Origin of the sequence: Hymenobacter yonginensis (assembly GCF_027625995.1) — a bacterium.
GTDB classification, from domain to species: Bacteria; Bacteroidota; Bacteroidia; order Cytophagales; family Hymenobacteraceae; genus Hymenobacter; species Hymenobacter yonginensis.
Genome location: NZ_CP115396.1, coordinates 1,710,659 through 1,767,427 on the forward strand (window position 1 = coordinate 1,710,659; position 56,769 = coordinate 1,767,427).

The 56,769-nt window shown below is 63.5% G+C and carries 50 protein-coding genes and 1 riboswitch (2 of these 51 only partly in view); of the genes, 33 read left to right on the forward strand and 17 right to left on the reverse strand.

Going from position 1 to position 56,769, the window contains the following annotated elements; translation table 11 throughout:
• Window positions 1-505 carry the end of an energy transducer TonB gene (locus O9Z63_RS07500; RefSeq protein WP_270128681.1) on the forward strand. It extends 779 nt beyond the left edge of the window, so only the last 505 of its 1,284 coding nucleotides appear in the window; its start codon lies beyond the left edge, outside the window; the stop codon is at window positions 503-505.
• Between the two features lie 393 nt (window positions 506-898).
• Here O9Z63_RS07500 and O9Z63_RS07505 read toward each other — a convergent pair whose 3' ends face one another.
• Together O9Z63_RS07505 and O9Z63_RS07510 are read right to left on the reverse strand one after the other, a co-directional pair.
• Window positions 899-1,198, reverse strand: a complete 300-nt coding sequence (locus O9Z63_RS07505) for a hypothetical protein (RefSeq protein WP_270128682.1) — start codon at window positions 1,196-1,198, stop codon at window positions 899-901.
• 793 nt (window positions 1,199-1,991) lie between these two features.
• A complete protein-coding gene (locus O9Z63_RS07510) occupies window positions 1,992-2,180 on the reverse strand; it encodes a hypothetical protein (protein ID WP_270128683.1) in 189 nt (62 codons plus the stop codon).
• 70 nt (window positions 2,181-2,250) lie between these two features.
• On the opposite strand from O9Z63_RS07510, the gene O9Z63_RS07515 reads away from it, so the two are divergent.
• The 6 genes from O9Z63_RS07515 to O9Z63_RS21180 all read left to right on the forward strand — a co-directional run bounded on the left by O9Z63_RS07515 (window position 2,251) and on the right by O9Z63_RS21180 (window position 8,640).
• A complete protein-coding gene (locus tag O9Z63_RS07515) occupies window positions 2,251-2,868 on the forward strand; it encodes a thermonuclease family protein (protein WP_270128684.1) in 618 nt (205 codons plus the stop codon).
• Between the two features lie 37 nt (window positions 2,869-2,905).
• Window positions 2,906-3,541 (forward strand): DUF6266 family protein, encoded by a 636-nt coding sequence (locus O9Z63_RS07520; protein ID WP_270128685.1) that lies wholly within the window; start codon window positions 2,906-2,908, stop codon window positions 3,539-3,541.
• Between the two features lie 180 nt (window positions 3,542-3,721).
• Complete coding sequence (locus tag O9Z63_RS07525; RefSeq protein ID WP_270128686.1) at window positions 3,722-4,138, forward strand: hypothetical protein; 417 nt, start codon at window positions 3,722-3,724, stop codon at window positions 4,136-4,138.
• A gap of 450 nt (window positions 4,139-4,588) precedes the next feature.
• The gene (locus O9Z63_RS07530; protein WP_270128687.1) at window positions 4,589-6,109 is read left to right on the forward strand and encodes a helix-turn-helix domain-containing protein; all 1,521 of its coding nucleotides are present in this window, start codon (window positions 4,589-4,591) and stop codon (window positions 6,107-6,109) included.
• Window positions 6,110-6,408: 299 nt separating this feature from the next.
• On the forward strand, window positions 6,409-8,295 hold the full coding sequence (locus tag O9Z63_RS07535; RefSeq protein ID WP_270128688.1) for an alpha-amylase family glycosyl hydrolase: 1,887 nt from the start codon (window positions 6,409-6,411) through the stop codon (window positions 8,293-8,295).
• Between the two features lie 159 nt (window positions 8,296-8,454).
• On the forward strand, window positions 8,455-8,640 hold the full coding sequence (locus O9Z63_RS21180; protein ID WP_408613892.1) for a PfkB family carbohydrate kinase: 186 nt from the start codon (window positions 8,455-8,457) through the stop codon (window positions 8,638-8,640).
• 192 nt (window positions 8,641-8,832) lie between these two features.
• On the opposite strand, the gene O9Z63_RS07540 is transcribed toward O9Z63_RS21180, so the two are convergent.
• Both O9Z63_RS07540 and O9Z63_RS07545 read right to left on the reverse strand, forming a co-directional pair.
• Window positions 8,833-9,342, reverse strand: a complete 510-nt coding sequence (locus tag O9Z63_RS07540) for a hypothetical protein (protein WP_270128689.1) — start codon at window positions 9,340-9,342, stop codon at window positions 8,833-8,835.
• Window positions 9,343-9,384: 42 nt separating this feature from the next.
• Window positions 9,385-10,260: a DNA/RNA non-specific endonuclease gene (locus O9Z63_RS07545; RefSeq protein WP_270128690.1), complete on the reverse strand. Its 876-nt coding sequence runs from the start codon at window positions 10,258-10,260 to the stop codon at window positions 9,385-9,387.
• Between the two features lie 162 nt (window positions 10,261-10,422).
• Here O9Z63_RS07545 and O9Z63_RS21110 point away from each other — a divergent pair, with 162 nt between their 5' ends.
• From O9Z63_RS21110 to O9Z63_RS07565, 4 genes are all read left to right on the forward strand, one after another.
• Complete coding sequence (locus tag O9Z63_RS21110; RefSeq protein WP_333490337.1) at window positions 10,423-11,445, forward strand: 2Fe-2S iron-sulfur cluster-binding protein; 1,023 nt, start codon at window positions 10,423-10,425, stop codon at window positions 11,443-11,445.
• Window positions 11,446-11,454: 9 nt separating this feature from the next.
• Window positions 11,455-12,507 (forward strand): FAD binding domain-containing protein, encoded by a 1,053-nt coding sequence (locus tag O9Z63_RS07555; RefSeq protein WP_270128691.1) that lies wholly within the window; start codon window positions 11,455-11,457, stop codon window positions 12,505-12,507.
• Window positions 12,508-12,522: 15 nt separating this feature from the next.
• On the forward strand, window positions 12,523-14,781 hold the full coding sequence (locus tag O9Z63_RS07560) for a xanthine dehydrogenase family protein molybdopterin-binding subunit (protein ID WP_270128692.1): 2,259 nt from the start codon (window positions 12,523-12,525) through the stop codon (window positions 14,779-14,781).
• Window positions 14,782-15,274: 493 nt separating this feature from the next.
• The gene (locus O9Z63_RS07565; protein ID WP_044017634.1) at window positions 15,275-15,532 is read left to right on the forward strand and encodes a hypothetical protein; all 258 of its coding nucleotides are present in this window, start codon (window positions 15,275-15,277) and stop codon (window positions 15,530-15,532) included.
• A 318-nt stretch (window positions 15,533-15,850) separates the two neighbouring features.
• Here O9Z63_RS07565 and O9Z63_RS07570 read toward each other — a convergent pair whose 3' ends face one another.
• Together O9Z63_RS07570 and O9Z63_RS07575 are read right to left on the reverse strand one after the other, a co-directional pair.
• Entirely contained in the window at window positions 15,851-18,274 is a 2,424-nt protein-coding gene (locus O9Z63_RS07570; protein WP_270128693.1) for a DUF349 domain-containing protein, read from the reverse strand.
• A 67-nt stretch (window positions 18,275-18,341) separates the two neighbouring features.
• Window positions 18,342-18,911, reverse strand: coding sequence for a YqgE/AlgH family protein (locus tag O9Z63_RS07575; RefSeq protein WP_270128694.1), 570 nt, complete (start codon window positions 18,909-18,911; stop codon window positions 18,342-18,344).
• Between the two features lie 205 nt (window positions 18,912-19,116).
• On the opposite strand from O9Z63_RS07575, the gene pdxH reads away from it, so the two are divergent.
• From pdxH to O9Z63_RS07595, 4 genes are all read left to right on the forward strand, one after another.
• Window positions 19,117-19,767 carry a pyridoxamine 5'-phosphate oxidase gene (gene pdxH / locus O9Z63_RS07580; RefSeq protein ID WP_270128695.1) on the forward strand — a complete coding sequence of 217 codons (651 nt, stop codon included), beginning with the start codon at window positions 19,117-19,119 and terminating at the stop codon, window positions 19,765-19,767.
• Window positions 19,768-19,978: 211 nt separating this feature from the next.
• A complete protein-coding gene (locus O9Z63_RS07585) occupies window positions 19,979-21,298 on the forward strand; it encodes a DUF1015 domain-containing protein (protein WP_270128696.1) in 1,320 nt (439 codons plus the stop codon).
• Window positions 21,299-21,425: 127 nt separating this feature from the next.
• Window positions 21,426-22,010 (forward strand): Maf family nucleotide pyrophosphatase, encoded by a 585-nt coding sequence (locus O9Z63_RS07590; protein ID WP_270128697.1) that lies wholly within the window; start codon window positions 21,426-21,428, stop codon window positions 22,008-22,010.
• A gap of 42 nt (window positions 22,011-22,052) precedes the next feature.
• Window positions 22,053-23,804 carry a hypothetical protein gene (locus O9Z63_RS07595; RefSeq protein WP_270128698.1) on the forward strand — a complete coding sequence of 584 codons (1,752 nt, stop codon included), beginning with the start codon at window positions 22,053-22,055 and terminating at the stop codon, window positions 23,802-23,804.
• An 85-nt stretch (window positions 23,805-23,889) separates the two neighbouring features.
• Here the strand turns inward: O9Z63_RS07595 and O9Z63_RS07600 are convergent, their stop codons facing one another.
• A complete protein-coding gene (locus O9Z63_RS07600; RefSeq protein WP_270128699.1) occupies window positions 23,890-24,324 on the reverse strand; it encodes an EamA family transporter in 435 nt (144 codons plus the stop codon).
• Window positions 24,325-24,330: 6 nt separating this feature from the next.
• Window positions 24,331-24,762, reverse strand: a complete 432-nt coding sequence (locus O9Z63_RS07605) for a DUF4259 domain-containing protein (RefSeq protein ID WP_270128700.1) — start codon at window positions 24,760-24,762, stop codon at window positions 24,331-24,333.
• Between the two features lie 27 nt (window positions 24,763-24,789).
• Here O9Z63_RS07605 and O9Z63_RS07610 point away from each other — a divergent pair, with 27 nt between their 5' ends.
• Window positions 24,790-25,140, forward strand: coding sequence for a hypothetical protein (locus tag O9Z63_RS07610; protein WP_270128701.1), 351 nt, complete (start codon window positions 24,790-24,792; stop codon window positions 25,138-25,140).
• 15 nt (window positions 25,141-25,155) lie between these two features.
• On the opposite strand, the gene O9Z63_RS07615 is transcribed toward O9Z63_RS07610, so the two are convergent.
• The 4 genes from O9Z63_RS07615 to sdaAB all read right to left on the reverse strand — a co-directional run bounded on the left by O9Z63_RS07615 (window position 25,156) and on the right by sdaAB (window position 30,199).
• Complete coding sequence (locus tag O9Z63_RS07615) at window positions 25,156-26,145, reverse strand: NAD(P)H-dependent glycerol-3-phosphate dehydrogenase (protein ID WP_044017628.1); 990 nt, start codon at window positions 26,143-26,145, stop codon at window positions 25,156-25,158.
• 260 nt (window positions 26,146-26,405) lie between these two features.
• Entirely contained in the window at window positions 26,406-27,833 is a 1,428-nt protein-coding gene (locus O9Z63_RS07620; protein WP_044017627.1) for an efflux RND transporter periplasmic adaptor subunit, read from the reverse strand.
• A 44-nt stretch (window positions 27,834-27,877) separates the two neighbouring features.
• The gene (locus O9Z63_RS07625; RefSeq protein WP_270128702.1) at window positions 27,878-29,419 is read right to left on the reverse strand and encodes a TolC family protein; all 1,542 of its coding nucleotides are present in this window, start codon (window positions 29,417-29,419) and stop codon (window positions 27,878-27,880) included.
• 99 nt (window positions 29,420-29,518) lie between these two features.
• The gene (gene sdaAB / locus O9Z63_RS07630) at window positions 29,519-30,199 is read right to left on the reverse strand and encodes an L-serine ammonia-lyase, iron-sulfur-dependent subunit beta (protein WP_270128703.1); all 681 of its coding nucleotides are present in this window, start codon (window positions 30,197-30,199) and stop codon (window positions 29,519-29,521) included.
• A gap of 349 nt (window positions 30,200-30,548) precedes the next feature.
• Between sdaAB and O9Z63_RS07635 the strand changes: the two genes are divergently transcribed.
• The 3 genes from O9Z63_RS07635 to O9Z63_RS07645 all read left to right on the forward strand — a co-directional run bounded on the left by O9Z63_RS07635 (window position 30,549) and on the right by O9Z63_RS07645 (window position 33,042).
• On the forward strand, window positions 30,549-31,529 hold the full coding sequence (locus O9Z63_RS07635; RefSeq protein WP_044017625.1) for a tryptophan 2,3-dioxygenase family protein: 981 nt from the start codon (window positions 30,549-30,551) through the stop codon (window positions 31,527-31,529).
• A gap of 93 nt (window positions 31,530-31,622) precedes the next feature.
• Window positions 31,623-32,249, forward strand: a complete 627-nt coding sequence (locus O9Z63_RS07640) for a hypothetical protein (protein WP_270128704.1) — start codon at window positions 31,623-31,625, stop codon at window positions 32,247-32,249.
• A 49-nt stretch (window positions 32,250-32,298) separates the two neighbouring features.
• Window positions 32,299-33,042 (forward strand): energy transducer TonB, encoded by a 744-nt coding sequence (locus O9Z63_RS07645; RefSeq protein ID WP_270128705.1) that lies wholly within the window; start codon window positions 32,299-32,301, stop codon window positions 33,040-33,042.
• Between the two features lie 98 nt (window positions 33,043-33,140).
• On the opposite strand, the gene O9Z63_RS07650 is transcribed toward O9Z63_RS07645, so the two are convergent.
• Together O9Z63_RS07650 and O9Z63_RS07655 are read right to left on the reverse strand one after the other, a co-directional pair.
• Complete coding sequence (locus O9Z63_RS07650) at window positions 33,141-33,659, reverse strand: DUF2911 domain-containing protein (protein WP_270128706.1); 519 nt, start codon at window positions 33,657-33,659, stop codon at window positions 33,141-33,143.
• 90 nt (window positions 33,660-33,749) lie between these two features.
• Window positions 33,750-35,063, reverse strand: a complete 1,314-nt coding sequence (locus O9Z63_RS07655) for an MFS transporter (RefSeq protein WP_270128707.1) — start codon at window positions 35,061-35,063, stop codon at window positions 33,750-33,752.
• Between the two features lie 150 nt (window positions 35,064-35,213).
• Window positions 35,214-35,409, forward strand: a riboswitch (cobalamin riboswitch).
• A gap of 183 nt (window positions 35,410-35,592) precedes the next feature.
• Here O9Z63_RS07655 and O9Z63_RS07660 point away from each other — a divergent pair.
• From O9Z63_RS07660 to O9Z63_RS07700, 9 genes are all read left to right on the forward strand, one after another.
• Window positions 35,593-35,988 carry an acyl-CoA thioesterase gene (locus O9Z63_RS07660; RefSeq protein ID WP_270128708.1) on the forward strand — a complete coding sequence of 132 codons (396 nt, stop codon included), beginning with the start codon at window positions 35,593-35,595 and terminating at the stop codon, window positions 35,986-35,988.
• A 256-nt stretch (window positions 35,989-36,244) separates the two neighbouring features.
• Window positions 36,245-36,475: a hypothetical protein gene (locus O9Z63_RS07665; protein WP_270128709.1), complete on the forward strand. Its 231-nt coding sequence runs from the start codon at window positions 36,245-36,247 to the stop codon at window positions 36,473-36,475.
• Between the two features lie 157 nt (window positions 36,476-36,632).
• Window positions 36,633-38,216 (forward strand): NAD(P)/FAD-dependent oxidoreductase, encoded by a 1,584-nt coding sequence (locus O9Z63_RS07670; RefSeq protein ID WP_270128710.1) that lies wholly within the window; start codon window positions 36,633-36,635, stop codon window positions 38,214-38,216.
• A 116-nt stretch (window positions 38,217-38,332) separates the two neighbouring features.
• Window positions 38,333-38,692: a CoA-binding protein gene (locus O9Z63_RS07675; protein ID WP_044017616.1), complete on the forward strand. Its 360-nt coding sequence runs from the start codon at window positions 38,333-38,335 to the stop codon at window positions 38,690-38,692.
• An 80-nt stretch (window positions 38,693-38,772) separates the two neighbouring features.
• Entirely contained in the window at window positions 38,773-39,537 is a 765-nt protein-coding gene (map, locus tag O9Z63_RS07680; RefSeq protein ID WP_270128711.1) for a type I methionyl aminopeptidase, read from the forward strand.
• Window positions 39,538-39,882: 345 nt separating this feature from the next.
• Window positions 39,883-40,467, forward strand: coding sequence for an RNA polymerase sigma factor (locus O9Z63_RS07685; protein WP_270128712.1), 585 nt, complete (start codon window positions 39,883-39,885; stop codon window positions 40,465-40,467).
• Entirely contained in the window at window positions 40,448-41,290 is an 843-nt protein-coding gene (locus O9Z63_RS07690) for a hypothetical protein (protein ID WP_270128713.1), read from the forward strand. Before O9Z63_RS07685 ends, O9Z63_RS07690 begins: the two co-directional genes overlap by 20 nt.
• A 16-nt stretch (window positions 41,291-41,306) precedes the next feature.
• Window positions 41,307-42,449: a porin family protein gene (locus O9Z63_RS07695; RefSeq protein WP_270128714.1), complete on the forward strand. Its 1,143-nt coding sequence runs from the start codon at window positions 41,307-41,309 to the stop codon at window positions 42,447-42,449.
• A 373-nt stretch (window positions 42,450-42,822) separates the two neighbouring features.
• Complete coding sequence (locus O9Z63_RS07700; RefSeq protein WP_270128715.1) at window positions 42,823-44,262, forward strand: Gfo/Idh/MocA family protein; 1,440 nt, start codon at window positions 42,823-42,825, stop codon at window positions 44,260-44,262.
• Window positions 44,263-44,470: 208 nt separating this feature from the next.
• Here the strand turns inward: O9Z63_RS07700 and O9Z63_RS07705 are convergent, their stop codons facing one another.
• Window positions 44,471-45,217: an RNA methyltransferase gene (locus tag O9Z63_RS07705; protein ID WP_408613729.1), complete on the reverse strand. Its 747-nt coding sequence runs from the start codon at window positions 45,215-45,217 to the stop codon at window positions 44,471-44,473.
• A 35-nt stretch (window positions 45,218-45,252) separates the two neighbouring features.
• Here O9Z63_RS07705 and tamL point away from each other — a divergent pair, with 35 nt between their 5' ends.
• Window positions 45,253-47,766 (forward strand): translocation and assembly module lipoprotein TamL, encoded by a 2,514-nt coding sequence (gene tamL / locus O9Z63_RS07710; RefSeq protein ID WP_270128717.1) that lies wholly within the window; start codon window positions 45,253-45,255, stop codon window positions 47,764-47,766.
• A gap of 232 nt (window positions 47,767-47,998) precedes the next feature.
• Window positions 47,999-51,250: a T9SS type A sorting domain-containing protein gene (locus O9Z63_RS07715; RefSeq protein ID WP_270128718.1), complete on the forward strand. Its 3,252-nt coding sequence runs from the start codon at window positions 47,999-48,001 to the stop codon at window positions 51,248-51,250.
• A gap of 156 nt (window positions 51,251-51,406) precedes the next feature.
• Here O9Z63_RS07715 and O9Z63_RS07720 read toward each other — a convergent pair whose 3' ends face one another.
• A complete protein-coding gene (locus O9Z63_RS07720) occupies window positions 51,407-53,617 on the reverse strand; it encodes an alpha-ketoacid dehydrogenase subunit alpha/beta (RefSeq protein ID WP_270128719.1) in 2,211 nt (736 codons plus the stop codon).
• A gap of 96 nt (window positions 53,618-53,713) precedes the next feature.
• On the opposite strand from O9Z63_RS07720, the gene O9Z63_RS07725 reads away from it, so the two are divergent.
• Entirely contained in the window at window positions 53,714-54,235 is a 522-nt protein-coding gene (locus O9Z63_RS07725) for a GNAT family N-acetyltransferase (protein WP_270128720.1), read from the forward strand.
• 39 nt (window positions 54,236-54,274) lie between these two features.
• Here the strand turns inward: O9Z63_RS07725 and O9Z63_RS07730 are convergent, their stop codons facing one another.
• A complete protein-coding gene (locus O9Z63_RS07730; protein ID WP_270128721.1) occupies window positions 54,275-55,426 on the reverse strand; it encodes an MBL fold metallo-hydrolase in 1,152 nt (383 codons plus the stop codon).
• Window positions 55,427-55,585: 159 nt separating this feature from the next.
• Between O9Z63_RS07730 and hemF the strand changes: the two genes are divergently transcribed.
• Entirely contained in the window at window positions 55,586-56,533 is a 948-nt protein-coding gene (hemF, locus tag O9Z63_RS07735; RefSeq protein ID WP_270128722.1) for an oxygen-dependent coproporphyrinogen oxidase, read from the forward strand.
• 101 nt (window positions 56,534-56,634) lie between these two features.
• Window positions 56,635-56,769 carry the beginning of a phosphatase PAP2 family protein gene (locus O9Z63_RS07740; protein WP_270128723.1) on the forward strand. The gene runs 489 nt beyond the window's last position, so the window shows 135 of its 624 coding nt (coding positions 1-135); its start codon is at window positions 56,635-56,637; the stop codon falls past the right edge of the window.

Consider the following 56,769-nt stretch of genomic DNA (forward strand, 5'->3'; position numbering starts at 1 on the left):
GCCGGTGGCACCGGTGCTGCCCCCCTTGCCGCTGAAGCTCTTGCCTATCCCAGAAAGCTTCCCGACAGCGGCCAGTGCCCCCAGCGACTACACCCTGCGCCCTGGCGCCGCCCCCACCGCCAGCCGGAGCAATGCCGATGCCCCCCGCACGCTGGACGGCAGTCCGGTGTACGGGTACGTGCAGCAAATGCCTACCCTGGCCCCGCCCCACGAGAAGGCCACAGTATCCACCGCCATCTTGGAAAACCTAGTGGTGTCGGACGACGTGCGCAGCGGCAAATTTGAAGGACTGGTACGGGTTGCGTTTACGGTAGACGCCCAGGGCACCGTGCGCGACCCCAAAATGGTGCAGGGCCTGTGCGAGCCTTGCGACGAGGCCGTGCTAGCTGCCGCGCGCCACCTGAAGTTCGTACCTGGCCAGCAAAACGGCCAGCCCGTGCCGGTGTTCATGCGCGTGGACGTCCCCTTCAAGCCCAGCCCACCCGCCCCAGCCAAGGATAGGTAGTTGACCGAATAGCAGCGGGTGCTATTGGCTGCTTAACCACTCTGACTAAGCGCCGATCCACTACTGCCGCTGCTACCAACAATTCTGCCTTTCTACGCAAAGCCATCCTGGCCCGAACAAAATCCCAAGCAATGGATATAACAACTATTGGCGGAGGAATAGGGGGCTGACTACGGCCCTGGCCCTGCACCGGAACGAAATAAAAAGCACCGTTTCGCTGTACCCCGAGCGGATGATTCCGGTGCTACTGCCGTTTTCTCCAGTAGCTTAAGTGCTCGGTTTCCTTCTTAGACTGTCCGCTAAAGAAGCCTCCCCTTTCAGCATCGTCTGTATGTACGCCCCTGGCTGGTTACTGCTTATACTTATTCTACTACTGGTGCCCGTGGGCGCTCTTCACCTCGCAACCGGAATGTTGCGTGCATGGCCCCGCTGGCTGACGAGAATCTGGTTGCTGGGGTTGGTGCTTACCCTTCTTTGTTCCTCCATCGGAGAATCATCCGACCGTTCCTTTCCGTTTTCTTTGATAAAAGGAAATGGGTTTAAGGCGGTCGTTGACATGATTTTTGTCTTCACCGGACAAATAAAAACAACCGCGGTAGGGGACATCATCCGCCGTAATGCGGCTGATTTCTGCTGGGTCCTGTTGCTGCCTTCCATGCCGCCAATGCTGCTATGGCTGATAGGATTACCCATAAGAAAACGATTGGCCAAGACATAAAACAGCCAAGACAACAGTGCTTAATTCAGCACTCCTTCAACTGAACGGAGCGCGTTTACCTTGCCACCGTTTCGGTGAACGCGGCTAGGGCATAACAGCTTTCCTTGCCTAGGCATTGCCCTGCGTCAGGCGGGCTGCGAGGGCTTGAACAACCCACGGCGCCACAAGACCGGCCACGCCGCTGCCCAGAATGGATAAGAACAGGTACGGGCGGTCAACGGCCCCCGAAAACACGCCACACAACGCCGAGGCTACCGCAGTGTAGAGCAGACTGGTACCGACTACAGCGGGCCAACGCCGGCCAAATTGGTTCAGGGCTGCCCACGTGGCCAGTCCGACCGCCAACAGGCCAAACGTGTAAGCGCAATAATGCAGGGAGATGCCCCATGAAATCGGTACCCTCAACGACCGGCCCCGGAACTGCTGCACGCTCACAGCTGCAAACCTGCTGGCATAAAATAGGGCCCCTGAAACCGCCAGGCGCCAACCCAGGGCCCAGCCAATGCGCAGCAACTTGTCCATACCCAAAAGAACGCTCCCTTTCTTAAACGGCGAACAGCTGCTCCACACCAAATGCCAGCAGGCCGCTACAGTGCCCGGTAAGTTTACGAAACCCGTCTACGATTGAACGTTTACGAAACTGGCAAACGAGATGCGTTTCGTAAACTCGCAACAGGCTGCTTTCCCGGGCTTGCTTAAACAGTATTTTCGGGGTCATAGCTTTTCGTTCGGGAAGAACTTACAGCTAATAGCTGAAAAAATAACCACTCAACGCAGAGCGGCAGCTACCTCCTGCTCGGGCAGGCCGGTGAAGCGGCAGAACTCGCCGATGGAGACGTAGGAGCCGGTGGGCTTGCCCAAGTGCCGGCGCACACGCTGGAGTAGGCGCTTGGCGCCGTCGTAGCTGTGGCCGGTGAGCGTGGCCACGTCCTTGGGAAATACGCAGACCTGGGGCATACGGGGTATCGTGGGGTAGTATCGGAAAGTGAAGATACGAAGCGCCCCGATGCCGTGCTAGGTTTGGCCTATGCAGGTATTCAGGGCACTTCTGGCAGCTATCCTCCTGACGGGCAACGTGCCCGGCCGGGCCCAGGTGCGCGCCAGCAGGCTGCCCCGACTGCTACGACCCGCGCCGGCCGCAGCCGGGCTGCCGGCCTCGCCGGTCTGGCAGCTGGTGCGGGTAGAACGGGTAGTGGACGCCGACACCTACGAGGTGGCCACGGCCGGCGGCCGAGCGAAAGTACGGCTGCTGGGGGTGGACGCGCCGGAAGCGGATCAGTCGTTCGGGCCCGAGGCCACGGCCCTGGTTGGGGCCTTGCTGCGCCGACAGTACGTGTGGGTGCAGGTGCGGGGCCGGGATTTGTACGGGCGGCACCTGGCCGTGGTGCGGCTGCGGCCGGCGGCCTTCTCCCCGGCCGGGCCGGTGGCGCTGGATAGCCTGCTGGTGGTGCACGGCTGGGCCTGGGCCTATGAGCCGGACCGGGCTACGGCCCGGCGGCTGGCCGAGCAACAGCAGGCCCAGCGGGCCGGCCGGGGACTGTGGCAGTGCCCGCAGCCAATGGAGCCGCGCTTCTGGCGTGGCCTGGACAACGAAACGAAGCGGCGCAACCGGGGCGGCTGCCCCCGGCTGCAGCAAGGCCGCTGAAGCAGCCGTTTTTCTCACCTCTTTTCCCCTATTTCCTATGGCACGCATTCGCAGCCTGCTCGGCGACATTGAAGGCTCGGCCGGGCAAATCACCTTCAGCAAGCAGAATGGCAAAAACATTCTGCGCCAAAAAGTGGGCAGCAACTCCAGCAACTCGCCCGCTCAGCAGAACACGCGCAGCCGCTTCAAGCTGCTGGCCGACCTGTTCCGCCGCTTCGGCGGGGCCGTGCAGCTGGGCCTCAAGGCCCAGGGAGGGCAGTCGCCCTACAACCGCTTCGTGGGCCAGAACTTCGCCAACACCCAGGCCGACGCCCAGAACGTGGCCACGGTGGACTACACGAAGCTGGTGCTCTCGGGCGGGGCGGTGGAGCCCCTCGCGGGCGTTTCGGCCGCGCTGGACGCGGCCACCGGCAAGGTAACGGTGAGCTTCACCGACAACAGCAACGGCAACACGGCTTTGGACACCGACCTGGTGAAGGCGCTGGTGGTCAACAAAACCACCGGCCGGGTGGTGACGGCCGCCGACGAGGACAGCACCCGCGCCGACGGCGCGGTGGAGCTGGAGGACGACGCGCTGACGGGCGCCGTGGCCGCCGACCTGGTGGTCCTGGCCTTCGCCTACCGCGCCAACGGCTCGGACGCCTCGGCCACTAGTGCCGCGCAGGTGGCCTAGTAGTGGCCGGATAACCAACCGTAAAACCGCCCCGGCCGCTGGTCGGGGCAGTTTTGCACCGTGACCGGATAGGGCTGACGGGAGCTGCATAGGAGAAGCATAGGAGCAACCTACCAGCTACCCCCTGCCCTACTACGGCCGTCCTATTTGCATTTTTTCCATTCTCATCCTCTGCTTACGATGGCAAAGACTGCCTATCAGAAACAAGCCGACAAGCGCACGAAGGACGCGCTGCGGCTGCGGGCGCGCTTTGATGCGCGCCTGCGCAAATCGGCCCGGCAGCTGCTCAACGCGCTGGCCGGCACGGCCCAGGCCAAAGCCCGGCTGGACCGCATCAACCTACTCTACGGCGTGGATATCAGCACCGAAACCCTGCTGGCCCACGATGTTCGCGTGGCCGGTCTGGGCGGGGCACTGGCGCCGCTGCTGGAACAGAGCGCGCCGGACGAGGAAGTGCAGCTCTTCAACCCTACCCCCGATGGCAACGGCGGGATGTCGCTGGCGATAGAGGCCGTATTCGGTGAGCCCATTATGCTGGAATCACTGCCATTGGATCCACCACGCCGACCGCCGGTAGTCGATTTCATCGACGGGTAATGCCTCTACCACTCTTTGATAGAAAACCCCGGCCTGCTCAGGTCGGGGTTTTTAACTTAATGTGCGTCATCGCACGGCACCTCCATTTTTATGGACTAGTCAGGTAATACCCGCCTGCTACGCAAAGTGCTGCGCCACTGCTTGCTCGACCTGCTGGATACAACGGCCACCCATTCGCGACGCATCAGATAAATACGACGGGGCAGCAATTTTGTCCCACCGGTTTGGCACAACTTTGTGCCAAACCGATGAGTCTATTTTACCGCTCCCCTTTCACACCCTCATCCAGTGCCTTCCTACACCAGCAGTAGATTTTTCTTTTTGCTCCTCTTCTGGCTCATCGGGTGTGTCGCCGCACCGCTGGCCAGTGCAGCCCAATCCGTCCATAGAGACAATATTACTGTCGACACCGGCCAGGTACATAGTACCTACCGATTCCTCCTTACTCGCTTGCCCGCTAATACACCGGGCGATGCGGCCTTCTACCTGGTCGGCTCCTTCAATAACTGGCAGCCTGCAGATAAGCGCTACCGGTTTCGGCGGCAGCCCAATGGGCTGTTCGGCCTGGTGCTGCGCACGACGCGGGCGCGCCTCGAATACAAAGTGTCGCGGGGGAGCTGGGCCGCCATTGAGGGGAGCGGACACGGGCAGGTGCGGGCCAACCGGGTGGCAACACGCCAGCAGGCCCGGGCCGGAGAGCTGGAAGTGCGGGTGCAAAGCTGGGAAGATTTGAATGGCACCTTCCAGTTTTACTCGCTCTACGACCTGCTACTGCTGTTCTCAGGCTTGCAGGGAGTACTACTGGTAATAGCCATCCCCAATACGCAGCACGCTAATCGGGCCGCCAATCGGTGGCTGCTGTGGTTGTTGGGCCTGGGCGCACTGGCTATGGTGCTCACGGTAGTGAGCGGCTACCGTGAGGTGGCCAACGCGTATCCTAAACTGGCCCTGCTGCCGGATTTTGTCTGGTTTCTTTACGGGCCCCTGTTTTACTGCTACCTGCGCCGCCTGCTGTTCAACGAAACAAAGTTGCAACGCCAGTGGCTGTGCTTACTGCCAGCGGCCCTTCAATTGCTGGTGTATCTGCCCTATTTTTTGCTTGACAGCTACGAGTTTCAGCTCAAGCTGGTAAGCCATGACCCAACGCTTCGTGCGGTGCTGCTGGCCACCGGAGTGGCCGCCTGGCTGAGCAACGGGGCCTATTGGCTGGCCTGCCGCCGCACCCTTCGGGCGTATACCCGGCAATATGAAGCCAGCGTTTCGTATGAGCAGAACCTGCAGTACCTCGGTACGGTGCTGGGCATTCAGGCGGCTTGCCTGGCCTTGTGGGGGTTCCTGTTTGTGCTTATGCTGGCCAGCCGCTGGGTGGAGTTTGATGTGTATTCGCTGGCGGCCCGCAACGTGGAGTTAATCTGGCTGACGTTTTCTACCCTACCCTACTTTCTGGGCTACGTCGCTATTCGGCAGCCAGAAATCTTCAAGCTGGTGCCCGCCGCCCCAGCGTATCCGTCGGACATTCCGGCGCCTGCCTTACCATTGCCCGAAGTCTCACGGGCGGCACCACTGATTTCCACGCCGGTAGAAGCACCACGCCCCAGCCCGGCCCGGCCGCCGCTGGCCCTCGACCTGGCAGCTCTGCAGGCCACTGTGACTAGCTATATGCAGGAGCATAAGCCGTACCTCAACCCCAACCTGACCATTCACGAGCTGGCCACCGGCCTGAAGCTGCCGCCACACGTGCTGTCGAAAGTCATTAATGAGGGATTTGAAAAGAACTTTTTCGACTTCATCAATTCTTACCGGATTGAGGAGTTCAAGGCGGTGATGGCGACGCCGCGCGCTCAGCACTACAGCCTGTTGGGCGTAGCGCTGGAAGTGGGTTTCAACTCCAAAACGGCCTTCAACCGGGCGTTCAAAAAGCAAACCGACCAGACCCCGCGCCAGTATTTCAACGGCGTCAGCGAGGAATGAGCGGCCGTGGCATAGAAGGGAACGGGACTAGGCAAGAGCCCTGGGGGCAAACCACCAACGTGCCGACTTTCAAAAAGAGCACCTATTTTACAGAGTGTAATCAATAGGCCTTCAGTATTTTAAAAAGCGGCACTACTAAAAGCAACCGCTTTTGGAAAGTGGGGCGCGACGCGAAAAGTGACGCGGTAGGTTTGCCTCACCAATTCGTCCCGGCTATGCCTAGCTCGCCCGGCCGGAGTGGTACGCAACTTTTCCGTTCACCCGCCGGCCAATGGGCCGGACCTGCTTTCTCCCCCACCATGTCCTTCCCCAAACCCCTGCTGGTGCTGCTCGTACTCCTGAGCCGGCTGGCCGCCAGCGCCGCTCCCCTTGCCAAGCCGGCCGCGCCCATCAGCCGCATCGACCCGACGTTCTGGTGGGTGGGCATGAAAAATCCGAAGCTTCAGCTGCTGGTGCACGGCCCGGGCCTGGCCACCAGCCGGGTGAGCCTGGCCAGCTATCCGGGCGTCACGTTCGACGGCTTTCAGCGGCTGGAAGGCCCCAACTACCTGCTCGTCAACCTCACGATTTCGCCTGACGCCAAACCCGGCAAGCTGCAGTTGACCTTTACCGGCAAGCAGAAAAGTACCTACGCCTACGAGTTGCGGGCCCGCACGACGCCCGGCGACAAGTCGAAAGTACAGGGCATCAGCAGCGCCGACTTCGTGTACCTGCTCATGCCCGACCGGTTTGCCAACGGCGACCCGACAAACGACGTGGTGAAGGGCAACCGGGCTCCGGGCGTGGCGCGCGACTCCATGTATGCCCGCCACGGCGGCGACCTGAAAGGCATAGAGCAGCATTTCGATTACCTGAAAGAGCTGGGCGTGACGGCTATCTGGCCCACGCCGGTGGTCGACAACAACATGCCCAAGGCCGGCTACCACGGCTACGCCCTCACGGACTATTATGCGGTGGACCCACACTATGGCACCAACGAGGACTATGTGCGCTTCGTGCAGCACGCCCACCAGCAGGGCCTGAAGGTGGTGCACGACGTGGTGCTCAACCACATCGGCAGCTTCAACTACCTCTGGCTCGACCAGCCGGCCCGGGACTGGTTTCACCAGTGGCCCCAGCCCACGAAGGGCAACTACCGCAACGGCACGGTGAACGACCCGCACGTGTCGGCCCTGGACCGCACCATGTTCAGCACTACCTGGTTTGACATCACCATGCCCGACCCGGCCCAGGAGAATCCGTTGGTGGCGACCTACCTCATCCAGAATTTTCTCTGGTGGGTGGAATACACCGGCGTCGACGGCTACCGCGTGGATACCTACACCTACTCCGACCCGACGTTTCTGATGAACTGGGGCAAGGCCATTCTCGATGAGTACCCGCAGCTGGGCATGTTTGGCGAAACCTGGATGCAGGAGGCCGAGGGCGTGGCCCAGCAGGCATTCTGGACCCGCAACGTGTTTCCGCCCGTCAACGGCTTCAAGAGCAACCTGCCCGGCGCCATCGATTTTATCCTGCGCCAGGCCCTGCTCGAAAGCCTGACCAAGCCGGCCGGCTTTGCCGAGGGCGTGGCCAAGCTCTACTACGCTGTGCAGGGTGACTGGATGTACGAGGACGCCAGCCGCAACCTGATTTTCCTGGACAACCACGACGTAGACCGGGTGTTTTCGGTGCTGGGCGAGGACGTACGCAAGCAGAAGATGGCGCTGGCCTGGCTGCTCACCGAGCGCGGCATTCCGCAGCTCTACTACGGCACCGAGGTGCTGATGAAAAACTTCAGCCGCCCCGACGGCCTGTTGCGCGAAGACTTTCCCGGCGGCTTTCCCGGCGATGCGCGCAACGCCTTCACGGCGGCCGGCCGCACCCCGGCCCAGCAGGAAATGTACGAATTCGTGCGGCGGCTGGCCACCTACCGTAAAACCCATCCGGTGCTGCAAACCGGGCAACTCACGCACTTTGTGCCGGAGGATGGCGTGTATACCTACTTCCGCCACAACGCTCAGGGACAAAGCGTGATGGTGATGATGAACTGCAGCGCGGCCGCCAAAACGGTGAAGATGAATCGGTTTGCCGAGCGTCTGAGAGGCTATACCGCCGCGCAGGATGTGCTGACCAATGCCGTTGTACCAGACCTGCAAACCACCCACGTGCCGGCCTATACGGCCCTGGTGTGGGAATTGCGCTAAATCAGAAGGGTGGTAACAACGACTTATGGCACCTATCCTGATCCTGGACGGAACGAGCTTCGACCACATCGTGACCTTACCCGTGCTGCCAGCACCGCAGCCGCGGACTGTCCATCAGGCTCCTTTTCATGAGGGAACAAGCTTCACCGGGGCAAGGCCCTGGCTCTTACCAAGCTGGGCCTACCGACTACGTTGTACTCGGCCGTAGGCGACGATGCCTATGGCCGCCACATCGTCGCCGATTTGCAGGCACTGGGCGTACGAGCCCACTACGTGGTGGACCCCGCCGGGACCGAGCGCCATATCAACTTGATGGATAGCCACGGCCAGCGCATCTCCTTGTAGCGGCAGCTAGGCCGGGGGAAGGCCCTGCGGGGTGTGGTGGCGGTGGGGCTCCAGGACGGCCCCGTTAAAGGCGCTACCGAACGTGAGGCCATTGCCCATGCTCTGCTTCTGGCCGCCGCAGGGCTGAGTAGGCTTGTCGAGGGCCTCGCGTTCGATGCCTGAAATCCGGAAGCAGTGCAACGCAACCCCGCGTCAGGGCACCCGCACAAACTCCACCACCCACACCCACTCGTTGCGGGCCCATGCGTCAGGATAAATGGAATCCAACAGGCCCTGGAATGCCCGTACAGCGGTATCGTACCAGCGGAAGCCATCGGCAGCACAGGCGTCGGGCTCTACTCCGCCCCACTGCACGCTACCCTGCTGCAGCCGAAAGCTCAGGCCCTCCTGCCGGGCCTGGGCTTCGGTGATGCTGCGCACCTGCTCCACCTGAATGCGGACCACCCGCAACCGGCAGTCCGGAGCTTCCTGCACATACAGCACAGTACCGGCCGGCCCGAAAGGGCACGGCACGGGTGGCAGCGTATCAGCCGGCGCGTGACGGTCGGTAAATAACGCGCCGGCCGCCGTCAGGGCCCGCAGGCCGTAGCGCCCGGGGTCCTGGCGCAGCTGCAGCGTGGGCGCCAGCCGGCGGCGGGTGACAGTTTTGCGGCCGGCCAGCACCGCGGCCAGCATGGCCGGATTGAAGGAAATACTATCCATCAGCATAGCCCAAACAGGCGTCCTTGGCCCTGAAACAGCCTGTTACTGTACCGGCCCGGTATCGGTGCCGGCTTCCAGCACCTGCTGCACGGCCGAAGGCACGGCGGAGAGCAGGTCAAGGCCGGTGGCGGCCTCAATAGCATCGACGCTGGTGCGGTACTGGCCCCAGCTGGTGCTCAGGCTGTTGTCGTTGGGCGTGTCGATGGCAATGACGCGGGTGCCCGCCGTAACGCGGGTAGCGTCCGACTCGCCCACCGGCAGCACCACCACCACCTTCCAGATGCGGGCCGGCACCGTTACGCGGCCCTGGTCGAGGGTGGTTCTGGCCCCCGACGAGCCCACTCCGCCTATTCCGTACTGCCCCATAATAACGTAGAGCTCGTTGCCGGAACTCAGCAGGGAGCGGGTGTAGTCTTCCAGATTGGCCCAGGTTTGCTGGTTGTTGCGCGGGGCCTGCGGAATCATGTTGGTCATCAGAAACGTGGCCGAGTTGTCGGGCACGGTGTTAGTGCGGTCGGCGCTGGGGCAGTTGTGGCCCCGGTCGAAGCCCGACCCGGAGTAGCTGGTGGCCTGCACCTGATACCAGCCGGTCGGCAGCGTGGCGTCGGCGCGGAAATCATCCTGCCGGGCAGCCGATCCGCGCCAGCTCAGGTCGAGGTGCCAGCTCACCCAGTTGGGGATGCCCCGCTCCCGGTGGTAGCTGAGCGCATACTGCGGCTTGCTGAGCAGGTAGTTGGTGGGCTGCGACGGATCGGCGGTAGCGCCGCTGGGGTTGCCGAGCGTCAGGTGCTCGGGCAGCGGCTGCACGGGCGGGGCGGGCGGCGAGGCGGGAGTCGGGTCCTGTGTGGTAGAGCAGGAGGCCACGGTGAGCAGCCCCAGCAGCCCCCAGACGGGCAAACTGAGCGAGCGGTACAGCATCAGACGGGATAAAGCAAAGGTGTGTAGCAGAGAGCGGAAGCACAAAGGTACCCTTTTGGGAGTTGGCCCGCGCGCCGCCACTCCGGCCCGGCCGGTGCGCCCGCGCCAACGCTGCGTGGGCAACTGCGTATTTGCTGCTACCTGCCATCTATTTCCGCCTGCATGAAGCTGCCCTCTATCCTCCCCCTCCAACCCGGCGACCCTGCCCCCGACGGCCTGCTGCCCGGTGGTTCGCCCCTTTCCGCACTGCGGGGCCGGCCTGTAGTGCTGGCCTTCGCGCCCGACGACTGGAACCCCGGCCACGCGCATCAGAGCGCCCTGTTTGCCCAGCTGCTGCAGGAGTTCGGCGAAGAAATAGCCTTCGTCGATACGGCCGCCGAGGGCTGGCACTCGCTGGACTGGCGCGGCACGCTAGCAGAGCAGTTTGGCGTGAGTGGCCGGCGGGCGCTGTTTCTGCTCGATGAGCAGGGCCTGATCCGCTGGTCGGCGGTCGTGGAGGCCGGCACCACCATCCGGGCCGGCCAGGTGCTGGCCGCGCTGGAAACCCTGAAAGCCCCGGCGGCGGCCCCCACGGTTTCGGCCGAGGCAGCCGGCACCGTATCGCGGCGCACGTTCGTGACGGCGCTGCTGGCCACCGTGGCCCTGCTGCAGCTGCCCGGCACCGATATGGCCGCCGCCACGCCAGCACCGGCCGACGCCTCCGACGCGCCGGCCGTTCCTGCCGATACCGTACCCGTTACGCTGCGCATCAATGGCAAAACGCACCGCCTGCAGCTGGAGCCCCGCGTGGCGCTGCTGGACGCGCTGCGCGAAAACCTGCACCTCACGGGTACCAAAAAGGGCTGCGACCATGGCCAGTGCGGCGCCTGCACCGTGCACCTTGACGGCCAGAGCGCCCTCTCCTGCCTGCGCCTGGCCGTCATGAGCCAGGGCCAGGAAATCACCACCATCGAGGGCCTGGCCACCGGCGACACGCTGCACCCCATGCAGACGGCTTTCGTGAAGCACGATGCCTTCCAGTGCGGCTACTGCACGCCGGGCCAGATTATGGCCGCCACTGCCCTGCTGCAGGACAAGCAGCAGCGCTCCGCCGTGGAAATCAGGGAGGCCATGAGCGGCAACCTGTGCCGCTGCGCCGCCTACCCCAACATCATTGCCGCCATCGAAGACGCCCAGCGCGCATAACCCCCGCTTATGAATCCTTTTCACTATCAGCGCGCCGGCAGCGCCGCCGAGGCGGTGGCCCTGGTGGCTCGGGAACCAGCCGCCACGTTTATTGCCGGCGGCACGTCGGAAGTCGATCTGCTGAAGGAAGGCGTGCACCAGCCCAGCCGGCTGGTAGACCTCGCAGGTTTGCCGCCCGGCACCATTGCCCCCCTGAACGGCGGGTTGCGCCTGGGCGCCAGCGTGAGCAATAGCGCCGCCGCCGCCCACCCCGAAATCCAGCAGCGCTACACGGCCGTGAGCGAGGCTCTGCTGGCAGGTGCCTCCACCCAGATCCGCAACGTGGCCACCATGGCCGGCAATCCGCTGCAGCGCACCCGCTGCCCGTATTTCCGCGACCCCGGCCAGCCCTGCAACAAGCGCGTGCCCGGCAGCGGCTGCGCGGCCCTCGGCGGCCTCAACCGCATGCACGCCCTGTTCGGGGCCTCGTCCAGCTGCGTGGCCACCCAGCCCAGCGACCTGGCCGTGGCCCTGGCAGCCCTCGATGCGCAGGTGCAGACCACCGGCCCCGGTGGCAGCCGCACCATCGCCTTCCCCGACCTGCACCGCCTGCCCGGCAGCACCCCGCACCTGGATACGGTGCTGGAGCACGGCGAACTGATAACGGCCATCGACCTGCCCGCCTTCTCTGGCCGCTCGCACTACCTTAAGGTGCGCGACCGGGCCTCCTACGCCTACGCTTTGGTGTCGTGCGCGGTGGCGCTGGAACTGGATGGCACGCGCATCCGGCGGGCCCGGATAGCGCTGGGTGGCGTGGCCCACAAGCCCTGGCGGGTGCCCGCCGCCGAAGCCCTGCTGGCCGGCCAGAAACCCACCGAAAAGCTGTTTCTGGCCGCCGCCGAGCGCGCCTTCGCCGATGCCAAGCCGCTGGATCACAACGGCTACAAAGTCCCGATGGGCCGCAACCTGCTGGTGCGGGCCCTGCTGGAAATCAGCGGCCTGCAGCCGCTGGTCGGTCCGGCCGGCACGGCCTTCGCCGCCAGCGTGGGCGGCATGGGCGGCCTCGTTTCTTCTCCCCGCTAATTTCTCAGGACTACTATGATAATGACGGAAGCCACCGGCCAACCCCTCGACCGGGTGGATGGCCAGCTGAAAGTGACGGGCGCGGCCCGCTACACCGCCGAATGGGACGTGCCGGGCCTGGTGTACGGGGCCGTAGCCGTGAGCACCATTGCCCATGGCACCATACGCACCCTGGACACGGCCGCCGCGCTGCGGGCTCCGGGCGTGCTGGCCGTGCTCACCCACGAAAATGCCCCCCGCCTGCAGCCCATGCCCGAAAAGGTAGGCGAAACGCTGTTTCGGGGCGAAGGCGGCATCACGGAAACGCGCCAGCCCCTGCAGGATGCCACCGTGGAATATGCCGGCCAGCCCATTGCAATGGTGGTAGCCGCCACCCACGAGCAGGCCCGCCACGCCGCCACGCTCCTGCGCGTCACCTACGACGAACGGCCCCCGCAGCTTGACCGGCAGAACGCGGCCCGGCAGACCAAGCCGGAGACCTTTCTCGGCAGCAAGGAAGAAAAGCTGCAGGTCACCATCGGCGACACCAAATCTGCGCTGGCCGCTGCTCCGGTGAAGATTCAGCAGGTGTACGAGTCCGGCATCACCCACCACAGCCCCATCGAGCAGCTGGCCACCATTGCGCATTGGCAGCAGCGCGGCGGCACCGATTTCCTGACGCTCTACGACACCACCCGCGGCCTCGGGAATGCCCAGGCCGTGGCGGCGCTGTCGCTGGGGCTGCCCAAGGAGCAGGTGCACGTCATCTGCCCGTTTGTGGGCGGGGCCTTCGGGGCGAAGGGCTGGCTGTTTGCCCCGATGCTGCTGGCGGCCATGGCGGCGCGGGTAGTAAAGAAGCCGGTGAAGCTGGAATGGCGGCGGCAGGAGATGTTTACGGTGGCCGGCCAGCGCGCCGCCACCCGCCAGACCCTGGCCCTGGGCGCCACCCGCGACGGCCGCCTCACGGCCCTGCAGCACGACACGCACACTCATTCCTCGCTTTCCAGTGGGTTTACGGAGCCTTGCGCCCGGGTGTCGCGGATGATGTACGCCGTGCCCAACCTGGGCTTCTCGCACCAGCTGGCCCACCTGAATATGCCCTCGCCGTGCCCCATGCGCGGCCCCGGCGAAACCGTGGGCGGCTGGGCTCTGGAGTGCGCCCTCGATGAGCTGGCCACCGAGCTGAACCTGGACCCGGTGGAGCTGCGCCTGCGCAACTACGCCGACAAAAACCCCGAAACCGGCAAGCCCTGGTCGAGCAAGCACCTGCGCGAGTGCTACGCCCGCGGCAAGGCCCTGATCGGCTGGGACGCCCGCAACCCCAAGCCCCGCTCCATGCGGGAAGGCCGCGAGCTGATCGGCTACGGCATGGCCACCACCATGTACCCAGCCGGCCGCCGCAAGGCCGCCGCCAAAGCCACCATCTTCGCCGATGGCCGCGCGCTGGTGCAAAGCGCCACCCACGAGCTGGGCAACGGCGCCTACACCATCTTCCGCCAGATCGGGGCTGATGGCCTGGGCTTGCCGGTCGAGCAGGTGCGGTTCGAGCTCGGCGACTCCGCCCTGCCCCCCACGCCCACTTCGGGCGGGTCCGTCACGACGGCAACCGTGGGGCCGGCCGTGCTGCAGGCTAGCCGGGCCGCCGTGCGCGCCCTGCAGCAGCTCGCTACCCGCGACGCGAAGTCGCCGCTGTACGGGGCGGCGCCGGAGGCCGTGGAAGCCCGCGCCGGCCGCCTGCAGCTGAAGGCCACCCCCGCTACCGGCGAAACCTACGCCGCCATTCTGAAGCGGGCCAACCTGCCTTCGGTGAGTGGCACCGACGAGGCGCAGCCCGGCGCGGAGCGCGAGCAATATTCGTTCTACTCGTTTGGGGCGGTATTTGCGCAGGTGCGGGTCGATGAGGCCAGCGGCACCATTCGGGTAGCCCGTTTGTGCGGCGTCTACGACGTGGGCCGTCTCATGAACCCCAAAACCGCGCACTCCCAGATCATTGGGGGCATGACCATGGGCCTGGGCGCCACGCTGATGGAAGAAACCGCCTACGACCCGCGCAGCGGCGCCGCCGTGGTGCGCAACTTCGCCGACTACCACGTGCCCAGCATGGCCGACACGCCCGACATACAGGTGGAGTGGCTCAACATCCCCGACCCACACATCAGCGAGCTGGGGGCCCGGGGCATCGGCGAAATCGGCTGCGTAGGCACGCCGGCCGCCATCACCAACGCGCTGTTTCACGCCACCGGCCGCCGCCTCCGCTCCCTGCCGCTTACGCCGGATAAGTTCTTTAGCGCCTAAAAGCACACGCGAGCCGTCTGGGCTAGCTCAGACGCCAACGACTATTTTCCTGCCTTTCGGCTTTCTGCAAACCGGTGCCTATACAGGATATAGGCACCGGTTTTGGTTTCAGCGAACAGGTAAACAGTGCACTATTATTTCTCCGCGCTAAGGAAAGGTGAAGAATAAAAAATCAGCGTATTACTGCCAAACTGAATTACAAGCACCGGTGTTCCTGGCCGGCTAATCTGTGCTTTAGTGTTTGTGTTTGATGCTTTCTTTTCAATCAACACCCTTACAATGAAGTCTTAGCAAATAGCAATAACCTGAACAGCCAGGAAAGTTAAATCCAGGCTCTATCCAAATTATCTGCAACCCCGGCTTATTTACAGCGCAAGAATTAATTACTGAATTTCACAGCTCGCTTTCTAAATTTAGCGTATTGAAAATTATTCTGGTAGGTTTGCACTACTAAGTTTCCCTACACGCTTTTCACATTTAACATACGTACCCCATGGCCCTCGACATCAGCCAGCTTGAAGAAGTAATTAAAAACGCTAAAAACAGCGACATCGTAAAGAAGGATCTGCGCAAGGCACTCCGTGGTGTTTCGGCCGCAATCCGCACGCTCAACCAGGCCGTGGAAGATATGGATGCTATTCTGGCCGACGATTACCAGCCGGTAGCGAAGGAGCGCAAGCCCCGCACCGTAACGCCGGGTGGCGCCAAGCGTGGCCGCAAGCCTAAAAACCCAGTGCCAGCTGCTGAATAACAATTACCTGTGGGCGCTACCTATTTTACTGCCCATAAAAAAAGCCTCGCTTCGGCGGGGCTTTTTTTATGGGCAATTTTCCGGGCCGCATAGCCCCTTCCGAAATACCGGCGGCCAAGCAGGAAACTGAGTCCGGCAACCCAGACAACCCGCTAAGCCAGCTTCGCTAATTAGCGTAGTGCGCCGGCATCATTTGCCGGTTGGCTCGGCTACTTTGTCAGATTCAGCGGGTATTTGGGCTGCAAATGCCGCAAAAAAGGGCGGCCCCGGAAATTTACCGGGGCCGCCCTTTTTTATGGCGATTTTGCGCAGCCAGGATTAGCTCCGCACTACACGCAGCTGCTTTTTCAGCCCTTCGATGCGGCGCTGCGCCTCATCAATCCGGCCCTGATATTCTTCGCGTAACTGGGCCGCGTTTTTAGAGCGGGCGAAGAATTCCAGATTCGTTTTCAGCGTGGAAATATCATTTTCCAGCTCGTTGATTTCCCGGCGCAGCGTCTGCTCTTTCTTGTAGAGCTGCTGCTGGGCATCGGGGCTGGACTTGAGGCGCTCCACCTGCAGGTTGAACAGCAGGTCTGTGCGCTCTTCGTAGGCCAGGCCCGGTACCGTGTCGAGGTACTTGCCCATCACGCCCTGGAACCGCTCGTCGGCGCGGCTGTCGGCCCCGAAGGCCTGCCACTCCTGCACGTGCTGCCGGAAACCCTCCAGACTGCCCGGCTGGTCGGCCGACAGGGCGGCGGTGCTGGCGGCCAGCTGGTCGAGGTAGGCGCTTTGCTCCTGGCTGAGCTGCTGCACCCGCTCTTGGCGCTGCTTCTGCTCCTGATTTTTGCGGTCGAAAAACGAGTCGCAGGCGGTGCGGAACCGGTTCCACACTTTGTCGGACTGCTTCTCGGGTACGCGGCCGATGGTTTTCCAGTCTTTCTGCAGCCGGATAACCACCTCACGGCCCTGCTCCCAGTCGGGGTTGGCCAGGGCGGCTTCGGCCTGCTCAATCAGCTCCAGCTTGCGCTTGAGGTTGCCGTTCTTCTCTTCGTCGAGGGCCTTGAAGAACTGGTTTTTGCGCTGGAAGAAGCCTTTGTATGCACCCCAGAACTGCTTGTTCATGTTCTCAGCCTTGTCGCGGGGCACGAGGCCGGCGGCGTCCCACTCCTCCTTGAGCTTCTGCAGCTCGTCGGTTTTGGCACGCCACTCGTTCACGCGCTCCGTCTGGAAGTCGCCGAACGGACGCAGCTGCTCCAGCAAGGCGGCTTTGCGGGTCATGTTGGCGTTTTCCTGGGCCGAGCGCGTATCCAGAAACTCCTTCTTGCGGTTGTGCACCAGCTCCGAAGCCTGCAGGAAACGCTGCCACAGCGGCTCGCGCTGCTCATTCGGCACCGGCCCGATGTGCTTCCACTCCTCGTGCAGCTGGCGCAGATCGGTCAGGGCCTTGTTGATGCTCGACTGGCCGGCTAGGGCCTCGGCCCGCACAATCAGGGCTTCCTTGGCCTCCAGGTTGCGGCGGCGGTCCAGCTCCTTCATTTCGAAGAACAGGCCTCGGTTGTTGTAGAAGATGTCGAGCAGCGCGTGGTAGGAATTCCACAGCTCCTGCGTGTCTTTCTGCGGCACCGGGCCGGTGGCCTTCCAGTCGTTCTGCAGCGCCTTGATGCGGGCCGAGCTGTCCTTGGTTTCAGCAGACTCCACCAGCAGCCGCAGCTGCGAGAGCAGGTGCTGCTTGTGCAGCAGGTTGCGGGCACGCTGCTCGTCTTCGGCTTTGGCGTCGCGCACGCGGCTCTCGCGGAACTCCTGCATGGTCTTGCTGAGCTCCTGGTAGCCTTCGGGGCCCGCGTAGGCAAAGTCGTCGCCTTCGTTGCCGGCTTCGGTGAAGCGCTGGCGGGCGGTGGCGCGGTCGGCCTGTACGGTGGTGTCGTACTGGCGGTAGAGGTCAGTGATCTGCTTGCGGTTCTGGCGGGCATCGGGGCGGCGCAGCAAGCTCAGCAGGTGCGCCGTCTGGGCGGGCAGGTCCAGTGTGGTGAAGTCAGGGGCCGGCGTTTCGGGCACAAACTCCTCTTCCTCCTCGTGGGCAGCACCCGTTTCCAACGGCGGCGTTTCCGAAGAAGTTGGCAGCGTAGCCAGGGCCTCCGGAGCCGATTCCAGCTCAGCAGCGGCGTGAATATCGGCTACGGGCAGCTCGGCATCCGGCGTAGTGGCCGGCTCGGCGGCACCGGTCAGGGCCTCCGGCTCGGGCGAAACGGGCGCGGCAGGCGCTTCCGTTGGGTCGCCGGTCAGGGCTTCGGGCTCGGGCGTGACTGGCACGGCCTCCGCGGCCACCACCTGGCCGGGCGCCGACGCTGTAGTGCCGGCTTCCTGCGCCTGGGCACTCACCACCCCGGGGTTGCTGGTGCCGTAGTGACTTTCGGCGCGGGCCTGGGTGTCAGAAATGGCGGGGCTATGCGCGGGCGGCGCTACCGAAACCGGCGTGGCGGGCACCACGGCCGGCGACTCGGCCGTGCCGGCTTCCTCGGGCTGGCCGGGCTGCGGGTGCGTTTCGGTGGCGGGGCGTTCGGTTATGTCGTCATCAGCAGCAGAGGCGGCGGTGGGCGTAGCGGGAGCCGCGGCTACCGGGGCGTCGGCCGGGGCAGCAGAAGCATCCGTGGCGGGCTGCTGGGAGCGGATTTCGGCCAGCCGGCGCTCCAGAATGCTCATCGGCGATTCGGAATCGGCAGCAGAGCCAGCGGGGGTGGCGTTATCGTTTTCAGGTAGCATAGTTCAGGAAAAAAGGCCCGGCCGGCAGTCGGCAAACGACGGCACGGGCGACGGAGGAAGAAACAGGTCAGTTGAGGCGGGGGTCCAGCGGGTAGTTGGACAGGGCGCGGTAGCGGCCACCTTTCTCGCGCAGAATGGCCTGCCAGAAGGCATCATGGTCCAAAGTAAAGACTTTCCCGGCATCATTCGGGTGCACAATCCAAACATTTTCGTTGATTTCGGCTGCCAGCTGCCCGGCAGTCCAGCCGGAGTAACCGGCGTAGAAGCGCACGGTTTCGGGCAGCAGCTCGCCGCTAAGCAGAAGGCCCAGCAAAACGCTGAAATCACCGCCCCAGTATACGTTGTGGCCCAGGGGCTGCGCGCCGGCAATATCGGAGCGCTGGTGCAGGAAATGCAGGGTATCGGGCTGCACGGGGCCGCCCAGCAGCAGCGGCGCCTCGGCCAGCGGGCCGGTGTCGGCGGGCTCGGGCAGCTCCAGCACGTCGCCGAGGCGCAGCGCCGTGGAGCGGTTGAGCACCAGCCCAAAGGTGCCGTCCTCGTCGTCGTGGCGGCAGAGCAGCACCACGGTCCGCTCGAAGTTGGGGTCGCCCAGAAAAGGCTGGGAAATCAGAAGACTACCGGGACGAAGGCGTGGCATGGCAACAAATCCTGACAAACAAATACAACGCCCAGGCCGTTGCCGACCCGACGGCCAGCTTCGGTTGGTGCCCTGCTAAACTACCTGCAGTACGTCAGCCGCCCCGAATCAGGTTCCGCCAAGCCCACATTATGCTACCTTGCGGCCGATTTGGGCCGGAAATAGCGGTTCCCTTTCTTTTTTTCCTTCTCCCCCCCTGCCCGCCATGCTCGACCCGCAACTGGCCGATTTGCGTAAAACCTATGCTCAGCGCACTCTTTCGGAATCCGACGTTCTGCCGTTGGCCGTGCCGCAGTTCCGGCGCTGGCTGGACGAGGCCCTGGCCGCCCAGCTCGACGAGCCCACGGCCATGACCCTGGCCACGGTCAGCGAAACCGGCCAGCCCTCGGCGCGGGTGGTGCTGCTCAAGGGCCTGCCCGACGATGCTGGCTTCCTGTTCTATACCAATTACGAGTCGCGCAAGGGCCAGGAGCTGGCGGCGCGGCCGCAGGCGGCCCTCACGTTTTTCTGGCCGGGCCTGGAGCGGCAGGTGCGCGTGGAAGGCCGCGTGGAAAAGGCGCCCGCCAGCCTGTCCGACGAATACTTCCAGAGCCGCCCCCGCGCCAGCCAGATCGGGGCCTGGGCCTCGCCGCAGAGCCAGCCCATTGCGAGCCGCGAGCAACTGGAGCAGCGCGAGGCCGCTTTGCTGGACGAGTTTGCTGCCCAGGACCCGCTGCCGCGCCCCGAGCACTGGGGCGGCTACATCCTGCGCCCGCACCGCGTGGAGTTCTGGCAGGGCCGCCCCAGCCGCCTCCACGACCGAATCCTCTACGAGCTGGAAGGTGATGCCTGGCACCTGAGCCGGCTGGCACCTTAATTTAAAGTGATGGGGGGAACCGTGATGAGGTAAATGGGGATGAGGTGATGAGGTAAAAGATGACAAGTGGACAGCAGACGCTTCGCCGGCTACTTTGGCTACAGTTTATCTCATCACTTTATCACCATTCACCTCATCACTTCATCACCAATCACCTCATCACAATTTACCTCATCACGGTTCACCTCATCACCTCATCACCAAAACCGATTTGGCTGAAATTCAACCTCTCCGTGGCTGGCGCTACAATGCAACGCTGAGCCAGAACATTGATGACTATGTTTCGCCGCTGTTTGATGTGGTGTCGGCGCGGCAGCGGGAGGCGCTCTACCGCAATCCGCTCAACAGCATCCATCTGTCGGTGCCGCGGGGCGAGGATGCCGCAGGCGAAGCCCTGCGGCGGCTGCAGGAGTGGCAGCAGGCCGGCGTATTGCGCCAGGATGAGCTGCCGGGCATCTATGCGTATTATCAGTATTTCCGGCTGCCGGGCAGTGCCCGCGAGTACTGCCGCAAAGGCTTCATGTGCCACATCCGGGCCTACGACTGGGCCGAGGACGTGGTGCTGCGCCACGAAAACACGCTGCCGGCGGCCGTCAACGACCGGGCCGAGCTGCTGGCCCGCACCGAGTTCCAGACCAGCGCCACCCACGGCCTCTACCGCGACGACGACTTCGAGCTGGAGCGCTACCTCGACGAGGCCATCCTGACGCCGCTCTACCAGACCGAGGAAGACTACCAGGGCGCCCGCGACGTGCTGGCCGTGATTCAGGATGCGGCCGTCATCAAGCGGTTTCAGCAGGTGCTGGCGGCGCGGCAGGTGATTCTGGCCGACGGCCACCACCGTTACGAAGGCTCGCTGGCCTACCGGCAGGCGCGCCAGGCCGCCGAGCCGGCCGCCACCGGCCAGGAAGGCTGGAACTTCCACCTGATGTACCTCACCAACTCGTCCGCCGACGACCTGCGCATTCTGCCCACGCACCGGCTGCTGCTGGAGCTGCCCAAGGGCCTCAGCAACGAGGAGCTACTGACGCGGCTGGAAACATATTTTCTGGTGATGCCCAAGGAAGACCCCTACGACCTGCCCGAGCTGATTGCCGGCAAGCCCTGGGCGTTTGGGCTGTATCTGGGTGAGGGCCAGGCCTACAAGCTCCGGCTGCGGCCCGAAGTGCATGCCCAGCTCGACTGGGATACCACGACCGAGGTGAAGGCGCTGGATCTGACGGTGCTGCACTTCTTCGTGCTGGAAAAGGTGCTTGGCATTGTGGGGCCCGATGCGCAGCGGCAGTGGCCGGGCGTGGCCTACGTGCGCAACTTCCCCGAGTGCCTGCAGCGCGTGGACCACGGCGAGGCGCGCGCCGCCTTCATCACCAGCGAGGTAACCATGGACGAGGTGGAGCGCGTGTGCCACTCCGGCGCCGTGATGCCGCCTAAATCCACGTTCTTCTACCCCAAAACCATCGGCGGCTTCCTGTTCAGCAGCATCCGCGCCGACGAAACCCAGCACCCATTTATGCGGGAGTTTATGGGGTGAAGTGGTGGGTTAGCGGCTAGGTGGATTGGAGATGAATAATCAGTCAGGTAAAAATCCCCTCGCAAAAACCCTATCCCATTAACACCAACCCAACAACCTTCCAACCCATCACTCCACCAACCCTCCTATGAAGCTTATCCTGGCCTCTAACTCGCCGCGGCGCCGGCAGCTGCTCTCCGACCTGGGCCTGGCCTACACCGTGCGCCTGCAGGAAGTGGATGAGTCGTTTCCAGACCACCTGCGCCGCGCCGAAGTGGCCGAGTACCTGGCCGCCCATAAGGCCGATGCCTACCGCGCCGGCCTGGCTTCCGATGAGGTGGTGCTGACCGCCGATACCATCGTCTGCCTCGACGACGACGTACTTAACAAACCCGCCGACGAGGCCGAAGCCATCCAGATGCTGCAGCGCCTGCAGGGCCGCACCCACGACGTCTTCACCGGCGTCTGCCTGCTCTGCGGCGACGGCCGGCAGGTAGTTTTCTCCGACCAGACCCGGGTAACGTTTCGCAAATTATCTCTCTCGGAAATAGAGCATTACGTCCGGCAGTATCAACCATTAGATAAGGCCGGCGCCTACGGGGCCCAGGACTGGATTGGCATGGTAGCCGTGACCCGGCTGGAGGGCTCCTACTTCAACGTGATGGGCCTGCCGGTGCACCGCGTGTGGGAGGCACTCACGCGCCTGACGGGTGCCAGCCTGCTGGCCGGATAGTTCCTCCCACGCCCTATTATTCGGCTGCCTTCATTCCCGCACATGCGCGCTTCCGCACCTGTTCCGTTCCGCGCCTTGCTGACAGTCGGGCTCCTGTGTTTACTGGCCAGCAGCATGGGGCTGCTGCTGATTTTCGGACCGACTGCTTACGCCAAAGTGCAGGCGCTGGGCCACGTGACGTACCACGAAGGCAGCTACCGGCACCTGCGGCTGGCCCTGACGCCAACGCGCTACCTGGCTTTGCGTGGGGGGCTGCTGGCCACCACCCTGCTCAGCTTGGGGGGCCTGTGGCTGCTGCGCCGCCGGGAACCAGAACTGCTGCACCGCGAAGCCCGGCAGCTACGCCACGAAGCCCGGCTACTCGGTGCAAGCCTGCGCCGCACCTGGCAGCAACTGGGGCGGGGGCAGCAGGTTGTATTTGGAAGCTTGCTACTGGTGCTGCTGCTTGTGCGGCTGTGGTACCTGGTTTATTACCCCATCAGCACCGACGAGGCGGCGTCGTTCGACTACTTCATTCACGAGGGGCCGGTGGCCATCAGCAGCTTCTACCCTATTCCCAACAACCACCTGCTGTTCAACTTTGTATGCTGGCCGCTGAGCTGGCTGAGTGCCGATCTGCGCGTGGTAATGCGGCTGCCGACGCTGCTGCTGGCCACCGCCGGCACCAGCACCTGCTACCTGCTCCTAACGCGCCAGATGGGCTTTCGGGCTGCCACGCTCAGCACGGGATTCTTCAGCTTCACGCCGCTGGGGCTGTACTACGCAGTGGCGGGCCGGGGTTACTTTCTGCAGCTGGTGTTGCTGCTGGCGGTGTTTTTTGCGGCTATGGCGCTGTGGCGTCGCCCGCTGCGCCCGCGACTGGCCTGGGTGGTCTTTGTAGGTGGCAGCATCTTAGGATTGTACACCATCCCGACGTTTGTTTATCCGCTGACGGCCCTTAGCCTGGGCTTGCTGCTGCGCTTTGGCGGGCAGCAGCAGTGGCAAGCAGTGGGCAGGCTGGCCCTGGCGGGTGCCAGCGTTGTAGCTGCTACCAGCCTGCTGTACACGCCGGTCATAGCGGTGTCGGGGCTGCCGCGGCTGCTGGGCAACCGCTACGTAGAGCCTCTGAGCAACGCCGTATTCTGGCCCCGCTACGCCGGCCACCTGCGCGGGCTGGCAGACATGCTGGCTGGCAATGGCCGCCTTGGCTTGCTAGGGGCGGCTGGCCTGCTAGCAGCGTGGCCGCTGCTGTGGAAATGGGTGCCACGCCAACGCCCCCTGCTGGCCCTGAGTGGCCTGCTGCTAGCCGTGCCGCTTCTGCTGATGGCCTTGCAGCAGGTGCTTACCCCGGCCCGGGTGCTGCTGTTTGTGGCCTGCTTCGGCAGTATTCTGGCAGGCGTAGCGGCTACTGCGCTGCTCAACTGGCTGCGGGTGCCTACTCGCTGGCAACTGGCGCTGTTTCTGCTGCTGATTGGCGGCTACGAGGGGTACCAGTTCCGGCGGCAGCTGCCGCCATGGCGGGCAGAGCAACGCCAAGAGCAACTCATGCAGGCTTCGTACCGGTGGCTGCTTGGCCACGGGGCGCGGCGGGTGTTTCTGGCCTCGCCGCAGCACGAGCTGTTCATGCACCACTACGCCCTGCAGCAAAGCCATCCGCCGGCCCTCGTCACCCGCGCCGACCCGCACCAGACCTACGACTTTGTGGTGCTGGAACGCGACGCCAAAAACCCTCCTGCCTGGACTCAGCCGCCATTCTACATCCCAGCCTATCAGGACGGATATGTGGTGATTTACAGGCGAGCCACAACGCCATAACAAACCGGCTGCCCGCACCAGACTATTGCGAACAATCATCCGGCACGGGCGGCCTATATACTGCACGCTGCTCCCCCCGAGCCGCCTAATGCCCGCGGGCCAGCAGCGCAATGCCGCCCACTATCAGCAGCATGCCCAGCGCCTGAGGCCAGCCCAACGCCTCGCGCAGCACCAGCACGCCCAGCAGGGCCGTCAGCAGCACCGAGCCGCCTACAATCAGCGGCGTACCTACTGAGGCTGGCGCGCCGCGGCTGTACACCGCAAACGTCAGAATCTCGGCCAGGCCGATGCCTATGCCGGCCAGGGCGGCCAGCGTGAGGCCACGGGGTGTGGCCAGCACCGGCGGCAGGGCGCCGCGCAGGTACAGCACCAGCAGCAGGCCCGCGCCCACCAGGGCGGCCACCACCTGGAGCACCACGGCGCCCACCATTTCGTGCACCTGCCCGGCCGAGGCCTTAATCAGCAGGTTGTAGAGCGCCATGCACACGGCGGCGCAGGCCGCCAGCAGAAGCCAGTTCATTCGCCGCTACGCTTCGTCGTCGTCGTCGGCTTCGCCGTCCTCGTCGTGGAGGCGGGCCAGCAGGTCCTGCTGCAGCTGCTGCCAGCTGGCGTAGTCCTCCGACTCGGCCCATTTCTCCTGCAGTTCCGAGTTCTTCAGCACGGCTGCTACGGCGTCTTCGGCGAGTTCGCGCAGGTCTTCGCTGTCGGCGGCGTCGAGGTGGGCGACGGCGGGCAGCAGGCCGGGCGGGAAGTCGGCGGCGGGCTTGCCCAGGATGGCGGCTACGATTTCGGCCGCGGCCAGCGCTTCGCTGGCTTCGTCCAGTTCCAGGTAGCCTTCTTCTTCAGCCGCCGTGGCCAGCGCCTCGTAGAGCGCGGCTTCATTGGGCGTTTCGCGGAAACTCTCGCCGAGGTCAGCGGCGGCGTCGTTGTCGAAGTTGTGGTAGTCCCAGGTGCTCATACAATTTGGGGGCTTTAACTTGAGCTTATGAATGACTGTTTTCTGGCATATGGCCAGCTTCTCTGCAAACTGGACTTTCCAACTCTACGGCAGATATGCGAAGGAAACGGCGTTTTGGCGCGAATAAGAAGCTCCAGCCATTACGAACGTGAAGAATACCTCCTACTGACGACTCCGAAAGAGGCTCGCATTTCTTTTGAACAGATAGCCGAATGTGAGTTTCTGTTACGTGGAGAAGCGGAATCAAAAGCCGATTTACTACAGGTATGCCAATTGGCTTCTGCGGCGCTATCTAACGCTCAGCTTCGCCATAGCCTAGAGCTTTACGACTTAGACGATCAGCTTTTTGCTTACCTGCACCATAACTGGTTGCCGTAAGGGTTAAGTTGACGCCTACCGAAACTTCTCCTTCAGCAGCTCGATTTCCACGGCCGGCGAAATCTTCTCGTAGAGAATGTGGTAGGCGGCCGAGGTGATGGGCATGGGCACCTGCAGGCGCTTGTTTATCTCGTAGATGCTCTTCACGGCGTAGTAGCCCTCGGCCACCATGTTCATCTCCATCTGCGCTGACTTCACTGAGTAGCCGCGGCCCACCATGTTGCCGAAGGTGCGGTTACGCGAAAACTGCGAGTAGGCCGTCACCAGCAGGTCGCCGAGGTAGGCCGAGCCCGACAGGTCGCGGGGCGTGGGGTTGAGAGCGTGCACGAAGCGGCGCATCTCCTGCACCGCGTTGCTCACCAGCACCGCCTGGAAATTGTCGCCGTAGCCGAGGCCGTGGGCAATGCCGCTGGTCAGGGCAATGATGTTTTTCATGACGGCAAAGTATTCGATGCCGTCGAGGTCCTGGGCGGGGTTGGCCTTCACATAGCGGTTGCGCAGCAGGCGGCAGAAGTCCTCGGCCAGCGTGGGGTCGGGCGAGCCGATGGTGAGGTAGCTCTGCTTTTCCAGCGCCACTTCCTCGGCGTGGCACGGGCCCGCCACCACGCCCAGACGGGTAGGCGCCAGCCGAAACCGCTCGGCCACGTAGTCGGTCACCAGCACGTTTTTGCCCGGAATCATGCCCTTGATGGCCGAAATGACGCGCTTGTTCTTTAGCGAGTCGCGGTCCAGTTTGTCGAGCACGCCCTGCACGAAGGCGGCGGGCACGCCCAGCACCAGCCAGTCGGCCTCGGCCACCACTTCCTGCAGGTCCGTGGAGGGGAACACCCGCGTGAGGTCGTGGGCCACGGAGGAGAGGTAGCGCGGGTTGTGGCGCGTGGTGCGCAGGTGCTGCACGTCGTCTTTGGAGCGCAGCCACCAGCCCACCCGGGACCCGTTTTCGGCCAGAATCTTGGTGAGGGCAGTGGCCCAGGAGCCGCCGCCGAGCATGGCTATCTTTTCCAACGAGGTAACAGGTGATGTGGTGATGAGGGGAATCGTGACAGGTGACAGGTGCTGGGCCTGCTGTGGGGCAGCGTAGCCGGTTGGGCGTGGGCCGCCATTGGGGCCTTACGGTTGCCTGTCCTCAAAAGTGCGAAGTTTCCTTTACAAACAAGCCCCTGCCGCGCGAACGACAGGGGCCTGGCTGCTATAGGAGGTTGGCGGACAGCGGACAACAAATAGTGCCCGCCGGGAGCCGCCCCTCCCGAAATACGGTTTCAGGGCTATTTGGCTTCCTCAGGGCCTTCTTTCAGGGCTTCCTTGTTGAGGCTTTTGGCGTCCTTCACCACCACCCGCTCGCCGGGCTTCAGGGTTTTGGCCACGGCCCGGAACGGCCCGCTCACCACTTCGTCGCCGGCTTTCAGGCCGCTCAGGATTTCGATGTTCTGGAAGTCACTGATGCCGGTTTTCACGGGCGTAATCATCGCCTGGCCGTCGCGGATAACGAACACCACTTCCTGCACGTCGGTGGTTTTCTTGGCGCTGGCGGCCTCAGTAGCCCCGCTTTTGCCGCGCCCGCCTACGCCGCCCACCCGCACGCGGGGGCCGGCGCTGCCAGCCGCATCGGCGGCGGCCGTCATGGCGCTGTCGGAGCGGGTCGTGACGGCGGCCAGCGGCACGCTCAGCACGCCGGTTTTGCGGTCGGTGATGATGTCGACGGAAGCCGTCATGCCGGGGCGGAACGGCACCACCGTGCGGCCGTTGACGGTGCGCAGCAGGTGGCGGTACGAGTCGGGCAGCAGCCGGATGCGCACCTCAAACTCGGTTACGGCTTCGGCCGTGAGGGCGTCTTTGGCCGTGTTGGCAATGCTGGTCACGAGGCCGCGGAACTTCTCGTCCTTGCTGGCATACGAATCCACTTCCACCACCACCGAGTCGCCGAGGTGCACGTTGATGATGTCGTTTTCATTCACGTTCACCCGCACCTCCATGGAGTTGAGGTTGGCGATGCGCATGATTTCGGTGCCCGACATCTGCGAGGTGCCCACTACCCGCTCGCCTTTCTCCACGTTGAGCTTGCTGATGGTGCCGCTCACGGGAGCGTAGATGGTGGTTTTGTTGAGGTTGCGGCGGGCATCGTCGAGGCCGGCCTGGGCGCTCTGCACGCTGCTCTGCGCCGAGCGGATGCCGGCCCGGGCGCTGTTGAGCTCTTCCTGCGAGGCGTCGTAGGCGGCTTTGGCAGCCTCGTACTCAGCCTGCGAAATCACCTTCTGCTTGAACAGCGAGGCATTGCGGCGGTAGGTCAGCTCGGTTTGCTTGGCGTTGGCAATCAGCTGCTGCAGGCGGGCCTGGGTCTGGCCCACGTTGGCGCGCTGGGCATTCACCACGGCCGACTGCTGGTTCACCAACGCCTGGTAGTTGTCGGGGCGGATGCGCAGCAGCAGCTGGCCTTTCTTCACCGAGTCGCCTTCCTGCACATACAGCTCGGTGATTTCGCCCGAGACGTCGGGCGAGATTTTCACTTCCGTTTCGGGCTGCACCTTGCCAGAGGCACTCACCTGCTCCACAATATTGACGGTGCCGGCCTTGGCGGCCGTTACCTCGGTACCGGCCGGCTTGCCCACCCAGCCCTGTTTTTTGCCGATGGCGTAGCCCCCAATCAGCACCACCACGACGGCCAGGAGGATGTAGAGTAAGCGGTTGTTTTTCATAATAGTGTCTTAGATTCTGAAGGACTTGAAAACGTGGCGACCAGCTAGAGCGCCAGCGGGCGGCCCTGGTAGAAGTCCAGCACCTTGCGGCGGAACGTGTACTCGTACTTGGCCTGAATCATGGTCGATTCGGCGGCGGCGAGGTTGTTTTTGGCTATGTTGAACTCGGTGCCGTTGAGCAGGCCGTTGTTGAAGCGGATTTCGGCGTTGCGGTAGGCCGTGGTCAGGGCTTCGGTCTGGCGCTTGGCCGAGGTGAACTTGCGCTGGGCGGCCAACGCATCGGCGGCGGCCTGCTGGATGTTCTGGCGCAGCGTCAGGCGAGTTTGCTCGGCGCGCAGCTCAGCCTGGCGGGTGGCCACCTGGGCCCGCTGCACGTTGGTGCGGGCCTGGAAGCCGTTGAGAATCGGAATGTTGAGGTTGAACTGCAGCTGCCGGCCAATGTTGTCCTTGATCTGGTTGGAGAACTTGGCCGGCAGAAACTCCGGAATGGCCTGCGCCGGCTGCAGCACCGCAAACGTGGTGGGCACCGGCCGGCCGTTCACGTACTGCACCACCGGAATTGGAATAGCCTCCGTGGAATCACCGCTGAACACGCGCGCCAGCCTTGACGACGAGAAACCGGTGAACACGCCGGCCCCGAACGTGAGGCGCGGCAGGTAGGCACCGCGGGCCACATCAATGCCCAGCTGGCTGGAGCGCACGCGCAGGTCGGCGGCCCGGATTTCGGGCATCACGCCCTGCGCCGTCTCGAAAATAGCGGCCGGATCGTCGTTGAAGTTGGCGTTTTCGTCGGGGTCGGGCACCTGGGGCATGTCAATCCGGAAGGCGGCCGCGCCGGCGGCATCCAGGTTGAGCAGCTGAATGAGCTGCAGGCGGGCAATGTCGCGCTGGTTCTGGGCCGTCACCACGTTCAACTCGTCGGAGGCCAGCTGGGCGCGACTGTCGAGCAGCTGGCTTTCGGCCACGGCGCCGGCCTTGAGCAGCTTCTCGGTGCGCGAAATCTGCTGCTGGCTGCTGTTCACGCGGGTCTGGTTGGCCCGTATCAGCTCTTCGGCCAGCACGTACTGCAGGTACACCGAAGCCACGTTCAAGGACAAGTCGTTGCGGGCCTGCTCGATATCAACCAGCGCGGCCTGGTAGTCGAGAGCGTTGCGCTTGACCGTATTGCGCAGCTGAAACCCCGAAAACAGGGTTATCTGCGAAAAGGCCGAGAAGTTGTTGGACCGGATGGTCTGGCTCACGAAGTCGTTGGTAAGCGGGTCGAGGCCGGTACCGTAGTTCCAGGTCTGGCTGCCGCTCAGGTTAGCGGTGGGCAGCAGCGCCCCGCGGCCGGCCCGCTGGGTCACGTCGCTGAGCTCGGCATTGAGCTGGCTCTGGCGCACGGTGAGGTTGTTTTTTACGGCGTAGTCCACGGCCTGCTGCAGCGTGAAGGGCGTGCCGGCCGCCGCCGGCGCCTGGGCCAGCGCCGTGCCCGGAGGCTGGGCCGGCGGCGCGGTCTGGGCCAGCCCGGGGCCGGCCGCGGCCAGCAGCAGCGCCGCCGAGCCGGCCAGCGCCAGCGTACGAGGCAGAGTAGCAGGTGTTTTCATAGACGAGTTTAGGGCTTGGTGCTTAATGCTTGGTGCCTAGGGCTTGGGATTTAGGGCCTGGTGCTTGGGGCCTGGTTGTTTGGGCTTGATGCCTACTCCCTAATCAATGGTGGGAATATAGGTGACGCGGTGCACCCAGCTGAGCTGGCGCAGGTATTCGAGCGTAATGTCCTTGATGCCGGAGTCGATTTCGATGAACTGGCGGGCGACGTCGTTTTTGCCTTTCCGCGACACGAGCATGGTGGCAATGTTGCAGTCGTCGTGGGCAATAACCGAGGCAATGAAGGCAATGGAGCCTTTGGCGTCGTCGGCGTCGAGGATGAGCGTGTGCAGGCTGCCCGAAAAGTCCGAGGGAAACCCATCGACCTCCACAATCCGGATGACGCCGCCGCCCCGGCTCTGCCCGATGACTTCCACCGCGTGGCCGGTGCGCTCGTCGCGCAGCTGCAGCCGGATGGTATTGGGGTGCATGGTAGAGGCATTGCCGACGCCCTGGAACGAGTACTCCAGGCCAACTTCTTTGGCGTGGTCGAAAGCCTCGCGGATACGCACGTCGTCGGTGGCCATGCCCAGCAGGCCGGCCACGATGGCGCGGTCGGAGCCGTGGCCCTCGTAGGTGCGGGCAAAGGAGTTGTAGAAGGTAATGACGGCATGCGTGGGCACGCTGCCCAGAATGCGGATGGCGGCGCGGGCAATGCGCACTACGCCGGCGGTGTGCGACGAGCTAGGCCCGATCATCACCGGCCCAATCATGTCGAAGATGCTGCTTTTCTCGGCCATATCGCGCCAAAGGTAGAAGTATTGATGGATTTGTGGAATGGCGCATTGGCAGGGTACCACATTGCGGGATTGAAACGCCCGACAGCGCGCCGCGCCGCTTCTCACGCGCCGCCGGTACCGAATAATCGAACGACAACCGCTTCGCACCTACGTGCCCTGCGCCAGTGACACAGCCTCAACCAACAAGATGCTTTGCCGACGGCCCCGGATGCCGCTTTACCTCACCGCTCCGCCACTCCACCAACCCACCACTACGCCACGCCACGACCCGGCCACCCGGTAGTTTCGGCGGCTTTTTCGTTCCTTGTGGCCGGATTCCCACCCTGTTTCCCTCCACACCCACCCGCCCATGCCTACCCCCGAGGACGAGTTTTCGCCCGCCGTTTATGAGCAGCTGCGGCTGCTGCAGCAGAAGTATGCCGCCGACAACCAGGACCTGGCCGCCTACCTCGAAGGACTCTACCACGCCGACTACGTCAACTACTGGGACTATATCAGCCTGGACACGCTGCTGAGCTTGCAGCGCCCGCTCACGCGCATCCCCGATGAGCGCATCTTCATCATGTACCACCAGATTACGGAGCTGTATTTCAAGCTCTGTCTCTGCGAGTACGAGCAGATCGGGGAGCTGCAGGCGCCTACGCTGCAGGAGCTGGTGCTGCGCCTGGGCCGCATCAACCGCTACTTCGAGAACCTCATCGACTCGTTCGACGTGATGGTGGACGGCATGGACAAGCAGCAGTTTCTGCAGTTCCGCATGTCGCTGATGCCGGCCTCGGGTTTCCAGAGCGTGCAGTACCGCATGATTGAAATTGCCAGCACCGACCTGAGCAACCTGCTCGACAAGGAAAAGCGCCGCCTGCTGGGCGAGGCCGCCGCCCACGACGAGCTGATGGGCTGCATCTATTGGAAGGCCGGCGCTACCGTAGAAGACACTGGCGCAAAAGCGCTTACCCTCATTCAGTTCGAGCAGAAGTACACCCAGCAGCTGACAGCCCACGCCGCCCACTACCAGCACCGCAACGTATGGAGCGTGGTGCAGCGCCTGCCCCTGGAAGACCAGCAGCACCCGCGCCTGCTGCGCCAGCTCAAGCAGCTCGACATCAACGTGAACGTGAACTGGCCGCTGATGCACTTCAAGTCGGCGGTGCGCTACCTGGAGCGGCACCCCACGGCCGTGGCCGCTACCGGCGGCACCAACTGGAAGAAGTACCTGCCTCCCAAGTTCCAGCGCCGCATCTTCTACCCCCAGCTCTGGACCGCGCAGGAGCTCGAAGACTGGGGCAAAGGCTGGGTGGAAAGCGTGCTGGGCGAAGCCGAGCGGGCGTAATTGCAGATTGGTTGTATACTAGAGCCGTGAAAGCGCAGCCCGCTGCGTTTTCACGGCTTTATCGTGTCTTATGCTACCTTCTACTATTGCCGTATGCGCGTCGTTCTGACTGCTTTATTGTGGCTGCTCCTGGCCCTGGCCTACGCCCAGACTCCCGAAGCCTCCACCACGCTCCTGACCAACCAGACCGGGTTTACCGGCCCGGATGCCATGGAGCTAAACAGTATGCTGGGCGTGGAAAAGCAGCATTTCGAGCTCTCCGACCCGCGGCTGGCCGGGCGGGTGCTGCATCTCACCTACCAGGAATTTCGGGACGGCGTGGCGCAGCCGGAGCAGGACCTGCTGGGCAAAGACCGGAGCCGGTTTCAGCTGGACTCGGCCGGCCGCCTGGCGTTCAACGTCTACGCCCGCGCCGCCACCGACGCGCGGCTGGAGGTGCGGTTTTTCTTCCCCACCATCGGCAAGCGGCAGCAGTTTCAGCCGCTGCCCGGCGCCCTGGCCTCCGATTACAGTCTGCGTGCCGACATTCAGGCCTACAAAAAGCAGAAAGCCAGCGTGCCGGTGGGCCGGAAGTTTCCGCTGCTGGTGTACACACTGCCTTACGTCAAGGACGGCTTTCTGTACTACTGCGACCTGGCCCAGAGCAAAGTGCCACCCGCCGAGTGGTTCAAGAAGTTCGGCATCCGGCATTTTGTGGTGTATCAGCTGACAATCGAGTAGCTCGTAGCAGCTATCATCTTAACCATTAACTCATCCCCTATTCATCCCCATGCGCAACACCTTATTGCTGGCGGCCGCACTGCTGCCGCTGGCGGCCACCGCTCAGAAAACTACCAAAGTAGTAGTCAAACAGACCAACCCCTGGAGCCACGAAACCTATTATGTGCTCCAGGAAGACAATAAAGTCAAGCACGGGCCTTATTTGAAAGAACGAACGGGGCCACCTACCATGCCTGTTCTGGCAGGCTCTTACAAGCAGGGGCAGCGCGACAGCACCTGGGTGGAATACGGCTGGAACGGCCGGCCCCAAGGCACCGGGCAGTACCGCAACGACCAGAAAACCGGCGTCTGGAGCTACTATGCTTTCGGCGACACCCTGGAGCAGCGCTACAACCACTCCACCCGCATCCTGGAATTTGCCCGCATCCGGCCCGCCGACCAACGCAAGCAGTACACCATCGTGGAGGGCACCAACTCCCGCCAGGTTACTCTCGACCGGCCGCCGCTCTATATCGGAGGCCAGCAGGCCATGAACCAGGCGGTAGCAACCAGCGTGCAGTATCCGCCGCAGGCGTTGCGCAACCGCACCGGCGGCGAGGTATTGATTGAGTTTCTGGTGGATGAGCAGGGCCGCGCCAGCGGGCACCGTGTGAAGTCGGGCATCGGCTTGGGCTGCGACGAGGAGGCTTTGGAGGCTGTGCAGCAGCTGCCCGCTGAGTGGCTGCCTGGCATGCTGGCCGGCCAGCCGGTAGCTGCTCTGATGGAAGTGCCCGTCAAGTTCCGGATTCGGTAACCAAGCCCAGCCCCACAAACCAAAACCGGCCGCCGTCTCTGCCTTGAGAAGCAGAAACGGCGGCCGGTTTACGTTCGGCAGCTAGCCCGAGGAAGGGGTTACTTCACCGTGAAGGCCACCTGCGTGTTATCCCACATCAGGGTTACCATGCCGGCTTTGTCGGCCGAGATGGTGAATACTTCCACGGGAGCGGCGGTTTTAGTGGATTTCACCTGCACGCGCAGCGCGTCGTCGGCCTGCTTGTATTCGTAGGCACCCCACTGCTTGGCGGTTTTGTTGAAGATGATGGTCCACTCCTGCTCGCCGGGGATGGTGAACAGAGCGTAGGTGCCGGCGGCCAGCGCCTTGCCGTTAATTTTCACGGCTTTGGTGGTGGTGAAGGTGGTAGCCTCATTGGCACCGGTGCGCCACACTTTGCCATAGGGCTCCAGGCCCCCGAAGGCTTTGCGGCCTTTCAGCGAAGGGCGGCTGTAGTCGATGGTGAAGCCAGGGCCCGTAACGGTGGCCGGCGGGCTGGGGCGCTTGCTTTTGTCTTCGGGCATTTTGCCCTGGGCCATTGCCTGGCCGGCCAGCAGCAGGCCGCAGAACACGAACAGCAGGGTGAGAATCTTTTTCATGAGAAACGGGAAATGGTGAGTGTGGGAGAAAAGTAGCAAATCCGGCCGCAACGTTGCGCGGCACCTCAGAACCGGCCCTGCCCGAAAAGGTTAGCCGGCCGCCGTATTCAGGCGCGAGGTGTCGCGGGTGTCGGGCATGCGCAGGTACACCACCAGCGAAATGGCGGCGCAGGCCGTCACGTACCAGTAAAACCAGCTTTCCACGCCCTGGCTTTTGGCCAGCAGCGCCACGTACTCGGCCGTGCCGCCAAAAATAGCCACCGTGAGGGCATACGGCAGCCCCACGCCCAGCGCCCGGATTTCGGTCGGGAACAGCTCGGCCTTTACCACGGCATTGATGGACGTGTAGCCGCTCACCACAGCCAGGGCCAACACCAGCAGCCCAAACGCTGCGCCGGGGCTGGCGGCCGCGCCCAGCGCCGTCATCAGGGGCACGGTGCCGAGCGTGGCACCCACCCCAAAGAACAACAGCACCGGCCGCCGCCCCACCCTATCCGACAGCGCGCCGAGCAGCGGCTGCAGCAGCATGGCCACGCCCAGCGCCCCAAACGAAACCAGCGTGGCCTGGCCCTTGCTGAAGCCGGTGGTGTTCACCAAAAACTTCTGGGTGTAGGTGGTGAAGGTGTAGAACACCACGGTGCCGCCCAGCGTGAGGCCCACCACCGTCAGCACCTCGCGCGGGTAGCGCAGCAGCAGTTGGAGCTTGCCGGGCTGCGGCGCGGCTTCGGCGTTGTCGGCGGGTGTCTGGTGGGTGAAAGCGTCAGTTTCTTCCATGGTGCGCCGCAGATACAGCGCCACCACGGCCGCGGCGGCCCCAATTCCGAACGGCACGCCCCAGGCCTGCAGCTCGGCGGCACTCAGCACCTGCTGCAAGCCCAGCTGCACCAGCAGCGCCAGCAGCTGCCCCGCAATCAGGGTCACGTACTGAAAGCTGGAAAAAAAGCCCCGGTTGCGCTGGTCGGCCATTTCGCTCAGGTAGGTGGCCGAGGTGCCGTACTCGCCGCCCACGCTCAATCCCTGCAGCAGCCGCGCCAGCACCAGCAGTACCGGCGCCGCCACCCCAATCTGGGCGTAGGTGGGCGTGAGGGCAATCAGCAGCGAGCCGCCGCACATGAGCAGCACCGAGGCCATCAGGGCGGCTTTGCGCCCGGCGCGGTCGGCGTACAGGCCCAGCAGCCAGCCGCCCAGCGGCCGCATCAGAAAGCCCACCGCGAAGATGGCGGCCGTGTTGAGCAGCTGCGCCGTCTGGCTGCCCTCCGGGAAAAACGAGGGCGCGAAGTACAGGGCAAACGCCGAGTACACGTACCAGTCGTACCACTCAACGAGGTTGCCGACGGAGCCGCTGAAGATGGAGCGGATGCGGGAGGCCATGCTGCGGCCGCCCGGCGCGGGAGAAGTTTGCATGCCGCAAAGTAGCACGCGGCCGCGTGTAGCACGGGCTTCAGCCCGTAGCTCTGCGGCCACGGCGGTAGCAGGCGGCCCGGCTGCCTGGCACGCGCCCACGCTACATTCCGGCCCTTCCCCTACCTTCGCCCCGCTGTTCACTGGTCGATTTCCAGTCAGACGGTGGAAGGTTCCGGGGTAATACCGGGATTAATAGGGAACCGGGTGCGAATCCCGGACAGACGCGCTACTGTAAGTCCCGCGCAGTTTTCTCCACTATCAGGTCCATTGGCCGGCGCCCAAGCCGGCTGAGAAGGACGGGGAAGACGGGACAAGTCAGGAGACCTGCCTTCCGCTGCATTGATGAGGCTGCCTTCGCGAAAAAGGGTCTTATCGGGTGTTTGTGCGCTGCCATCGGGCGGGCGGCTGCGGCCGGCCGGGCCGGGGCGGCGCGTGGGTGGCCGGTAGCACACCGTAGCGCAGGGCGGGTTTCGCGGAATCGGACAGGCAGGCTTCGTTTCCTTCCTTCTTTCCCCTTTTTTCCGCCATCATGGACCTTGCCGCCAAAATTGCCGCCGCCGAAACGCGCATCTTCAAAGCCGTGTTTCCCAACACCACTAATCACTACGACACCCTGTTCGGGGGCACCACGCTGCATTTAATGGACGAGGTGGCCTTCATCACGGCCACCCGCTTTTCGCGCCTCAAGATGGTCACCGTGTCGTCCGACAAAGTCGATTTCACCCACCCCATTCCGGGCGGCACGCTCGTGGAGCTGATTGGCAACGTTGAGCACGTGGGCAACACCAGCCTGAAGGTGCGGGTGGAGCTGTTTGTGGAGCAGATGTACTCCGAGGAGCGCGTGAAGGCCGTATCGGGCCTGTTCACGTTCGTGGCCATCGACCACGACAAGCGGCCGGTGCGCATTCTGCCGGCCGCCGGGTAAGGGCTGTATAAGATTATGGCCCGTTGCCCGCTAACTGACTGGCTGGGCACAACCTGCGCCTTAAATCAGCGTTTCCCTATTTATTAAGGCCGCGTGGCCCTGAACTTTCTGCCCACAGCCAGCCGTTTAGGCTGCTATTATACAACCCCGACTTCTTCTCTTGGCAATGGATCAGCAGCAGAACGATAATATCACCGCCCGCTTGGAACAATCATTTAGAGACGCCGACCAGGCTCGAGAGGAGCTCACCGAGTCAATGTCGAACTCCGTAGCGGCCAATTGCGACCTGCTGCACCACGGCCTGGTAAGCGCCAAAGGCCTGGAAACCACCACCGAAATGTACCGCCACATGCTGGGCCAGCTGCTGCGCCACAGCTCCGGCGAAGTCCGGGCCCAGACGCTGCAGGCCTTCAACCAAGCCATGGAGAAGTTCTGGCCCCGCAAGCCGCTGCAGAACGAGGCGCCCGAACAGTCGGACAACGCCTGATTCCGTCCTGCGCTGTCGTTGCGCCCGCCCCTCTGGTAGCTGCCGGAGGGGCGGATATGTTTTGGGGCGGGCGCGTGCCCGCGCCGCTGCGTACCTTTGCGGCCCTGCATAGGCTTTTGCTTAAAGGATAAAAGGATAACCACCTTTCCCCTGTTTCATGTCTGCTCCCTTCCGTGAGATTGAAGTGCTGCTGCCGCCGGCCGTAGCCTACGACGAGTTTGCCCGCTACGAGGCCCTGCTGCACGCCGCCGGCCTGCAGCCCGGCCAGGCCGATTTCGTGCATTTGCGCAAGCGCTCCATTGATGCGCGCGGCCGCAGCCCCCAGGTGCGCCTGCGCGCCGATATCTACCAGACGCCGCCGCCCACCAGCCTGTTCGGGCCCTGGTTTCAGTATCCCGATGTCAGCCAGGCCCGGCGCACGGTGTTGATTGTGGGCGCGGGTCCGGCCGGCTTGTTTGCGGCGCTGCGCTGCATTGAGCTGGGGCTGAAGCCGATTGTGCTGGAGCGCGGCAAAGACGTGCGCACCCGCCGCCGCGACCTGGCCGCCCTCAACAAGGAGCACGTCGTCAACCCCGATTCCAACTACTGCTTCGGGGAAGGCGGCGCCGGCACCTACTCCGACGGCAAGCTCTACACCCGCGCCACCAAGCGCGGCGACGTGGGCCGGATTCTGCGCTGCTTGGTGCAGCACGGCGCCACCCCCGACATTCTGGTCGACGCCCACCCCCACATCGGCACCAACAAGCTGCCCTCAGTGGTGGCCGCCCTGCGCGACAGTGTGCTGGCCGCCGGCGGCGAAGTGCGCTTCGATACGCGGGTAGACGACCTAGTGCTGGACAACCACCGCCTGCGCGGCGTGGTGACGGCCACCGGCGAAGCCCTGGAAGCTGACGCCGTGATTCTGGCCACCGGCCACTCCGCCCGCGACATCTACGAGCTGCTGCACCGCCGCGGCGTGCTCATCGAGGCCAAGCCTTTTGCCTTGGGCGTGCGCGTGGAGCACCAGCAGGAGCTGATTGACCGGGCCCAGTACCGCCTCAACGACCGGGGCGAGCTGCCGGCGGCCTCGTATTCGCTGGTGCACCAGACACAGTGGCAGGGCCGGCAGCGGGGCGTGTTTTCGTTCTGCATGTGCCCGGGCGGCTTTATTGTGCCGGCGGCTACCGCCCCCGGCGAGGTGGTGGTGAACGGCATGAGCCCCAGCCGCCGCGACTCGCGCTTCGCCAACTCCGGCATTGTGGCGGCCGTGGAGCTGGAAGACATGGACGTGCGCCAGTACGGCGCCCTGGCCGGCCTGCGCCTGCAGCAGCAGATTGAGCAGCGCGCCTGCCAGGTGGCCGGCAACACCCAGCGCGCCCCCGCCCAGCGCCTCGGCGACTTCCTGAAAGGCAAGCTGTCGGCGGAGCTGCTCGAAACCAGCTACCAGCCCGGCCTGGTGCCCGTAGCTATGGACGACGTACTGGGCGCGGGCCTAGCGGAGCGGCTGCGGCAGGGCTTCCAGGATTTCGGGCGCAAGATTCCAGGCTACGCCACCAACGCCGCCCAGATTGTGGGCGTGGAAAGCCGCACCTCCTCGCCCGTCCGCATCCCCCGCGACCGGGACACGCTGGAACACCCCGAGGTGCGCGGCCTGTTTCCGTGCGGCGAAGGCGCGGGCTACGCCGGCGGTATCGTGTCGGCAGCCATGGACGGTGAGCGGTGCGCCGAGGCGGCGCTGGCCTCGTTATCCGTCGGTGTTTAGTTGTTGGTTGTCAGTTATCAGTTCCCTTGCGACCTTTTTCCGTAAATACCCGTTGTCAGGTGCTTAGTGACAACTACCAACTGACAACCGACAACTAACAATTGACAACTAGTTTCATGAAAAAGACCCTTGTTCTTGGTGCTTCCGACAACCCGGCCCGCTACTCTTACCAGGCTGTGCACCGGCTGCAGCGCCACGGCCACGAAGTGGTGCCGGTCGGCATCCGCAAAGGCCAGGTGGGCGGCCTCGACATCCAGACTGACCGTCCGCAGGCCGAAGCCGTGGACACCGTGACGCTCTACGTCGGCCCCCAGAACCAGCCCGCCTGGTACGATTACATCCTGGACCTGCAGCCCAAGCGCATCATCTTCAACCCCGGCACCGAAAACCCCGAGCTGGAGCGCCTGGCGCAGCAGCGCGGCATCCAGACCGAAGAAGCCTGCACGCTGGTGATGCTGTCGGTGGGGCAGTATTAAGACCGGAACACTAGGTTTTTGCTGTACGCCATGCAGCCGGATAACACTATCGTACGTCGGTAATTATATATCTCCGCACCATGCCCATCACCTCTCAGGAAGATTTGACCGGTCTTCAGCGCATCAGCGAAGCTGTCGGCACCACCCTCAAACAAATGCGGGAGTATGCCCGGCCGGGCATGACAACCAAAGAGCTGGACGAGTATGGCGGAAGCATAATGGCCGCTTTAGGGGCTAAATCGGCCCCGCGGCTGACATATGGCTTTCCGGGCTGGACATGTATTAGTGTGAACAACGAGGTGGCGCACGGCATCCCGTCGGGATGCAGGATTCTGCAGCCCGGCGACCTGGTGAACATCGACGTATCGGCGGAGTTGGGCGGCTACTGGGCTGACAACGGCGGCTCCTTCGTGCTGGGGGTCGATATTCACCAGCATCAGCCGCTGGTTGATGCTTCCCGGCAAATCCTGCGCACCGCCCTCAGCCGCATCCGGGGCGGCGTCCGCATTGCCGATATCGGTGGGCTGATTGAGAGCGAAGCACGCAAAGCGGGCTTCCGGGTTATCCGGAATCTGGTGGGGCACGGTGTTGGCCGCAGCCTGCACGAGGAGCCCACAGAAATCCCCTGCTACTACGACCGACACAATCTGAAGCGTTTCAGGAAGAACTCGGTGGTAGCAGTGGAGACGTTTATTTCCACCCGCGCCACCCTGGCCCATCAGCTTAGCGACGGGTGGACCCTGGCCACCAAAGACGGCAGCTTCGTGGCCCAGCACGAGCATACTATTGTCGTTACTGATAGCCAGCCTCTTATTCTCACGGCAGCAAATGGCATTTGGGAGTAAGTGGAACAGGGGGCGTAACCGGGCATTTCGGCCTGAAGAAGCCACACGTGGCCCTGCCCTGAACCATACTGAGTTAAGTTAGAACATACGCCGAAGCACTGCCGGCACCGGCCTCTTCCGCTCAATAACTATTACCTCAAAAACGCAAGCCCCGGTCTTGGATTAAGTTCCGAAACCGGGGTTTTTGGTTGTAGCAGGATGACCCACGCCCAGCCTTTTCTAGCAGGCCAGACCCTGCGGGCCCGATTTCCAAACTTTTTTATCTCCCCGGGCAACGCTCGTGCAACCTTTGCCATCTAGCCTTCCAAACACCCCGCTATTGCCCTAACCTCTACCCAACCAACCGTGACTGAAGCCGACCTCATCGCCGCCTGCCGCCAGGGCAGTGGCCGGGCCCAGAAGCTGCTCTACGAGCAGTTTGCGGGCTTGATGCTGGGGGTGTGCCTGCGCTACCTGCGCCGCCGCGAAGATGCCGAAGAGGCCATGCTCGGCGGGTTTGCCAAGGTATTCCAGGCCCTTGACCAGTACCGGCACGAAGGCAGCTTTGAAGGATGGATCCGGCGGATTATGGTGAACGAGGCCCTGGGCCAGCTGCGCCGCAAGGAGCCTCTGCACCTAGCCATCGACGACCTCACCTACGACGTGCCGGCCACGGCCGCCGAAGCCGAAAGCCACCTCAACGCCGCCGACCTGCTGGGGTTGCTGGCCGAGCTGCCGGCCGGCTACCGTACCGTCTTCAACCTGTACGCCCTGGAAGGCTACACCCACCCCGAAATCGGCGAGCTGCTTGGTATTTCGGAGGGCACCAGCAAGTCGCAGCTCAGTAAGGCGCGGGCCATGCTCCAGCGCCGCCTCGCGGCGGCCAGCCAGCAGGCCAGCCCCGCCTCCACCTCCTCACCGAAAGAACTCTATGCAACCGGAAGATATTGACAAGCTGTTTCGCGAGCGTCTCGCGGAGCACGCGCCCACCCCGCCGGCCTACCTCTGGAACCAGCTGGAAGAAGAGCTGCAGCCCGCCAAAAAACGCCCCGTTCTCTGGATGTGGGCCGCCGCCGCCAGCGTGGTATTGCTGCTGGTGAGTGGCGTGCTGTGGCTGCAAAGCAGCGGACTGCGGCCCGCCGGCACTGGTGCCGTAGCCACCGGCAGCCGCCCCGTACCTCGCCCCTTGCGGACCACGGTTGAGCCCGCTGCTGCCTCGGAAAATAAAAAAGCAGTAGCCGCTGCCCCTCAGGCAACCACCCCGCCACAGCCCGCATCTAGCCCCTCAGAAGCCACCGCAAGCCTTGCCACCGGCACCCGCCAGCCACAGGCCACCCGTACCCGGCAACTGGCTTCTGCCACTCCCCGCTCCCGGGTAGTGGCGCCGGCCGCCCGGCCCGCAAGTCAGTCCGGCCCACAAGCCCTGGTAGCACAGGTTCCCAGTCCGCAACCGGAGCGGCCTTTGGAACCCACGGTACCGGTTTCGCAGCCGCAGCAACTGCCCGCTACGGCCCAGGCGCTGGCCGCCACGCCGGCCCCGGCCACTACTGGCCCTATTGAAGTGGAAGTGCGCCGGAGCGCTGCCCCTGCCGTGGCCACGGCAGCCCAGGCAGCTCCGGCCCGGCAGCGCAGCCTGGGTGGCGTACTGCTCCGCCAGGCCCGCAACGCGGTGCGCGGCGAGCGGCTGAGTTTGGCGGAAGCCGGCCTGCCCGAAACCGTGACGGTACAGGCCCACGTGGCCGGCCGCACGCTTACCAAAGTGATTCAACTCTAATTTCCCTCCCTTCGTCATGAAACGCCTCTCCGCTCTGCTGGCTGCCCTGCTGCTGCTAGCCCTGGCCGCGCCTTGCTTTGCCCGCCCGGCCCTTTCCGCCCACCTCGACGACACGATTGTGGTGAAACTGCCCAATCAGGCCGTGATGACCCTGTTCGTGAAAAACCGCCAGCAGCTGCGCGAGTTGCGGGCTTACAAGCTCGACTCGCTGATGATCCTGCTCGACAACTACATTGCGCAGGCTGAAACGGCCGGCAAAAGCTCGAAGTCGGACCAGGTGACCATGGAGTTTTACCCCGCCAAAGACCAGCCCGGCAAGCAACTGCCCGAGCAGATCCGCATCACGATGCGCGGCGAAGACAACGCCCCCCGCCGCGGAGACAAAGTGGAAGTGAGCATGGGCAACCTGTTTGGGGTGAAGGTGGAGGAAAACGCCGATGGCAACGGCAGCGACCGGGTGTCGGTGCACATGGGCAGCACGCCCGAAAGCGACTCGCTGAAAGCCGCCAAGCGGGCTGAAAAAGCCAACCGCTCCGGCCACAGCGACTTCAGCGTGGACCTGGGCCTGAACGCGCTAACCAACAAATCGGTACCGCAGAACCAGCTCAGCCCCAGCCTGCGCACGGCCGCCTCGCGCTACGTCAGCCTCAACTGGCACTATTTGCAGCGCCTGGGCAGCCAGCGCAGCCCGCTCTACCTGCTCACCGGGCCGGAATTGTCGTTCAACAACTACATGCTGGAAGGAAGCCAGCGCCTTGTTTCCGTCAACGGCACCACGCAGATTGTCACGGCGCCCGATCTTAACCTAGAGAAAAGCAAGCTGGCTACCACTGCCCTCAACCTGCCCGTCATGGCGATGCTCAACTTCCGCAATGCCAACAGCAAGAGCGTGTTCCGCGTTGGGGCCGGCGGCTTCGTCGGCTACCGCCTGGGCTCCCACACCAAAATCAAGTACAACGACGGGGAACATACCCGCAAAGACAAAGACCGGGACTCGTTCAACCTCACCGACTTCCAATACGGCCTGCAGGGCACGGTGGGGCTGCGCAGCGTCACGCTCTTCGCCAAATACAACCTCAACGACTTCTTTAAAAACAACGCCAACAGCTTCCAGGCCCAGACGCTCAGCTTCGGCATCTCGCTCACCGATTTCGACTAACACCGAGCGTCCCGGCGCTACCAAATGGCTGGCTACTCCACCTTGCGTTGGATAGCCAGCCATTTGTGCGTTTTGGCCTGCCAGTATTCAATATGCACCGGAGGCATTCGGGGAGGCAATACTCCTGTCGGCCGCCAAAAACGCTCCGTGTGCGCCCCATTTCTGCCACCTGGCACCGGCGGCGCGCCTATCGGGGCGTAGGCTTTGCAGCTCGCGCTCAGAAACACGCAGTGGCGCGGAAGCCTGCCCGACATTCTTGGTACTACCGTCCGGCACTAGGCGAAACACCTCAGTAGTTAATCATTGGATTTGAGGGGTTTGCTGGTAGAAAAACACTAGTTTTAGTTTCCTCCCACCTTCAGCCGTTCCTGCCATGAGTGAGCTTCCCGAATTACCGTCGCGCCGTACGTTTCTGGAGCAGAGCGCTGCGGCCGCCACTTTCTTCATCGTGCCGCGCTTTGTGCTGGGCGGGCCGGGCTATACCGCCCCCAGCGACCAGCTGGTGGTGGCCGGGGTGGGCGTGGGCGGCAAAGGCGCCAGCGACCTAGCCATGTTCGCCAAAACCGGCAAGGTGCGCATCGCCTACCTCTGCGACGTAGACGACCGCCGCGCCGCCGGCGCTGTGAAGGCCTATCCACAGGCCAAATACTACAAAGACTGGCGGCAGCTGCTGGCCAGGGAAAGCAAGAACTTCGACGCCGTTTCCATCGCCACGCCCGACCACAACCACGCCAACGTGACGCTGGCGGCCATGCAGCTCGGCAAGCACGTGTATGTGCAGAAACCCCTCACCCACGATATTTATGAGGCCCGGGCCCTCACCGACGCCGCCCGGCGCTACAAAGTGGTGACCCAGATGGGCAACCAGGGGGCTTCCGGCGACGGGGTGCGGCAGATGCAGGAGTGGTTTGATGCCGGCCTGCTGGGCGACGTGCACGAGGTGTACTGCTGGACCGACCGGCCCGTGTGGCCCCAGGGCATTGCCTGGCCCACCACGCCCGCCCCCGTGCCCACCGGCCTCGACTGGGACCTGTGGCTGGGCACCGCGCCGGCCCGCCCTTACGTCGATAACCTGGTGCCCTTCAACTGGCGCGGCTGGTGGGAATACGGCACCGGCGCCCTCGGCGACATGGGCTGCCACCTAATGGAGGCGCCGTTTCGGGTGCTGGACCTGGGCTACGCCAGCGCCGTGCAGGCCAGTGTGGGCAGCGTGTACGTGGGCGAGTTCAAGCGCGGCTACTTCCCCGAAAGCTGCCCGCCCTCCAGCCACGTCACACTCACGTTTCCGAAAACCAGCAAAACCAAGCAAGAAGTAACCGTGCACTGGATGGACGGCGGCATTCAGCCCGAGCGCCCCGACGAGCTGGGTGCCAACGAGCTGTTCGGCGACGGTGGCAACGGCACGCTCTTCATCGGGAGCAAAGGCAAGATGATGGCCAGCACCTACGGCGCCGACCCGCGCCTGCTGCCCACCAGCCGTACCCAGCAGGCAAATATCAAGCAGAAGTTGGCCCGCGTGCCGGGCGGCGCCGACGGCCACTACGCCCAATGGGTGGAAGCCTGCCTGGCCGGCTACGGCAAAAAAGCCGTCAGCTCGCCCTTCGAGCTGGCCGGCCCGCTGACGGAGGCGCTGCTGATGGCCAACCTCGCCATCCGCGGCTACGACATCCAGCGGCCCAAAGCCGCGGGCAACGGCGTAGAATATCCCGGCCGCGGCATCGAGCTGCTCTGGGACGCCCAGCAGCTGCGCGTCACCAACTTCGACGAAGCCAACCGCTTTGTGCGGCGCGAGTACCGCGCCGGCTGGCAGTAGAGGTGGTTACAGGAACGTCATGCAGAGCGTAGCCGGAGGCGGCGCGAAGCATCTCGCCAGCGTGGTAACATCAAACCTATTGCACGATTGGGTCACCGTTACACGCGAGTTACTTCGCGCCGCCTCCGGCTGCACTTTGCATGACAGGTAGTTTGGCAACGTCAGCACGCCAGATGCTTCGGCAAGCTCAGCATGACGTTCTTTCCACTCAGCCGTGCCGGAAGAAGTTGTCCAGCAGAATAGCGCCGGAAATGGCCACGTTGAGGCTTTCGGCCTGGCCGCGGCCGGGAATGTGGAGGCGCTGGGTGAGGCAGGCTTCCACGGCCGGCGTGAGGCCATGACTTTCGCTGCCCATCACCAGCACGCCCTGCGGCCGGAGCGTGAGGCGGTGCACGTTGTCGCCGTGCAGGTCGGCACCGAACACAGGCTGGCCAGCGGGCAGGCTGCCGAGCCAGGCGGGCAGGTCGCGCTGCCAGATGGGCACCCGCGTGAACGAGCCCATGGTGGCGGCCACGGTTTTGGGCGCCCACGGGTCGGCGCAGGTTTCGCTGAGCACCACGCCGGGCAAGCCGTACCAGTCGGCGAGGCGGATAAGGGTGCCCAGGTTGCCGGGGTCGCGCACTTCGTCGAGGGCCAGCAGCAGGCCGGAGGTAGCCGTGAGGGTCAGCGGCAGCTCGGCAGGCAAGCGCGCAATGGCCAAAGCGGTGTTGTTATTGGCCAGCGTGCCAAGGCGGGTCAGCTCGTCTTCGCTGAGCACGTCTACGAGGCCTGCCGCCAAGCCGGCGGGTAATTTTCCGGCAAATTCGGCCGTTGTAAACACGCGTTCCGTTTGAAGTCCGGAACTTAGCAGCTCCAGTACGCTTTTGCCGCCTTCCACCAGAAAGGCTCCGTGCCGGAGCCGATACTTTTTCAGGTGCAGCGCGTGTACGTATTTTGCCACTGCTTTCGAAACCATACCCTTTGCTGAACAGACGCCCTACGGGACCTCAGGTGAACGATAAACTACGGAGCCGGGCGTTGCCGGCCGGGCTGCTCCTGCTGGGGGGCTGGCTGGCAGCCGGCTGCTCGCCGCTGCGCCTGCTGGCCCCCAACCAGCAGCTGCTCAGCCATATCGAGCTGAAAGGCGTGAAGCAAGCCGATGCCGAACGGATTCAGGCGCTGTACCGCCAGAAGCCCAACAGCCGCTTTCCGCTCCCAAAACTAGCAATCTATCAGCTAGGCCACACCTTCTACACCCCCGATAAGCTGCAGCGCAAGCTCGATGCCACTCGCGCCCGCTACAACGAGCGGATTGTGGCGGCCCGGCCCGACTCGGCGCTGGTGGGCAAGCTGCTCACCAAGCGCGAGCGGCAAACCCGGCGCCTGCAGCTGGCCCTCGACAAAGGCAACGCCATCATGCGCCTGGGCGAGCCGCCCGTGATTTACGACTCGGCCCTGACTCGCCAGACGGCCGAGCAGATTGCCACGTTTCTGAAGTCGAAGGGCTTTTTCCGCAGCCGCGTGCAGTATTCCGACACGCTGGCCGACCGCCGGTTTTCGCTGGGCCGCCTGCTGGGCGGCTCCGACAGCCTGCACCGCCGCCGCGTGGTCGTGACCTACAACATCACCGAAAACGCCCCCTTCCACTACTCCCAGCTCGACTACGACATCGCCGATACGGCCGTGGCCCGGCGCGTGCTGGCGTCGCAGCCGGCCTCGCTGCTGCACGTCGGCGACCAGTACGACGAGGAAATTATCGGCCAGGAGCGCGCCCGGTTTGAAACGCTACTCAAAAACGACGGCTATTTCGACTTCCGCCAGCAGTACGTTACGCTGGAGGCCGATACCAGCTTCGCCCCCGCCACCGTGCGGCTGCGCACGCTCATTGCCAACCCGGCCTCGGGGCAGCCGCACCCGCGCTACACCATCCGCCAGGTGCGCTTCATTACGGATGCGGGCACCGTACGCTTCGGGCAGAAGCGCGACACCATCCGGCAGGACTCCACGTATTTTCTGGCTTTTCAGCACCAGATTAATACCCAACTGCTCAACCGCAAGGTGGCCGTGCACCCGGGCCAGTACTACAACCTGACCAACACCCAAACCACGCAGCGCCAGATCAGCCAGCTCGACGTATTCCGGTTCACGAATGTGAACTACGTGCGCGTGCGCCCCACTTCCGCCGCCGACAGCACCCGCCGTCAGCTCGACGCCGTGATTGCGGCCTCGCCGGCCAAGCGCTACCAGGAAACCGTGGAATTTGGTGGCACCTACGTAGCCTATCTGGTGGGGCCGTTTGCCAACCTGCGTCTGAAGGCCCGCAACCCGTTTGGTGGCGCCGAAGTGCTGGAGCTAGGTTTGCGGGGCGGCTTCGAAGGGCAGTATGAATTCACCAACAGCGCCGACCGCAGCCAGCTTAACAGCGTGCTCACCACCCAGCTGGGCGCCAACCTGAACCTGATTCTGCCGCAGTTTCTGGTACCGTGGCGCTCCAACGGCCTACTTACCAAGTACAATCCCCGCACCCGCATCAATGTAGGCTACAACTACGTGAGCCGCCCCGAGTATGCCCGTACCAATCTGGAGGGTACCTTCGACTATATCTGGCAACGCTCTACCTATCACCAGTTCGTTTTCACCCCTATCGACCTGAGCTTGGTAAACACGGCCCGCCTGGACCGCACTTTTTTCCGGCAGCTCGTCAACCAGTTTCCCAACCAAGAAGCGGCCAGGTTCACTTTTAGCCGGCAATTCGTGCCCAGCCTGAGTTTTACGTCGCTGTACAACTCCAACGACTTCAACCAAACCCGCGACGCGCAGTACCTGCGGCTATACGCCGAGGTGGGCGGCATCACCAAGCCGCTCTACCAGAACATCCTCAGCGACAGTATCCGGGTAGCCGATTTCTACCGCCTCAACGCCGACTACCGGCGCTACCACAAGGTAGGCGTGAAGTCGTTTCTGGTATACCGGTTCAATGGCGGGCTGGTGCAGCCACTGCGGGCCAGCACCAACGGCTTGCCTTACGATAAGTATTTCTTTGCCGGAGGCGCTACCAGTTTGCGGGCATGGAAGCCGCGCCGCCTGGGTCCCGGCTCGTTTACCTCGTATCTGCAGGACACCACCGGCACGTTTATTCTGGACGAAAACGGCAACCGTATCCGCAACTACAACCTGGAGCAGCCCGGCGAGTTGCTGCTGGAAGGCAGCGTGGAATACCGGTTTCCGCTGTTCAGCTTTATCAACGGCGCGCTGTTCACGGATGTCGGCAACACCTGGGCCCTGCGCTCCGACGACCGGCGGCCGGGCGCGCAGTTCAGCCCCACGCGCTTCTACCGCGAATTTGCCGTCAGCTCCGGCTTCGGTTTGCGCTTCGACTTCACGTTCCTGATTCTGCGCCTCGACGTGGCCACCAAGGTCTACGACCCCACCGCGCCTGGCAACAAGTGGGCCATCCGCAACGCCAGCCTGTTCGGCAGTCAGGACCAGACAGCGTTTAATCTGGGCATCGGGTATCCGTTCTGATGGCTGGCGAATACATCCTACATGCTATGCAGCCCGCTCTGGTGGCTTTTTCTATCTGCTACAAACTACACCTTCTTACTTAAGTTCAATAAACTCCAGATACATTCGCTAAGCCTCCCAAAATAATAACAATCACCTAACTAATAGATTGTTAATTTTGCAGGGAATGGCGCTGCTATTCGGGCCTGTCATTCTGCTAAAAGGACTTCTTTCTTTTCTGAATGTTTTCATTATGAAACAACGATTACGGTACTGGAGCGTGGCGGCCGTCACGTTGCTTTCCAGCTTTGCTGTGGTGGACACCGCCTATGCTGAGGGTTCACGTGAGTTGACACCCAACTCCAACAACTTGGCGCTAACGGACCCGGCCAACACCCGCGCCGGCTACCTCACCCACGATGCCGTGGCCGGCGCGCAGGACGTGTCGCTAAGCTTCCTCAAACCCAAGGCCTGGGGCCCGGGCTTCTCCGCCGACCACCGCATGTACATCCGGCTACAGCCCGGCGAGCGACTGGCGTACGGCGTGCAACGAATCAACTTTCAGGCACTGGACAACATCTTCTATGGCAATCTGGTCCTGACCGTCCGCTATGGCAATGGTTTTGGGGGAGCTGGCCAGATTGTGCAGCAGACTACGCTCTCGCGCGATATCAACACGGCCAATTCCGGTGGCCTTCTTACCAACCAGGCTGGGGTGATTGGCAGTGCCGCTCAGGCACAGGCTGGCCCTTCAACACTGAACCCGGCCGGCTACACACCCCTGACGTATACCAATACCACAGGCGCAACGCAGGATTTTTGGGTGGAATTCACGGGTACAGCCAACGGCCTCAATGAATTCAATGATGGCAATACACAGCCAGGCTTCAATGACCTAAGCGTATCCAACCGGGCTAACTACAATGCAGCCCGGATTACCCGAGCAGAGTATCCTTTCTGGGATTTCACGGTTATCGGAGCCGACAACCAAGAGAAAAAAGGCCGCCTGTTCAGCAAGTTCTGGGCTTTCTCGGCGGGCCTGTCGGGTGGCAACGGGTTCGAGAACCGCTTGTCCAGCTCGTTTGCGCTGTATCCGCTGATTCCGAGTGCCCAGAACCCGGGCCGCTACTACGTGAAGCAGTTTGAACTGGCCGGCATGCGCCCCTACGTGTTCTACTTTGTGTCGAATGCCAATGGCACAGTGGCCTACGACGCGGCCAACAACGCCACCACTCAGTTTTCAGAAAGCCGCAAGAGCCGCTCCGGTCGTTTCGGCTATCCTGAGTATTCCAACTTCGTCAACGACCCCGACCAAAACTTGTGGCCCAGTGCGCCCGCGCCCAACTTTTCCCGTACCTACCAGCCGTTCTGTAACTCAATTACCGGCAGAGGGGCGGCGGCTTTCACCACTACCAGCGAGGAAACCGGCTCAGTCAACATCCTGATTGACCTCAACAACAATGGTGTAAAGGATGGCAACGACGTGCTGCTGGAGCAGACCGTAACGCAGGCTAACATTCCGGTAACTACCGCCTGGGATGGGCGCGACGCCGCCGGCGGCACTGTAGCCACTGGAACGGCCATTCGCCTGACCTTCACCAGCACTGGCGCCCCCGTCAACTTCCCCATCTACGACGCCGAGGGCAACCCTGATGGTTACCGCGTACAGAACATCCGGCCTTCGTCGGGCGGCAACGCCTTCTTCGACCGCCTCTACTGGGACGACCGCAACCTGACCACGTTCCCAGCCACGCCACCCGCCCCCGACAACAGCAACAACCGCCTGGATGGTGTTGTGTCCAGCACCACTACCTATCAGGGCGTCCACCGCTGGGGAGATGCCACCAATGAGGCCGGCAACGACCTGACCATCAACACCTGGACCTACGGCTTTATTTCTGCCGCCGCTGAGCAGTCGTTTATCTACACCTTCAACTGCGACTACGACAACGACGGCGTCGCCGATGCCCAGGACCTGGACGACGACAATGACGGAATTTCTGACCTGACGGAAAGCAACGGCCAGAACCCACAGACGTACACGCTCAACGGCCAGCCCAAAACTGACGGTACCGGCGTACCAATTTATCTGGATGCTGCCTACGTGACCCCCAACCGGGGGGCTTGGCGCGACGTGAATGCCGATGGTATTAATGACTTGTTTGACGTGGACCTGGACGGCATCCCCAACCATATTGACCTGGATGCTGACGGCGACGGTATTACTGACGCCCGGGAAGCAAATGGCGGCCCAAACCCAACAGGCATGGGTGTTAATGGCCGAATCAATAACTCCTTCCTCGACCTCAACAAAGATGGCATGGACGACCGGTACCAGGCTGGTGGCTCCGTGGTACTGAGTATGCCAGATACGGATGGTGACGGCCGCACGGACCTCTATGACCTAGATTCCGACAATGATGGCATTCTGGATATGCGGGAAGCACAAAGCACTGCTGCATATATCGAGGGCAATTCTGATGCAGATAAGGATGGTTTGGCTGATCAGTTTGACCAGCAAAATGGAGGACTTGCCCCAAACGGCGTTGCATTGAATCCGGTAAATACGGAGGGTAACGGCCCGCGCGACTACCGGGACACTGACAGCGACAACGACGCGCAACCCGACTGGATTGAAGGCTTTGACGAAAACCAGGATGGGGCCGCCATGGACGACCTGAATCGCAAAGCCCAAGCATTTGCCTTGGCCAATCCGAACAAGACTGCCTACTATCCAATTGTGCCTCGTGCTCTGTCTCCCTTCCTGGCCGACGCCGATGCCGATGGACAGCCCAACTTCCTGGACCCGCAGTCCGCCTATTATCACGACGACAACCAGAATGGCCTAGTAGACCTGTTCGACCCGGCTTATGGAGGTTCTCCTTCGGTAGCCCCCAAGCGAACTGCTGGCCAGGCAGATGCCGACTTCCGCAGCGCCGCTGTGGCTACGCCGCTGCCCGTGGAGCTGATCAGCTTCCAGGCCCGGGCCGCCGGCCGCGACGCGCTGTTGACCTGGGCCACGGCTTCGGAAAAAGACAACGCCCATTTCGACGTGGAGCGCTCTGCTGATGGCGTGACCTTCGCGGTAGTGGGCTCGGTGCGGGGCAACGGCACTCGCAGCACCCGCACCGACTACGCCTTCACCGACAAAGGCGCCGGCGCGGCCGCAGGCACGCGCTATTACCGCCTGCGCCAGGTGGACCTGGACGGCAAAGAGTCGACCACGGAAGTGCGGGTGGTGAGCTTCGACGGCAAAGGCGCGGCTACGCTGATTTCGGTGTACCCTTCGCCCTCAACCGACAAGGCAACCCTCGACCTGCTGGCGCTGAGCCAGGCCACCTACCAGTTGGAAGTTCTGGGGGCTGATGGCCGCCGGATGCTGCGCTTTGAAACCACGGGCGGCCGCGAGGTGGCCCTGCCGGTAGCGGAGTTTGCCAAAGGCACGTACATGATCCGGGTGAGCGGCCAAGGCCAGCGCTACCTGGTAAAGCTGCTCAAAAACTAGTAAACCGTAGCAGCACGCCACTGAAAAGGGCTTCCGGATATCCGGAAGCCCTTTTTTGCTCACCCAGTTTCTATCTGGTATACTTCTGGAATGCAGAAGAAAACCCCGGCCGCATCTGCAGCCGGGGTTTTCTTCTATGTGCTGGATGAAGTTCCGCTAGTACCCCAGCAGCTCGGCCAGGGCGGCGGCTACCTTATCGGGGTTGGGCAGCATCTGGCGTTCCAGCTCCACGTTGAGGGCAATGGCAGGCAGATTGGCGGCGCCGAGCGTGAACACGGGCGCGTCGAGCTGGCGGAAGCAGGTACGCTGGATGCGCCCGGCCAGACTTTCGGCGAAGGAATTCATAAGCGGCTCCTCGGTCAGCACCAGGGCCTTACCGTGGCGACGCACGGCGGCTTCCACGGCTTCGTAGTCGAGAGGGTTGAGGGTGCGCAGATCCAGGATTTCCACCTGGCCGGCAAACTGGCGGCTGGCGGTTTTGGCCCAGTGCACGCCCATGCCGTAGGTAATCACTACGCAGGTTTCGCCGTTTTGCAGCTTCGTGGCGTCGGCCTGCTGGGACACGGCGGCTTTGCCGAGCGGCACCACGTAGCCAGTGGCGGGCTCCACGGTTTTGGCGTCTTCGGTGCCGGGCACTTTGCTCCAGTAGAGGCCTTTGTGCTCCAGCATCACCACGGGGTTGGGGTCGAGGTAGGCGGCGCGCATCAGGCCCTTCATGTCGGCGGCGTTGCTGGGGTACACCACCTTGATGCCGCGGATGGTGAGCAGCGTGCTTTCGATGGAGCCTGAGTGGTAGGGCCCGCCCCCGCCGTAGGCCCCGATGGGCACCCGGATGAGGCTCTGCACCGGAAACTGGCCGTTGGAGAGGTAGCAGCTCTTGCTGAGCTCCTCCACCAGCTGGTTCAGGGCCGGCCAGATGTAATCGGCGAACTGCACTTCCACGATGGCCTTGGCGCCCACGGCGCTCATGCCGGCCGTGCTGCCCACGATGTAGGCCTCCTGAATAGGCGTGTTAAACACGCGGGCGTCGCCGTACTTTTTGGCCAGCAGGGCGGCCTCGCGGAACACGCCGCCCAACTCACCACCCACGTCCTGACCGTAAAACAGGGCCTCCGGAAACTCGCGCAGAATATCATCCACGGCGTGCAGGGCGGCGTCCACCATCAGGGCCTTGTCGGCTCCGGCGGGGGTCCGCTCGCCGGCTTCCTCGGTCACGGCCGGCGGGGCAAACTCGTGGTCGGCGAAGGTGGCGGGGTCGGGGTTGGGGGCGGCCAGGGCGCGCTGGTAGTCGGCCTCCACAGTGGCGCGGGCCTCAGCGGCCAGCTGCTGCAGCTCGTCTTCGGCGAAGCCCAGCTCCAATAGCTGCTGGTGGAAGCGCGGCAGCGGGTCCTGCAGGGAGTGTTGGGCGAGGTTGTCGCCGCGGTACCACTCGCGGCGCACGCCGCTGGTGTGGTGGCCCAGCAGCGGGCAGCGGGCGTGCACCAGCACCGGGCCGCGCCGCTCGCGCACGTAATCGGCGGCCTGCTGCATGCCCGCGTAGCTGGCCAGGAAATCGGCCCCGTCGAACTGCAGGCGGTGCAGCCCTTTAAAGCCGGCCGCAAACTCGTAGGCATCCATGGCCCGCATCTCGCGGCCCGTGGCCGAAATGCCCCATTCGTTGTCCTGCACCAGGTAAATAATGGGCAACTGGTGCAGCACGGCCATCTGCAGCGCCTCGCTCACCTCTCCCTCGGTCATGGCACCGTCGCCGATGGAACACAACACGAGCGGCTTCTTTTCTGAATTAGTAATTAGTAATGAAGAATTAAGAATTGGCTGTTCATCATCGCCTGAACCTGCATCCGCTGGCAAATCCGTGGATGAATCACTAATTGCTAATTGCTCATTACTACTTGTCGCCAGCCCCTGGCTTTCCAGATACTTGATGCCGTGGGCGACGCCGGTGGCCGGAATGGCCTGCATACCGGTGGCCGAGCTTTGGTGCGGAATGGTAGGGAAGCCGGCGCGCCGCAGCGAGGGGTGGCTGTAGTAAGTGCGGCCGCCCGAAAATGGGTCGTCGCGCTTGGCCATGAGCTGCAGCATCAGCTCGTAAGGCTGCAGGCCGATGCCCAACAGCATGGCGTCGTCGCGGTAGTAGGGCGCCACGTAGTCCTGGGGGCCGAGCTGGCTGGCGGCGGCCAGCTGAATGGCCTCGTGGCCGCGGGCGGTGGCGTGCACGTACTTGGCCGTCACGGCCTTGTTTTCTTCGTAGAGGCGGGCCAGCTCGTCGGCGGTCCGCATCAGGCGGTACACCCGGCGCAGCGTTTCGGGCGCGGGCGGGGCGGCAGTGAAGTCAGCTTCCAGAGTGGGGGCAGCGTGCAGGGACATGGGCGGGGATTGGGTTCGGGGCGAAATTACGGGTTCGGGCCGGAATGGCCGCGGCCGGCCGTAGCGCTTGCCCTACCCAACCGTATCTTCGGGCCCATGTTCGTTCCGCTCGCCATTTCCGCCGCCACTCCCGCCGACCTGCCCGCCCTGGCTGGCCTCGTCAACAACGCCTACCGCGGCGAAGCCAGCCTGCGTGGCTGGACCTCCGAAGCCCACCTGCTCGACGGCCCCCGCACCGACGAAGCCGACCTGCACCAGCTCGCGGCCGTGCCCGGCGCCACCTTCCTGCTGGCCTGCACCGAAGCCGGCGAGCTGGTGGGCAGCGTCTATACCAAGCCCCAGGCCCCCGACCTGTACGTGGGCATGCTGTCCGTGGACCCCACGCGGCAGGCGGCAGGAATCGGGCGGCAGCTGCTGGCCGCCACCGAAGCCCAGGCCCGGCAGACCGGTTTCAGCAGCGTGCTGATTTCCGTCATTTCGGTGCGCGCCGAGCTGATTGCCTGGTACGAGCGGCTGGGCTTCCAACGCACCGGCGAGGTGCTGCCGTTTCCGGTGCACGCCAGCCCCAGCATCCCGAAGCAGCCGCTGGAGCTGCTGCTGCTGCGCAAGATGGTGTAGCTTTATAAAGCTTCACGCTGGCAGCGTCGGAGCTGTACGTCAGTCGAAATCCCACCACGCCGCCTGTTTCACTGGCTCGCCCAGTGTGTAGGGTTCCCCGATACGGGGCACGGTTACGGGCAGGCCCAGGGCCTCGGCGGCCGGCAGCAGTAGGCGGATGGGCTCGTTCCAGGGATGGTAGCCGAGCGTGAACTTGGCCCAATGCACCGGTAGCAGCAGGCGCGCGCCCAGCTCCTGCGCCGCCCGCGCCGTTTCGGCGGGCAGCGTGTGCACGGCGTGCCAGAGCTCGTTGTACTGCCCGTTTTCCAGCACCGCCAGATCAAACGGCCCGTACTGCGCGCCGATGGCCCGGAAGTGCGGGCCGTAGCCACTGTCGCCGCCCAGAAACAGGCGGTGACCGGGCAGCTGCAGCACGTACGACGCCCACAGCGTGCGCCGCGCCCGCACCCCGCGCCCCGACATGTGCTGGGCGGGCGTGGCCGTGAGCTGCGCCCCGCCCGGCAGCGTGGTGGTATCGTGCCAGTTCAGCTCGGTGATGCGCGCCTCCTCGAAGCCCCAGTGCCGGAAGTGACTGCCCACGCCCAGCGGCACCACCAACCGCGTTACTTTGTCGCGGAGCTGGCGCACGGTGGCGTAGTCGAGGTGGTCGTAGTGGTCATGGGTGATGAGTAGCACGTCAATGGGCGGCAGGTCGGCGACCTGGTAGGTGTTGGCGCCGACGTAGGCCTGCACCGAGTACGGCACCGGCGAGGCCGCCCCGCTGAACACCGGATCCACGAGCATCGTGAGGCCCGCCGCCTTAATCAGGTACGACGAGTGACCGAACCACACCAGCGTGGGCGCCGCCAGCGCAGGCAGCTGCCGCAGGTCAGTCGTTACCGATGGTATCGGGCGCGAGGGCGTGACGGTGGCAGGGCGGCGCAGGTAGTCGCGCAGCATCTGGCCCAGGTTGGCATCAGCGGGGCTGAAGCGCACGTTGCCCGGGTTGCGGAACTGGCCGTTGTGGTAGTTTTCCAGCCCCATAAACTGGCGCTGGCTGCTTTGGGAAGGGTTTTTACCCAGTATGTTCATCAGGTGCACGCCGCGAAAAACCAGCGGCTGGCTAACACGACGCAGCGCCGGCCGGTTTACTTTACCGGCCCCGGATATTTCCCGCACATCAGCCCCAGCCAGGCCGGATGCTGCAACCATTTCCGATTGCGCGCCTCTGTAGGCCGACACGCGGCGGGCCCGGGATTTTTTTACCTTTGCCGGCACAGAAACAGCTTTTCCCCTGCTTTCAGTCAGGTTGCGGGGTGTTTTTGCGGCCAAGTTTGCCCCCGAACCCACGCCTGTGCCGTTATGACGCCTATGCTTTCCGCCCCTGCTGCCCCCTTCCCCACGCCCCGCCCCGCCGCCGAATTCCGTGAAACCGTGGCCGACTGGATGCGCCAGTTCCAGGACTGGCTCTGCCAGCAGCTGGAGCAGGCCGATGGCACGGGCCGCTTTCAGGAAGACGCCTGGCAGCACCACGGCGGCGGCGGCGGGCGCAGCCGGGTGCTCACCCACGGCACCATCATCGAGAAGGGCGGCGTGAACTTTTCGGGCGTGCAGGGCACCATGAGCGAGCAGGCCGCGCGCGTGCTGCTCATGCCCAACCCCGAGTACTTTGCCACCGGCGTGAGCGTGGTGCAGCACCCGCGCAGCCCGCAGGTGCCCATTGCCCACATGAACGTGCGCTACTTCGAGGCCGGCAACGGCGAAGCCTGGTTTGGCGGCGGCCTCGACCTGACCCCGATTTACGTGGACGAAGCCCAGGCCCGCTGGTTTCATGAGCAGATTGCCGCGGCCTGCGCGCCCCACGACCCCACCTACTACGCCCGCTTCAAAACCTGGGCCGACGACTACTTCTTCCTGCCTCACCGCCAGGAAACCCGCGGCGTGGGTGGCATCTTCTTCGACCGGCTCACGGTGGGCAAAGACGGCGACCGGGACGCGCTGTTTGCCTTCGTGCAGGCCGTGGGGCGGGTGTTTGGCGAAGCCTACTGCGAGCTGCTGCGCCAGAACGCCGACCGCCCCTACTCCGAGCGCGAAAAGCAGTGGCAGCTGGTGCGCCGCGGCCGCTACGCCGAGTTCAACCTAGCCTTCGACCGGGGCACGCGCTTCGGCCTGGAAACCGGCGGCCGCACCGAAAGCATCCTCATGAGTCTGCCGCCGCAGTGCGAATGGCACTATAATTTTCCCATCGAGCCGGGCTCGCCCGAAGCCGCCACCCAACAGTGGCTGCGCAAAGGAGTCGACTGGCTGGCCCCTCGTTAACTGGTTGTCAATTGTTGATTGTCAGTTGTCAGTCGACAAATGAGAGAATGAGACTATCCGCCAGCAACTGACAACGAGCAACTGACAACCGAGAACTGACTTTGATAGAAGCGCTACAATCGTTTGACCGCTGGCTGCTGGTAGCCGCCAACACCCACCGTACGCCCAAGCTGGACACCCTCATGGTGTTCTTCACGGAGCGGCTGGTGTGGTTTCCGGCGTACTTTGTGCTGCTC

Excerpts from the sequence above, each read along its gene's own strand:
- O9Z63_RS07505 (WP_270128682.1), bottom strand. The coding sequence starts at position 1,198 with ATGGGTAATCCTATCAGCCATAGCAGCATTGGCGGCATGGAAGGCAGC.
- O9Z63_RS07510 (WP_270128683.1), bottom strand. The coding sequence starts at position 2,180 with ATGCCCCAGGTCTGCGTATTTCCCAAGGACGTGGCCACGCTCACCGGC.
- O9Z63_RS07515 (WP_270128684.1), top strand. The coding sequence starts at position 2,251 with ATGCAGGTATTCAGGGCACTTCTGGCAGCTATCCTCCTGACGGGCAAC.
- O9Z63_RS07520 (WP_270128685.1), top strand. The coding sequence starts at position 2,906 with ATGGCACGCATTCGCAGCCTGCTCGGCGACATTGAAGGCTCGGCCGGG.
- O9Z63_RS07525 (WP_270128686.1), top strand. The coding sequence starts at position 3,722 with ATGGCAAAGACTGCCTATCAGAAACAAGCCGACAAGCGCACGAAGGAC.
- O9Z63_RS07535 (WP_270128688.1), top strand. The coding sequence starts at position 6,409 with ATGTCCTTCCCCAAACCCCTGCTGGTGCTGCTCGTACTCCTGAGCCGG.
- O9Z63_RS07540 (WP_270128689.1), bottom strand. The coding sequence starts at position 9,342 with ATGGATAGTATTTCCTTCAATCCGGCCATGCTGGCCGCGGTGCTGGCC.
- O9Z63_RS07545 (WP_270128690.1), bottom strand. The coding sequence starts at position 10,260 with ATGCTGTACCGCTCGCTCAGTTTGCCCGTCTGGGGGCTGCTGGGGCTG.
- O9Z63_RS21110 (WP_333490337.1), top strand. The coding sequence starts at position 10,423 with ATGAAGCTGCCCTCTATCCTCCCCCTCCAACCCGGCGACCCTGCCCCC.
- O9Z63_RS07555 (WP_270128691.1), top strand. The coding sequence starts at position 11,455 with ATGAATCCTTTTCACTATCAGCGCGCCGGCAGCGCCGCCGAGGCGGTG.
- O9Z63_RS07560 (WP_270128692.1), top strand. The coding sequence starts at position 12,523 with ATGATAATGACGGAAGCCACCGGCCAACCCCTCGACCGGGTGGATGGC.
- O9Z63_RS07565 (WP_044017634.1), top strand. The coding sequence starts at position 15,275 with ATGGCCCTCGACATCAGCCAGCTTGAAGAAGTAATTAAAAACGCTAAA.
- O9Z63_RS07570 (WP_270128693.1), bottom strand. The coding sequence starts at position 18,274 with ATGCTACCTGAAAACGATAACGCCACCCCCGCTGGCTCTGCTGCCGAT.
- O9Z63_RS07575 (WP_270128694.1), bottom strand. The coding sequence starts at position 18,911 with ATGCCACGCCTTCGTCCCGGTAGTCTTCTGATTTCCCAGCCTTTTCTG.
- pdxH (WP_270128695.1), top strand. The coding sequence starts at position 19,117 with ATGCTCGACCCGCAACTGGCCGATTTGCGTAAAACCTATGCTCAGCGC.
- O9Z63_RS07590 (WP_270128697.1), top strand. The coding sequence starts at position 21,426 with ATGAAGCTTATCCTGGCCTCTAACTCGCCGCGGCGCCGGCAGCTGCTC.
- O9Z63_RS07595 (WP_270128698.1), top strand. The coding sequence starts at position 22,053 with ATGCGCGCTTCCGCACCTGTTCCGTTCCGCGCCTTGCTGACAGTCGGG.
- O9Z63_RS07600 (WP_270128699.1), bottom strand. The coding sequence starts at position 24,324 with ATGAACTGGCTTCTGCTGGCGGCCTGCGCCGCCGTGTGCATGGCGCTC.
- O9Z63_RS07605 (WP_270128700.1), bottom strand. The coding sequence starts at position 24,762 with ATGAGCACCTGGGACTACCACAACTTCGACAACGACGCCGCCGCTGAC.
- O9Z63_RS07610 (WP_270128701.1), top strand. The coding sequence starts at position 24,790 with ATGAATGACTGTTTTCTGGCATATGGCCAGCTTCTCTGCAAACTGGAC.
- O9Z63_RS07620 (WP_044017627.1), bottom strand. The coding sequence starts at position 27,833 with ATGAAAAACAACCGCTTACTCTACATCCTCCTGGCCGTCGTGGTGGTG.
- O9Z63_RS07625 (WP_270128702.1), bottom strand. The coding sequence starts at position 29,419 with ATGAAAACACCTGCTACTCTGCCTCGTACGCTGGCGCTGGCCGGCTCG.
- sdaAB (WP_270128703.1), bottom strand. The coding sequence starts at position 30,199 with ATGGCCGAGAAAAGCAGCATCTTCGACATGATTGGGCCGGTGATGATC.
- O9Z63_RS07635 (WP_044017625.1), top strand. The coding sequence starts at position 30,549 with ATGCCTACCCCCGAGGACGAGTTTTCGCCCGCCGTTTATGAGCAGCTG.
- O9Z63_RS07640 (WP_270128704.1), top strand. The coding sequence starts at position 31,623 with ATGCGCGTCGTTCTGACTGCTTTATTGTGGCTGCTCCTGGCCCTGGCC.
- O9Z63_RS07645 (WP_270128705.1), top strand. The coding sequence starts at position 32,299 with ATGCGCAACACCTTATTGCTGGCGGCCGCACTGCTGCCGCTGGCGGCC.
- O9Z63_RS07650 (WP_270128706.1), bottom strand. The coding sequence starts at position 33,659 with ATGAAAAAGATTCTCACCCTGCTGTTCGTGTTCTGCGGCCTGCTGCTG.
- O9Z63_RS07655 (WP_270128707.1), bottom strand. The coding sequence starts at position 35,063 with ATGCAAACTTCTCCCGCGCCGGGCGGCCGCAGCATGGCCTCCCGCATC.
- O9Z63_RS07660 (WP_270128708.1), top strand. The coding sequence starts at position 35,593 with ATGGACCTTGCCGCCAAAATTGCCGCCGCCGAAACGCGCATCTTCAAA.
- O9Z63_RS07665 (WP_270128709.1), top strand. The coding sequence starts at position 36,245 with ATGTCGAACTCCGTAGCGGCCAATTGCGACCTGCTGCACCACGGCCTG.
- O9Z63_RS07670 (WP_270128710.1), top strand. The coding sequence starts at position 36,633 with ATGTCTGCTCCCTTCCGTGAGATTGAAGTGCTGCTGCCGCCGGCCGTA.
- O9Z63_RS07675 (WP_044017616.1), top strand. The coding sequence starts at position 38,333 with ATGAAAAAGACCCTTGTTCTTGGTGCTTCCGACAACCCGGCCCGCTAC.
- map (WP_270128711.1), top strand. The coding sequence starts at position 38,773 with ATGCCCATCACCTCTCAGGAAGATTTGACCGGTCTTCAGCGCATCAGC.
- O9Z63_RS07690 (WP_270128713.1), top strand. The coding sequence starts at position 40,448 with ATGCAACCGGAAGATATTGACAAGCTGTTTCGCGAGCGTCTCGCGGAG.
- O9Z63_RS07695 (WP_270128714.1), top strand. The coding sequence starts at position 41,307 with ATGAAACGCCTCTCCGCTCTGCTGGCTGCCCTGCTGCTGCTAGCCCTG.
- O9Z63_RS07700 (WP_270128715.1), top strand. The coding sequence starts at position 42,823 with ATGAGTGAGCTTCCCGAATTACCGTCGCGCCGTACGTTTCTGGAGCAG.
- O9Z63_RS07705 (WP_408613729.1), bottom strand. The coding sequence starts at position 45,217 with ATGGTTTCGAAAGCAGTGGCAAAATACGTACACGCGCTGCACCTGAAA.
- O9Z63_RS07715 (WP_270128718.1), top strand. The coding sequence starts at position 47,999 with ATGAAACAACGATTACGGTACTGGAGCGTGGCGGCCGTCACGTTGCTT.
- O9Z63_RS07720 (WP_270128719.1), bottom strand. The coding sequence starts at position 53,617 with ATGTCCCTGCACGCTGCCCCCACTCTGGAAGCTGACTTCACTGCCGCC.
- O9Z63_RS07725 (WP_270128720.1), top strand. The coding sequence starts at position 53,714 with ATGTTCGTTCCGCTCGCCATTTCCGCCGCCACTCCCGCCGACCTGCCC.
- O9Z63_RS07730 (WP_270128721.1), bottom strand. The coding sequence starts at position 55,426 with ATGGTTGCAGCATCCGGCCTGGCTGGGGCTGATGTGCGGGAAATATCC.
- hemF (WP_270128722.1), top strand. The coding sequence starts at position 55,586 with ATGCTTTCCGCCCCTGCTGCCCCCTTCCCCACGCCCCGCCCCGCCGCC.